Origin of the sequence: Methanobacterium subterraneum (assembly GCF_002813695.1) — an archaeon.
Taxonomy (GTDB): Archaea; Methanobacteriota; Methanobacteria; order Methanobacteriales; family Methanobacteriaceae; genus Methanobacterium; species Methanobacterium subterraneum.
Map to the genome: position 1 here is coordinate 1387501 of NZ_CP017768.1, position 57671 is coordinate 1445171.

The window sequence follows — 57671 nt, forward strand, 5'->3', positions numbered from 1 at the left end:
TTCTTTTTCTAAAAAATTGAATAAACTCTCATCCTGAAAAGTAATATTTTAAAGACCAGAATTTTAGTAATTTAATAGACCTTATTTCGGATTTGATGTTTCTTGCATAGCCTAGTCACCCTCTGATGTAATTTATGCTGATAGGTTCGGGAAGGTGCGAAGGAATCACCGAATAAATCACGGGTCTTAGTAACCAGCTCCGGGAAATATTCTTCTAAAACTTTATAATAACGTGTTTTGCAGTCCTGAGGTCCTTCTCCAAAGAGTGTCAAACCACTGGCTAAGATAAAATCAGCACCATACTCTTTAACCTTCCGGATCATATCATCCAGATGTTCTTCACTATCTGATAGGAATGGTAATAGCGGCATAAATACAGCTCCCACCACCAGACCAGCATTTTTGCATTGTCTCATTGTTTCCAACCTCTCCTGGGGAGATGGAGCTCCAGGTTCAAATATGCGGGCTAGATCTTCATGGGTGGTGGAGAATGAGAAAGAAGTTACAATCCCTTTATCCATTTTTCCCACCAGTTCAGAGGGTATAACTGCCTTTTCACCAATTTTTTTAAGAATATCCAGGTCCCTTAAAATCAGGGGAGAACGAGTTACCATGTGTACCGGGAAATGAAATCTCAGAATAATCATTAAAAGTTCCCGGGTGATCTTGAGATCCCTTTCCACCGGCAGGTAGGGATCGGTAGCTGAACCAAATGCTATGAACTCATACTCCCTTTTCCGGGCCCTGTTTTTCAGTTGTTTAACCAGGACCTGGGGTGCGTTTATCTTAGCAGCTAGACCAGGAACCTGGTTTTCACCGTACTTGCTGCCCCGGGTGTAGCAGTAGACACAGTTAAAAGAACACCCTGAATAGGGGTTTAAAGAATAACCGGATAGGAACCAGTCATCCACATGTTTCTGTTTGTTTAAAACCGATTTGACTTCTATCTCCCTGACCAGTTCCCTCACCCCTTTAAAAAAACATCATTTTTTGATATGGATGTATTCCAAATTTCTTGCATAATCTTGCTAAATAATTTCTGCAATAATCTTGCTAATAAAATAAATATATTAATTGAATTCTATAACTTTAACCATATGAACGATCAGCAACCCCTTAACAACCTGCTCCCCGACATACGAAAAAAAGCCCTGAAACGTGTTAAAAAAAGGCCTCCGCACGAATCGGCTGCCAGCTGGTCAGGAGAGGACCTATTATATTCCGGGCCTGGCAGGAGTATATTCATAGTTTTACCCACACCAGGATGTGCCTGGGCCCTGGCAGGCTCTGGTGGGTGCAGCATGTGCAGTTACATTGCAGATTCACCCCTGGAAGAGGTTTCTTCAGAAGAACTGGTGGAAATTTTTAAAGTTGAGTTCCAGAGGCAAATCCAAAACCAGGAAATCACCGGCCCCACTGCCATTAAGATCTTTGTATCCGGCAGCTTCCTCAATGAAGAAGAAATACCTAGAGAAGCTCGGAGGGAAATATTCCAGATTATCAATGAATATGATGATGTGGAAGAAGTTGTAGTTGAGTCCAGACCAGAATACGTTTCTGAAGAGGTATTAAGGGATTTTTGCCAGCTAATTCCAGATAAAATCTTCGAAGTGGCCATGGGATTGGAAAGTGCCGATGATACTATCCGCCTGCAAAGAATAAACAAAGGATTCACCCTGGAAGATTTCCAGAAATCCATGGATATTATCAACCAGCTCAAATCTGATTTTAAAGTGCAGGGTAAGGTTTACTTACTGGTCAAACCAGTGTTAACCTCGGAAAGGGAGGCAATTGAAGATGCTGTGAAATCAGCCCAGTACGCAGCAGAAATTGGAGTTGGTAGAGTGGCTTTCTGTCCTTCCACCATTCATAAGGGGACTTTAATGGAAATTTTATGGCGTCGTGGCTCCTACCAGCCCCCATGGATATGGAGCGCCCTAGAGATAATAAAACGGGTTCGTGAATCTGTTAACATCCCGGTGATCATGGACACTGCCGGATTCGGAACGCGCAGGGGTCCCTATAATTGTAAAAAATGCAATTCCAAACTAAAAGATTTGATCATAAAAACCAACATCAACCAGACCATTCCAGAAGAAGTTGAATGTGACTGTAAGAATAAATGGGTGGCTGATGTTGAATTTTCGGATGTGACCAGGTCAACCACCAATCTTATGAAAAACCGTTAATTGGAAAAAGAATAGTGAGAGTGAATTAATGCCCAAATGTAGTGAATGCAAATTTTATGAACCTTTAGATGATGGAGAAAAGGGAAAATGCTTCGGGAATGAAGTACCGGGAGATATGGATGCGGATAATTGTCCAGTTAAGGCTTTCCGCCCGAAGTAAGTGCAATACTCCGCGGGATATTTCTTTTTAAATGTGGTTTACACTGGCCCCATAATTAATCATTATCGTCAATTGTAAAAATTAAAAGAAGAAAGTAAAAGGAAATTCATGATTTCCCTTTATTTTTAGGGATGAATTTCCTAAAAACACTTAACTCAGATTTATGTTCAGATGGTTGGAGTTTAATGTGCGTATGGATCCGTTGGAATCTGTGCAGGTAACTGCAAATCCTCCAATGTATAATGGATTGGATACCGTTGCATTATCTCCGAAATCCGCTTGAACCTCTTTATCGGTTGGTATGTACACCTGGTAAGTGAAGGTTTGAGTTTGACCCGGATTTAGGGTACCTAAATTCCTGATAAAATCCTGACCCGATGCCTTAACATCCGCTACCGCCGATGAACCGTGGTTGGTGACACTGCCATTAATTGTTATTGATGTTCCTTTTTTAGCAGTGGAAGGACCAGTCTGTGTTGCTTTTACATCAAAAGCTTTAACTGTGGAAGTATTTGATGTGTTTGTTGTGTTGGAAGCGTTAGTCTGGTTATTATTTTGGTCTGTGCATCCTGAAACAAAAACTACTGCCATTAAAAGTCCTACAATTGCTATTATTCCTATTTTACTTTTCATATGACACCCACTTAATTGTTAATTACAGAGATAACGATTTTTAGAGTTCTCCCCTCCCCATAATTTCACCTGTAATTACAATGAATTATATGGTATCACAATAAAAAGAATCTTTCTATGATATTTTCCTAATTATAACAAATATCATTTTTTCTTTCTTTCACAGCTAAAACATAATTTGGTTTTACGGTTAGTTTTGAAAATCTTTCCGCATTTTACACATGTAACCTGATTGATCAGTGGTTTCTTTCTAATAAATGTTTGACCATTTAAGAGGGGCAGTAGAAATATCAGCTTGGATTCCTGCTTTTGCCTTTCTATCTAAAGCTTCTTCCTCATATTTCCTTTTAAGAGATTCTTCTTTATCATTTGTCATGAGAAAACCCCTAATATTTTTATTTACCCAATCTTTTCCCCACATTAATCTTTATTTATTAATTTTATAGGGAAATAATGATGTATTAAATTTATTTAAATCTCTTAATCAATAGTAATAAACAAAATAATTTACATTGAAATTAATTTAATTGTAATTAATATGTTATATTAAATTAGTTTAATCTAAAATTTAGGACATTATACAGGTTTTTTGTTAATAAAAAACTTTTTGGTACTGAATAAAATATTAAAAGTCCAAATACTGCATTAACTGGAGAAATAACTTATAAAAAGGTGAATATTACTTGATAGGAATAAGCGCTGATTTTGACCCGGTTCACTTGGGACACATGGATTTAATTAGAAAAGCCCGGGAACTGGGTGATGAGATGGGTAAGGAAGTGGTAATCTACCTTAACAAAGGTTACAGTGCCAACCACGCCCCGTTCTTTGTCAGTTTCGAGGGAAGGAGTGAGATGGCTCTGGAGGCAGGGGCTGACCGGATAGTACCAATTGAAGGCTTGCACCACCGGCTGACCATGTCCTACACCGTCCCCATAAGGATAGCCATGATGATCCAGGATGGAGTCACTGACTATGTGGATGCTGCAGAAGTTAACCCATCCCAGATAAAGAAATACGCTGCCAGATTCATTCGAAGAGGAATATTCAGCGGTATCCCCCGTAATCTGCCGAATAGGAATGTTATCAGGTGGTATGCGGTGAATGAATTTCTGTATCAGCGTTTCAATCGTAAAATGAAGTTTCATTTCATACCGGAAGGTAAGGTAAATGGGGAAAAGATTTCAGGAAGGCAAATACGCAGCGAAATCCTTGAAAACAATCTCCACATACCAGGAAGTGTGAAAAAATTACTCCCCAAATCCACGGTGCGTATACTGGAAGAAGAGATTGAGAAGGGTACTGTTCCTGAAACCCGGGATATGGATGTTCTCCTGAAACGTTTGAACACCACGTCCCGACATAACCTTCTGAACATTGCCCACTTGAACGCCGGTGCTGTGGAGCATATTATTCAGGGGAGATGGTACCAGGCAGAGAATCAGGTGTGGGCATCCCTGCGCCAGGCAGGTTACGGGCCAGTGTTAAGCAGACTGGCTTTGAGCTGTGTGGAGGAAGACGTGACACGTAGAGAAATCTACGAGCTTATAAAGGACTATGAGAAACAGGGAATCATCCCCCCGGATCAGACTGTGGAACGGGTTATTGAAAGGGACTGGTTTGTGTCTAACATGGTTGAAACAGGTTTAAACAGTTCCGAGGCCCATGAGAAGTTCCTTAACGGTGCCCGGACAAAAGATAAACCATTATACACCTTTGATGCCGGTCTTCACCTGCGGAGCTTTGAACTTCCCAAGCTGGAGGAAGGATTAAAAGCTCATCTCTATGTGGATAAACGGGGTGTTCTAGCCTGTGAATTGAAAACATCGGAAGGGAAGGTGAAGAGTCCACTGAAACTACCCGGGAAGATGGCCACCTACCTGCGCTTACTGGTGGATTCCCAGATTATCCCACTAGAGGGAGAACTGGTGAAGAAGAAGAGAGGGTGGAGAATTAGGTTGAAGGTTGGATAATAAAGTAAAAATAATTTTCAGTTTCAATCAGAGGATCTGATTTTATAACCGGATTTAACCCCTGCAAAAAAGTCTCGGAAAAAGGGTAAAGATTTAGATTTCAGGGTCTTCTTCATGGTGGGTTTCGTGGTGTTCTACCACTGGACAGGACCAGTCTGGACAGAATGTCATCACCAGTTCACCATCGTCAGTGACTATGTAAAACCTCCAACAATTGTTTTCATAGGCTTTGAAAGAACAATCAATGACCTTTCTGCCTTTAAGCTTAGCCATTTGTTCCTGGCATTCCTTGGCATGTTGTTCATCTAGCATGGGATCAGATCCATTATAATATGCAGAAGCTAATAAATTGTCTAAGTATAATTATTCCCATAATCCTATTTATTTATTACTAAATGGGGGATATTTGTCCCCTATAACCTGTTTTTATCTACTTTCCGAAACACTTCCCCATATTTTTCAGGCTTTTTTGGCATGGGCCCGGTTTTATCCGGAAGGGACTGGAAAAACTCACATGTTGCACGGCTAATCACTGGATCAGTGTATTCGGTTAGGAATTTCACCACTTCCTCCATCTCCTGGGCACGTCTTCTGGAATGATAGGCACTGCTGGTGAGCCTTGAGTTTGCAGATGCAGGAAAATGTGATCCTTCACTCTGGGTTAAATAGCGTAATAGGGTTTCATCAACTTCCATCTTGTATGCAGCATGAAATGCCTCAAAAAGAAGTGCGGAAACACCCTTGGTGTAGGCACTGCGGAGCATCTTCAAACCCGATGCCTGGCCCACTTCAGGACCTATAACTTCAATATTCATACCGTACTGGTTAAGCTCAGCAAAGTTTTCAGCAAACTCACCAGAAGCAATGATAGGAGTCTCTAAACCGTTTTTTATACCACCCATTATAGCCCCATCTACGGTTTTTCCATTAGGGATATGGGTGAAAGCTTCTTTAACTGTACCCGGAGAAACATTATTCAAATCCACGTATACTCCTTCAAAACCCCCACCTACCTTTTTGGCCACACTGACAGCTTCGGCAGGAACCACAACAGACATTAAAATGTCAGACGTCTCAACAAGCTCGATTAAACTATCAAATAGACCAACACCAGTTGATTTTGCAAGTTCCACTGATCTCTGGCTTCTTCCCTCAAGACAGGTTGAAACTTCCACTCCCCGTGCCAGAAGTTCTTCAGATAAGGTTGATGCAACTTCTCCAAATCCTAGGAAACCTATTTTCATTGTATCATCTCCATTCATCATCAGGATTAATATATCCTGAAAATACTAAAATTTAAGGCCACTATTTGCTAATATCTCATTTTCTAAAAACTGATTATCATAAACTCTAATTGAGGCCTACAAAAAACCTATCAACATATACAAACCCGCAAGAGCAATTATAACCCCAGAAATAATCCTTACCCAATCTGAATATTTTATTATAGCTTTGAAATCTATTCTGGACATTAAAAAAGCCATTATCAGTATGGTTAATGAAAAACCTCCTGCGAAAATGGCCATGTTAATTATACTGTAACCTATGTTTCCGGTTGATGCACTGTAGGTTGCCACTGCAACCACGTAAGGACCGAAACAGGGTGACCATGCCAGGCAGGTTAAAAATCCCATTAGAAAAGATCCAACTATTCCCTTTTGAGAATCAGGTGTATTCGAAATAGAGGGAGTTGAAATATTAAACAACTTTTTATTGATAATAAACAGGACCCCAATTATAACCAGGATTAATGCAGCGGCTATTCTGAAATACAAAAGATAATAATTTATGGCAGCGGTGAAGATGGCGGTTAGTATGGTTATTATGGCAAAAAGAAGGAAAAATCCCAGACCAAAGGCAACTATCTCTGTATTCTTCCGTTTAAGTAGGGAAAAGCCCACCACGATGGGTATGAGTGGCAACACGCAGGGTGATATGATTGAGGCCATTCCTGCGAGAAAAGATAGTAGAAACCCTGTTTCCATTTTTATCCCCCTGAAAATATTCCTGTTCCGGAAATAAGAAGTTATAATGAATTATTATTTTGTGTAACTATCCCTTTAAATCTGACTTAAAAGCTGTTCAGGGGTTTGATACCCAATGATCCTCTTTATCTCGTTACCAGATGAATCCACAATTACCATGGTGGGAAGACTGTAGGCTGTGTATTTTGAACTCAGACCAGGGTTTTCATCCACATCCACCTTCAGTAACACGTAATTCTGGGTTAATCTCTCCACAACCTGAGGATCAGTGAAGGCTTCTTCATCCATATCCCCACAGTAGGAACACCAGTCTGCATAAAAATCTATGAATATGGTTTTATTGGATTTTTTAGCTTCTTCCATGGCCTGGTTTAAGTCATTACCCCACTGGATAGAACTGGTGTTTGTTTCAATTTCATTACTGGTTAAAGTGTGAATAGACAGCACTAGCACCAGCAATGAAATTATAATTACCACAATCCCTATGAAGTATTCACGCATGCTTTACCCTTAGTTTTCATCATTAAATATTTTATTTAATAATTCAATTTATTTTTAAAACCACATTATCACCGACTTCAACACCAATATCCCGGGCTATTGGTTGGCATTTAGCGTTTAGGAGGCAGAATATGGGTTTATCATTTAGTTCCATAGAGGTTAAGCCTTCATAGTTACCCAGGCCCTTGGCTATAACCAGATCAGCATCTTCAAATTCCTGTTTGAAATCATCGGAGATATCCCCATAAATTATCCCTATGGAGTCGGTTCCAGTTGTGGTTAATGTGGCCACTTCATCCAATCCCACATCCAGTGCTTCCTTCATACAGGCATCGTTCAGGATTGGGTCTTTTTTCAGGGCTACTGTGACTTCCACATCGTATTCATGGAGTTTTTTTATCAGTAATTTGTCGAATACTATTTCACCAACATTATCGGCTAGATAAAGTACATTTTTGGCCTTTTTTAGTTCCATTTCCAGTTTTCCGGAGTGGTCAATGGAGAGATCTTTTTCTACCGTAGACATGACCAGGCCCTCAATGTCTGATTCAAGCCCCAGTGCCCCGAAATCAAGGACGTTTCCTGCTATAGCTGCTTTAAGATAATTTTTGAGTGATTTATCATTATTTAAGATCTTTTCCACCTGAGGGAGGAATTGCATTGCAATTTCATCTGATTTTTCCCGGAGATCATGGTAGGGATCTGGATTTCCAGTTTCATCTTTAATGGTGCGGTGTATTTTTGTACCGATCCGGTTAGAAACTGCTCCTTTCCTGAATTCATGGCATAATATTTTGTTTATCTTTTCTGTGACCTGCATCTTCAGATCTTCATCATCTGTGGCCAGATCCAGGGCTTCCCTGGACTGACGGAGGAAACAGGACGCACATTCATAGTGTACTTTCATAATATCACCATTTTAAGCTTCAATAAGCATACATCTGATTTAATTTACTCAAATAGTTCATATTTGATAATTCTGTAACTTTAATAGGTTATATTGATAATTTTTAATAATTAATCCCATCATTACAGTCTTCTGTAGAATTTTAGCCTTAAATAAATCTATTTTTTTTATTCAAATCAGGGGGTCATGGGAACCGGGGAAAGACATAGAATGAATATGATTAGGATAACCACCGCTATGATCTTCCGGTTGCGGTCCATGGGGGCCACGTTATCCAGTGCACCGGGATGGCTTCTGTTCATGAACAGGATGAAGATCATCAGCGCGGCCATGACATACCATCCCAGAATTATGGTGACCATTATTCCCAGGATGGAAACGAACCCGTGGATCTTCTGACCGAAAAGGGAACGGGATATGTGTCCCCCGTCCAGGAAGGCTACTGGCATCAGGTTGAGCATGGTAATGATGATTCCCACCCATCCGGCGAAGGCCACCGGGTGGAGCATGATCACTTGCTCAGCTGTGGCAGCAGGAGCCACCAGGTAAGTGAATAACTGCATGATTAGGGGTGGGATGAAAACCATGGCAGCATCAGGGTTAATGGCTACTGTAGAAAATTTCAGCCCAATCAAGAGGACGGGAATGGCCACTATGAAACCAGCCAGCGGTCCACTGTACCCAAGGTCGAACAATGCCCTGCGAGTGGGTATGGGTGACTTGACATTGATCAACGCCCCGAAGGTACCAATCATTGTTGGTGCGGGGATGAAGTAGGGTAAGGTGGCATCCACACCGTGCCTGCGGGCTGCGAAAAAGTGGGCTAACTCGTGGGTTCCAATTATGCCTAAAAGTGCAATGGCAAATGCAACTGCCTTCCACATATCTCCCTCTCCCAGAATATATCCAGCGAATAGGGTGGTGGAAATTGTGGCCAGTAGCAGGAGCAGATTAATATGAATCCTGGATTTACCTTTTTCACCTTTTTTGGCTATGTTTATTTTGTAATGATTCCCCTCGGGATTGATGAAGGGGATGAATCCCTGTTCATCCAGTTCCTTTACCAGTCCCTGGAAACTATGGGGATTGTAATCCCCTACTATAAAATAAGATGAGTCCTTACCACCATCACCATTGTAGAATCCGATTAATGGGAAATAATGGCTGATGGATTGTTCAATAAGATGAAAGTCATCCACATCTACACTTCCTGGATTAAAATTATCCCATAAATTAGTAATAGTTAATTAAATATTAATAGTTAATTTAATCATTTAATTGAATTAACCACCGTAAATTACCTTTATTACTTCAATTACATCCCCTTCTTCCAGTAATTCTTCTTCAATGATTATGGCCTGGTTCTTCTTAACCACCACTGTTTCTACGGGTATTTCCATCATTTGAAGAAGGTCTTTTACGGTTTTACCCCCATCCACATTCAGTTTTTCCTCATCTTCGCCTACAATAACTGTTACTTCCATAATTCATCTCCCTAATAATATGTTACCTTTTGATGGTGTTAACCATTGGGTGTACTAATTAAAAACAATTACCCTCTTCCTTATTTAAATCAATTACCTAACCATTATTCAAAAATTATTCCTTTTTCCACTGTTTGCGGAAGCTGCATGCTTTGCAGAGTTCAGCTGCTGCTGGTTCTCCGCATTCTCGGCAGACTCCCAATTTGTTTTGTCTGGAAAATTCTTTTTTAAGAACGGGTTTGATCTTATCAAAACCCCGTAGTGTGGAATACATTATGGTGGGATGCTCCTGATTTATTTCTTGAAGAAAATCCCTGATCTTGGCCCGGAAGGAATCCCGGGCATAGGGGCATCCAGCCAGGTGCACTGGTAAATCACGGGCCATAACATATAGGGCGGTTTCTCTTTCTGGTATCTCCCGTAGTGGTTTGATTTTAACGGTGAATCCTTCACAGCTGGACTCTGATTTAACCCCAATACGGGTGAGGTTCTGGATGTTTCCCTCCATATAGTTCATCATTATGGACTGGGTTTCATCGTCCAGGTTGTGTCCAGTGGCAATCTTGGTGGCTCCCTCTTCCCGGGCTACCTGGTTTAAGATCCACCTGCGGAACACCCCACAGTAAGTACAGGCATTCCTATCCCCCGAGTCAGCCATAATCTCGTCGAGCGTGCGGCCAAGGTAGTCCTTGAAAGAGATTATCCTGTGTTTAACACCCAGTAATTCTGTGTTTTGTGCGGCTATATCCACACCATCCTCCCGGTAGCCGCAGATACCTTCATCAATGGTTACCGCCACCAGGTCGATGATCCTCCTTTTCCGAAGATTATTAAGTATGTCCAGGACCATTACACTATCCTTACCTCCGGATAGTGCCACTAGTACTTTGTCACCTTTAGTAACCAATTTTTGGCGGCGGATGTCTTTTAAGACTTTTTCCTGAATGGCTTTAATGAAGCATTCCTGGCAAAGCATCTGTCCCGATTGTTTTCTCTTGATGATGATCTGGGGGTTGCCACATTTATCACATAGGTCCATTGATATTTGCTCCCGTAACGTTTAAACTTGAAATTTAATGAGTCATTACTTTAATTATATTTAGGGTAATTTGGTTTGAATAAATTTAGTGAGATATATAATGAATAAACAAAGTGAATATCAGATCGTATCTTTAATCTTATGAATCTTTAATTTCAGATATAATGTTCCCCAATATGATTTTATTATTTAATGAAATTATAAAATTGGGTGTTGACCCTTTTATGTGTTGATGTTTTTGTGGTATGGGAATGTTAGTAATTCTTCCAGGGTCCAGATATGGTCTGTGATTCCTACGGACATCATAGGTGTTCTTTTTTGATATTTTCTCCACAATTTACCATTTAAATGTGTTTTGCAAGGTTTTTTCAGGGAATCGTGTGTTCGTACGAAGTTATGGTCTGTCATTTGTAGTGTGGCGTGGTGTTGGAGCCATTCGTCTTTTTTGGAATATCCTAATGTTTTTCTTGTTAATCTGTTGTTATCTTGTCTTAAAGTCAAATTTTCTCGTTCTATGTAAGAAGTAGAGATGAAACTAAAGTCAATATCTTCTTCCATACCATATATAATGCGTTTTTCAATATTAACCACTTTACTTCCCTCTCGCTCCTTCACTACTTGAGCATATTTTAACTCAGGCAATGGCATTTGTTTCGGTTTTCGTGGACGTCCTCGTTTATCGGTCCTTGAAAACTCCTTTGTATAGCTGTATCTGTCCAATAGTGCTTGTGCGTAGTATTTTCTTCCGTCGGTGACAAATAAAGGTAATTCCTCTTCGTTTATTCGATCACATGTTTGTTTAACAATCTCATCAGCCGCATCTTGAGTCATGGCACCTGCGTAGGCTGCTAGGATTAGTCTGTGTTCAGGTGCGAAGCTTAACCAGATCCATCTTTCATCTTCTGATTCATGCTCCATTCTCGGAACTGTTTTTTTTTAACAAAAGTCCACAACTCATCTAACTCCACTTTATCAACTTTTATGTCTTTCATAAGGACTTTGTTTATTTCTTCGCTGTGTTCAGAAGCTATGCGCAGCCATCTGCGCACAGTATCCAGTTTAACACCTAAAACTTCTGCTGTGCTCCGTAAACTCATGCCTTTTAAAATCATTTTCAAAGCCAAAAAAACTGTCTCTTCATTTGTTCTTAAATCGTGTAATATTGTATTTGAATGTGAAGTGAAACTTTTAGAGCATGTTCGACAAATAAATTTGTGAACAGGACCATTTTTTGTCTGGTAGGTTCCATTACCCACAATATTACCGTTTTCAGTTTTCCCGTAATCTGCACAGCTCTTGTTAGGACAAGCCACATCCACAAAACCAGGTTTAGGACCACGAACACCCATAAAAACACATCCCCTTAAGTATAAATATGGTCCTAACTACTATATAAAACTTCAGTATTTTGAAGGGTCAACACCTAAAATTGTTGAATATTGAAATTGTAAAATTGATGAATATGATTTGAGAATTGTAAATTAGTTGATTTTCGGGTAAATTTAAATGAAAATCTAAAAGACTAACCAATGGTCTTAATATCAGTACTCCATAAACCTTTCAAAAAGTGGAAAGTCCTGCACATAGTTTTTCCCAAGTTTAAGGGCATCCTCAGCCTTTTGAAGTTCCTGTCCCAGGTATGCTGCGTGTTCTATTCTGGAAACCAGTTTTCGGTTTATGATTTCGTGGTAGATTTCCCAGGCAGTTTCCCCGTAAATAGCCACCTTTGGTTGCATTTTCAGGTAGTGAACCGCCCTGATCCTCCCTGCTTCTACGCTGATTTTGAAACTACCTGCAGGGTCCTGTTTAAATTTATATTCAAAACCTGCTTCTATCTCCGGGACATCAACATCTTCCGGGATGGTCTCTCCTCTGCGTTTATCCTTAAAGACCAGTAGATTTATTCCCAGGTCCTTGGCTATGGAACCCCTCATTTTAGCCAGGAACATCATCTGCGACGAAATGGCCAGTTCCTTGACACTTCCCAGGGTTTTCCCACTTTCTTCGGGTGTGAAGAGAATACTGGCCCCTAGTTCCATGGAAATACCGGAAAGAAGGGCGTTAACACCCACTGAGTCAACATCCAGGAGTTCGGTGACATTTCCCACTCCAAAAAAAATGGGGCAATCCCCTTCAGGGTTCTCCTTGAATTTCTGGCAGGCTATAATGGAATCAACAATGCTTTTGCTGTTTACAGGGTCCAGTATTGGGTCGGCAATAACCTGCACCCCTTTACATTTCCCCTTGAGATCAATTAATGATTCTACCCGTTGGTTGATGGTTTCCGGGATCCATCCTCTTCTGTAATCTGTGGGTAGAATAACTACCGGGATTTTTTTATGTTTCAATTCGGGTAGAACTTCCGGGTAATTACCGTGATCCAGGCTTAGGACCATATCCACCCCGGAATCTACTGCCACCAGGATTTCTTCTGCCTGCAGAGTGTCTATACTAAGCGCTACATCCAGATTATCCTTCAGGAAGCTTACCATGGCTGGTATTTTGGAGGACATGTTCTCCCCGGCAATCATTCCTATATCCACCATGTTTGCCCCGGATTTAACGAAATATTCGGCACGTTTCAGGAGTTCTTCTGGACTTAGAGTGGGGGCATTGGCAATTTCAGCCAGCACCCGCATGGGGAAATCTTCACCAACCGGCAGATCACCCACCAAGATATTTCCTGGTTTTTTTAGGAGTTTTTTAATGTTTTCATGGTCATTTTCAAAATCAGCAATGTATTTCAGGGCTCTTCTTCTTTGTTCTTCTTCAATGAGTTTGTCTGCAGATTTCTTTGTGGAAAGATCCAGTTTATCCACCATTTCAAGGACTATATCCAGATCAGCAGCATCGGTGGATCCTTTATAAGCTGGCACTCCCATTTCATCAGTTATGGAGCTTACATCCTTTCGGATAAGGCCCGGTGTGAGGATCATGTCCAATGTTTCTATTTCACTGGCCGGTAAAGTCCTAAGTTCAGCTATGATCCTTTTAGGAGTTAGAAAAGCAGCTATGGGTGTTTTAACCACATGTATCTGTACATCATGGTCTGATTTTAAAGAAGCTTCTTTTACCAGGTTGCTGGCAAGTTCACCGGTGATTATCAGTATTTTCATTGGAAAATCCCATTATTATTTTTAAATCCTATATTTCCATAGGACCTAAAAAGTATATAAATATAAAAAATATACCAATGAAAAAACCTTCAAAATTCGAAGGGTAAAAAAATTGAATCTAAGGGATTTAATATTTTAAAATTACATGATAATTGTTAATTATAATTATTATCATTAAAAAGAATTATTTAGGCCGTATTATCTTATTAAAGCCCCATACGTGCCAGAATTTATTCTCCAATTATGTTCACCAACACGTATATATATTGTAATTTATAATGATTAACTATGAGGAATGGAGGTAAATAGATGATCGAAATTCGCTTTCACGGACGCGGCGGTCAAGGAGCAGTTACTGCCGCAGAGATACTGGCAAAAGCAGCATTTGAAGACGGAAAATACTGTCAAGCATTCCCATTTTTCGGTGCTGAGCGAAAAGGCGCACCAGTCATGGCTTTTTCAAGAATAAATGATAAGCCAATAAGAAGAAGATATCAAGTTTATAATCCAGATCACGTACTTGTATTGGATGAAACCCTCCTGGAGGCTGTAGATGTATTATCTGGCCTTAAAAGCGGAGGAAAAGTGATTATAAATACTAAAGAGGATTTAGAGTTAGGCGATGCTGATGTGTACACCATTGATGCTACCGGAATTGCACTGGACACCCTAGGTGTGCCCATAGTAAACACGGTGATGCTGGGAGCATTTGCCAAAGTTATAGGCGAAGTATCACTGGATTCAATTATCAAAATAACCAAAGAAACTTTCCCTGGTAAAATTGGGGAAAAGAACGCTGAAGCAGCAAAAATTGCTTTCGAAAAAGTGGAGTAATAAAGGTGATCTAATGGTATCTATTGGAGCATGTGTTAAAGAACCTGGAAGCACCCGAAACAACAAAACCGGAAGCTGGAGAACCTTCAAGCCGATTTTAGATAAGGAAAAATGTATTGACTGCGGCAACTGTGTTCTTTTCTGTCCGGAAGGATGTATAAACCAGGATTATGATATAGATTACGATTACTGTAAAGGCTGTGGCATTTGCGCCGAAGAATGCCCAGTTAAAGCAATAGAAATGGAGAGAGGATAAAGATGGTTCAAAAAGTTTTCACATCCAACCGAGCCGTTGCCGAGGCGGTTAAGATGGCCAAACCAGCAGTAGTTCCTGTTTATCCCATCACACCCCAAACAACAATTTCAGAATATCTGGCCCAGTTTGTGGCCGATGGGGATTTAAAAGCTGAATATATCCGAGTAGAATCAGAGCACAGCGCAATTAGTGCCGCTTTAGGTGCTTCAGGAGCAGGTGTTCGAGTTTTTACTGCCACCTCATCCCAGGGCCTGGCCCTGATGCACGAAATACTGTTTGCTACTGCGGGTATGAGAAGCCCCATTGTTCTGGTTAACGCCAACCGGGCATTATCTGCACCTCTGAGCATTTGGAATGATCAGCAGGACACCATATCAGAACGTGATTCAGGATGGCTTCAGATATATGCTGAAAACGCTCAGGAAGCCCTGGACGCTGTTTTAATAGCATACCGGGTTGCAGAAGACCCTGAAGTTCTACTACCCTGCATGGTATGTATTGACGGGTACTTCTTAACCCACACTGTGGAACCACTGGATGTGCCCAGCCAGGAGGAAGTGGACCAGTTCTTACCACCATATAAACCATACGCATTCCTGGACCCGGAAAATCCGATGTCCATTGGTACTTTCACTGACCCAGATTATTATATGGAAGCCCGTTACGCCATAGAGGCATCCATGGAAAAATCTAAAATGGTCATAGCCAAGGCCAATCAGGAATTTGAGAAGATATTTGGCAGGAAATACGACCTGGTTGAAACTTACCAGTGCGATGATGCTGAAATTATCATAGTTGCCATGGGCTCTGTCTGCGGCACTATAAAAGATGTTATAGACACTCTCAGATCAGAAGGAGAAAAAGTAGGCCTCCTGAAAATCAGGGTGTTCCGTCCTTTCCCCCGCGAAGAGTTGAAGGAAATCCTGGAAAAGGCATCCAAGGTGGCTGTTCTGGATAAGAATATTTCCTTTGGAGTGGGAGGAGTGCTTTACAACGAAATTAAAGCAACCACCAACGCTAATGCCTATGGATTTATCGCCGGATTGGGAGGAAGAGACATAACCCCAGACTACGTCAAAGAAATCGTTGATAAAACTAAAAACCCCACCGGAGAGGTGGAGTGGATCGGACTCAAAAAGGAGGAAGTCTAAATGGAAATCAGTGAAAAAGAATTCCTGGCTCCTGGACACCGAGGATGTGCAGGCTGTGGAGCTACAGTTGGGGTTAGACTGGCCCTTAAAGCACTGGGTAAGAACACAGTTGCTGTTTCCGCCACCGGTTGTCTGGAGGTAATCACCACCCCCTACCCTGAAACTGCATGGGAAATACCATGGATACACGTGGCCTTTGAAAACGCAGCTGCAGTAGCATCTGGAGTTGAAAGGGCACTTAAATCCCAGGGGAAAGACACCCAAGTAGTTGCATTCGCGGGTGATGGTGGAACCGCTGATATTGGACTGCAAGCCCTTTCTGGTGCCATGGAACGAGGTCATAACCTGATTTACATCTGTTACGATAACGAAGCATACATGAACACCGGGGTGCAGAGGAGTGGATCCACACCATACGGTGCATCCACCACCACCAGCCCCCATGGTAAAGAAAGTTTTGGGGAGGACAAACCCAAAAAGAACATTCCCATGATCATGGCGGCCCATGGTGTGCCCTACGTGGCCACTGCCAGTATTTCCTACCCGGAAGACTTCATGAAGAAGGTTCAGAAGGCCAAGGAAGTAGATGGACCGGCTTACATTCACTTACACCAGCCATGTACCACTGGTTGGGGTTTCAACCCATCCAAAACCATTGAACTGGGACGTTTGGCTGTTGAAACCGGTTCATGGATACTCTATGAAATCGAAGACGGGGAATTCCGTGTCACCTACCGACCATTACAACGTAAAATGGTGGATGAATACTTAGTGGCTCAGAAACGTTTCAAACATCTTACTGAAGTGGAAAGAGAACGTATCCAGAAAAACGTGGATGCCATCTGCACTGAACTCAAAATATAGGAGGCTTAGCCTTGGAAAAGATAATTATCCAACCGGATCTCTGTGATGGGTGCATGGACTGTCAGGAGGCATGTGCTCAGCTCCACGGAACTTCAGGGATTCTGGTAAGGGAAGTGGAGGGATCATTTTATCCCATAATCTGCCAGCAGTGCGAAGACGCACCCTGTCAGTTGATCTGCCCTACTGAGGCCATGACCGAGGAAGGGATTGATGAAACAAGATGTATTGGTTGTGGACTATGCATGATGGTTTGTCCCTTTGGTGCAGTGGTAGTACAGGAACGAAAGGCTCACAAATGTGACCAGTGCCCTGATCTTGACACTCCAGCTTGTATAAAAGCCTGTTCTAAACGGGCTATAGCCAAAGTGGATACTGCTAAATTACAAGCCGAAAGGCAACGCAGGCACATCGAAAAGATCACCGGTCTCGGTAAGAAGAGTCGGAAAAGTTCTGATCTAATTAACGTGATGACCGCCAGTACTCGGGCCAAGAAGGCAGTGGACAAGGAGGGCTAATAAATGAAAGAACTTGTTTCAAGGCCAGAACTCTGTGATGAGTGCGGGAAATGTGAACGCATATGCCCGAAAAACGCCATCAGGGTCATCAGTGGAGTGCCAGTTTTCTGCCTGCACTGTGCTGAAGACCGGGCCCCTTGCATGACAGTGTGTCCTGAAGATGCCATTGAAAAAATTGATGGTGCGGTGGTCATTCATGAAGATGATTGTATTGGCTGTGGACTGTGCAGGGATGCCTGTCCAGTGGGAGCCATTAATCTGAATGAATATGGGATAGCCACCAAGTGTGACCTTTGTATTGAACTGGATGAACCACTCTGTGTTTCTGTATGTCCAAAGGACGCTCTTAAAGTGAGTTCAGAGGATATGTTGAGTGATAAACGGGACCACATAGCCAAGGAACTGGAAAGAGTTAAGATGATCATGAAATACTAATTTGATCATCATTTTTCTATATTTTTTCTACCAATTTAACCTAAATCTTATTACCGGCTTATTTTATCATTATCAGACCATCATCTTTCTTTCAGATTCCTAATACTTTTTTTTCAGGTCAACATTCTATTCTCTAGGACTAAATTATAAATAACTTAATTGAGTAAATTGATTTTATGATTAGCCAACAGATGGTGGAAGAAGAAATATTCCGATTATTCAAAGAAGCGGTTATAAAACTTCCTGAGGATGTTAAAAAAGCCCTTGAACATGCTTATGCTATTGAAGATGATGAGACTGCTCTTTTAAACCTCAAAGCAATCCAGGATAATATAAAAGCTGCTGAGGATATGGAGATCCCCATCTGTCAGGATACAGGTCTTCCCATTATTTTCATTAAAATGGGGGATGTGGAAATTGAAAACTTCCAGGAGGGTATTGCCAATGGAATTATCAAAGCTACCCATGAGATACCCCTTCGTCCCAATGTGGTTGATCCATTAACCAGGGAGAACACTGATATTAATACCGGCCGTTTCATCCCCCAGGTAGATATTGAACTGGTGGATAGCCAAACACTGGAGATGACGGTTTTCCCCAAGGGTTTTGGTTCGGAAAATAATAATAGTCTGAAAATGGCTCTCCCTGGTGAAGGCACCGAGGGGATTAAACAATTTGTCCTGGAAACTGTGTTAGCCGCCGGTGGAAAACCCTGCCCCCCTATTGTGGTGGGAGTGGGAGTTGGCGGATCATCGGATATGGCCCTTAAACTAGCTAAAAAGGCCCTTCTCCGGGAAATTGGTGAACATCATCCTGAAGAACGAATGGCTTCTCTGGAGAAGGAAATGCTGGAGATGGTCAACGCCACTGGCATCGGCCCTATGGGTTTAGGGGGTAAAACCACTGCCCTGGATGTTAAGATAGAATATGCAGATACCCATACCGCAGGGTTGCCCATTGGAGTGTGTATACAGTGCTGGGCTGCACGGAGGGCAACGGGTGTTTTAAAGGGTGAAAATAATAAAAAAGGATAAAAAAATGATCATTTTTTTTAAATGATCGTGGGGGTTTAAACAAACCCCCCTGCATATTTAAAAACCTATTTTTATTCTTCTGGTTTCTTTTCAATGGTGAATTGCTGTTTTTCACAGGTGATCATGAAGATGGTTCTGTCTCCAATGTTTTCCGCACGATCAGCAATTCTCTCCAGGAAACGGGCCAGGAACAATAGATAGATCAGGTAGGATATTGATTCCTTGTCCTGGAACATGCTTTTTGTAATGTCTTTAAGGGCGTGGTCAAAGAGATCATCCACTTTATCATCGTCCCGGTGAAGTTCCCGGGCTACGTTCATGTTTTTAGCCAAAAAAGCTGCCAGACCTTTGCTAACCATTCCATCCACAATGTCTGCCATTCGCTGCAAGTCGAACATTGGTTTTTCAGGGATTTCTTCATCTTTTAGGTGGCTGGCAATGTCAGCAATGTTGGAAGCCAAACCAGCAATCCTTTTCAGGTGACTGGAAACCTTAATACTGGTTTCTATGAATCTTAAATCCCCTGCAACTGGTTGTTCTGCTGCTATAATGCTCATTGCATCGTGTTCTATCTGGTAGCCCATTTCATGAACCACCCTATTGGTTTCCATGACACTGTTTACCAGTTCGGCATCGTAATCAATGAATGTACTAAAAGCCTCCCGGTAAGCCTTTAAAGTGGCTTGACCCATTTTATCCACTTCTTCCTTTAATTTATCCAGTTTTTTCTGGAACCGTATCCGGGGATATCGTCTTTCCATATTATCTTCCACCTATTTTGGGTTTATAACCATTTAACAAATTATCAATATCATCTTCAGAAGGATCTCTTATTTTATACTTTGACAACACATCATCCCGATTTACATCCTTGGCTTTTTTTTCAAGTAAAAAATCTATTCCTGTGGGTAATGGTAATTTACACTCTTCATTCAAATCAAAAATGGTTGAAAACATATTATCATCCAGTTGGTACACTTCAATCCGGGATTCGGGACTAATATTTATCAGGTTCATTGCTTTATTTTCATGGGTTTCCTCAAGGGATTTTGCATTCAGATTCCAGGCCGCTATGATTTTTTCATCTTTTATCAGGAGTAATGATTCATTAGCCCCTTCTAAAATCTTCATGTAACCCCTTTCAGGTATATGGGACCTTTTCAAATTGCCCCGGATTGTGTGCTCCGGATCTTCTGAAGGAAGCCACATTTTTTACCCCTTACCTCATTAGCATGTTATGGAACAGTTTGTGGTGCATAACCCTTTTACCCACTATGGAATAGGCTACACGATCTGCCATCCCCATGATGTGGTGGCCCATACTCAGTAAGTTCCTCCCAACCAGTATCAGGGCGGTTTGTGAACCCCTGTGTGTGATTTCATCGTATTCTGAAAACATCTGGTTGTAGAAATCCTGCAAATTTACGTAACTTCGGGTGGAACGTTTCAGTAACTGTATATCCTCATTTAAGAGTGCGCCTACAGCGTCTTTCAACATGTCCTGAACAGTTTGGGACATGAACTCAATGTGTGGGGGTTTATAACAGGTACGGTTACTTTCGGCGGCATCAATAGCATAACGTGCTATGTAAGCTGAAAGGTTGTTTATACGTTCCAATTCTATTGATGTTCGCAGTAGTGCTGCGCCTAAACGCAAATCCTTGGCCAATGGTTGGTGTAGTCCTAAAACTTTTAGACATCCATGTTCAATTTTATAGCTTTCTTTATTTATTTCATCAGTTTTTTCTATGATTTCCCTTGCCAAAATCGTGTCTTCATCCAGGAAACTCCTGACTGAATTATCAATTCTTCCTATGGTCTCCCAGCTAAATCCAAGGACTTCATCCTCCAGGGATTTTAAACGTTTTTCCAAGACCACTGTAAGCATTTTAAACCACCATCTTATCTCACTCAATAATTGGCAATTTTAACCAATATCTAATTCCATCCCTACCCAAACCTTCCAGTGATGTAATCTTCAGTTCGCTTATCTTCTGGTTCAATGAAGATCTTCTCGGTGAGGCCGCTTTCCACAATCTCCCCATGTAAGAAGAAAGCGGTGTGTTTAGATACCCGGGTAGCCTGTTGCATGTTGTGGGTTACGATGATTATGGTGAAGTCATTTTTTAGTTTGTGAATCAGATCTTCGATCTTGGTGGTGGATATGGGGTCCAGTGCTGAGCAGGGCTCATCCATCAATATTACTTCTGGTTCCACTGCTATGGTACGGGCTATGCACAGGCGCTGCTGCTGACCACCGGAAAGTCCCATAGCAGATTTATCCAGTATATTTTTGACTTCATCCCATAGTGCTGCTGATTTGAGGCTTTCTTCAACCTTCTGTTCCAGGATATCCTTATCATTTACACCATGAACTCGCAGACCATAGGCCACATTGTCAAATATGGACTTAGGGAAAGGGTTAGGTTTTTGAAATACCATACCCACTTTTTTCCGGAGATCCACAACGTCTATTTTGGGGTCGTAGATATCTTTCCCATCCAGTTGTACGGTTCCTTCCATTTTGAAGGTGCTTATCATATCGTTCATCCGGTTCAAGGTACGGATGAATGTTGATTTACCGCAACCTGAGGGTCCGATTAGTGAAGTTACTGCGTTTTTGGGAATTTTTAGACTCACGTCTTTTAGGATGTGTAATTCGTCAAAGTGAACGTTTAAATTTTCTACTTCTATTCTGTATTCCATTTTTTATCGCCCCATCATTTTTTTGCGATAACGATCAACCAGGGTATTGGTAACCACGGTAATTATTAGGATCATGATCACCAGAACTGCTGCAGTTCCCCATGCATTATCCATGGATAAACCCTCGGTGGCTAAAATGTAAAGGTGGAGTGGTAAAGGTCTTGCTGCATCCATAATGGATGTGGGTATCATTAAAGCAGCCCCTACAGTGTATAGCACTGCTGCTGCCTCGGCAATAGCCCTTCCCATGCCTAGAATTACCCCGGTGGTTATTCCGGGGAGTGCGGCTGGTATAACAACTTTATATATTGTTTGCCATTTGGTGGCCCCTAAGGCCAGGCTACCTTCAGCGTATGATTTGTTAATTGATTCTATGGAAACTTCTGAAGCGGATAATATGGTTGGTAACGCCATTAAAGCCAGTGTCAACCCTCCAGATAGCACGCTCCATCCCAGTCCCAGGTAAATCACGAAGAATGCCAATCCGAACAATCCGAATACAATGGAGGGAATTGAGGATAGGGTTTCTGCTCCGAATCGGATCAGTTTCACCAGTCTGTTTTCCCCTGCATATTCTGAGAGGTAGACTGCTGCTCCCACTCCCAGAGGGGTGGCAACCAATACCGCGATCAGTGTTACGTAGATACTGGACATGATGAAGGGGAATATTCCTCCTGATCTTCCGGAGTTAACTGGATCAGCGAATATGAATTCAAAGTTCACAACTGGTAATCCCTTAAAAAGCACGTATCCAATGATCACCAGTAAAATGAGTATGGTGAGAAGCCCAGAAGCCCAGAACACTCCAGTCATTATTTTCTGGGCTATTTTTGGAGGTATGAATCTATGCAAAGATGACTCCTCCTTTTGGATTTAATCCAGTGAATGACCTGTTCTTCATAGGTAACCGCCTCCAATAGTTACCTTTTTCTTGTAGTGGAAGTAGTTGGCTATTACCAGAAGAACGATGATCATGAAGACCAGCACGATTCCTGTGGCAAACAGGGCGTTGTAGTGAACTCCAGTTGCATAACCCATTTCAATGGCTATGTTGGAGGTTAATGCACGCACTGGATCCATTATTGAAGTTGGTATCTGGACCACGTTTCCCGCTACCATGATTATGGCTAGGGTTTCTCCAATTGCTCGGCCCATTCCTAAAATTACCGAAGTAATGATACCTGGAATGGCTGCTGGGAATATGACATTTTTTATGGTCTGCCAGTGGGTGGCTCCCAGTGCCAGGGATGCTTCCTTGTATTCCAGAGGAATTGATCTAAGGGCGTCTTCAGACACACTAACTATTATGGGTAAAATCATTACCGTGAGGATAACCGCGGCAGTGAACATACTGAAACCGGTTCCTCCGAACTGTACTCTCATAAATGGTACCAGTAACACCAGCCCAAAAAACCCGTAAACCACTGAGGGAATTCCTGCCAGGGTTTGAATGGTTGGGTTGAGTATTTTACGCATTTTGCTTGGTGCTATTTCTGATAAAAATATGGCACAGAATACTCCCAAGGGTACTGCCATTAGAAGTGAAAGGGCGGTTATACCCAGGGAACCTATGATCATTGGAAAAATACCATACTGACCATTGGAAGGTGCCCATTCCATTCCGAACAGGAAGCTGAAAAATCCTACACTCTGTAATGCAGGGAGTCCCTCCCTGAATATGAAGATGATTATGAGGGCAATGACAATAACTGATGATATGGCAGTTAAAAGAAGCCCTTTTTCTATGAAAAACTCTTCATTCCACTTAGACATGGTTTTTCTCCTTTTTCAATCTCTAGGATGATTTTGATGATATTTCTAAATGATACTTTTTCATTTTAAGTGAGATTAATTGATTTTTTTGATTTTTTCTGATTTTTAATATTTGTGACAACTTGGAATTCCTGTGACAACTTGGAATTCCCTAATCATGCCATAGTTTAACCCTCAATGGATTACTCATGTTACAGGGACTATTTTTTCATCTTTGACTATTTCCTGCCCTTCTGGACCTAAACACCAGTCTATAAATTCTTTCACTGGCCCTTCAGGTTCTCCATTGGTAACAAAGAGGAATGGTCTTTGTAACTTGTAAGTACCCTCCTTGATGGTTTCAATGGATGGGGATATTCCATCAATTTTAAGAGCCTTAACATCAGGAGTCATGTGTGCCAGGGATATGTATCCAATGGCATTAGGGTCCTGTTTAACAACAACTTTTATGGATTCTGTGGAGGTCTGGACAATTGCATCTGATTTTACTTTGGTTTTGTTCATAACCAGATCTTCAAAGGCACTCCGGGTACCAGAACCATCTTCTCGAACTACCAGGTTAATTTTAGCATCAGGGCCTCCAACTTCCTTCCAGTTGGTGATGTTGCCTGAAAAGATATCCTTGATCTGACTTTTGCTTAGACTATTCACCGGGTTGTTGAGGTTGACTGCCACCAAAATACCTTCCCTGCCTATGGGGTACTCAATTAATCCATCCTTTTCAATTGTTTTCAGTTCCTTGGAACTGGTTCCAATGGCAATTATGTCCTGAGAAACACTTCTTATTCCCAGGCCTGATCCTCCTCCCATTACATCCACCCGTACATTGGGATGTTCTTCCATGTATTTTTCTGCTAGTTTCTCAGCCACCGGTTGAACCGATGTTGAACCTGCAATTTCGATCCTATCGTAATTGCTTCCAGTGCCGAATGTTAATACGGCGATGATAATTATTAGTATAACCAGTAAACCTACACCATATTTCAGGTCCATTAAATCACCCTATGATCCTTACCATTAGAAGAATAATTCTAACTAACAGTATTTATAATTATAGAGTGATGGGAGGTCTGCTTGTTTTAAGCTAATTTAGGAAGATTACACCCATATGTTCTGATTGGAAACCAGTTTTTGTTAAAAAATGGGGAGTTTGGTGGTTTATAACCCACCATGGTCCTTTTCTTAAGATGTGCTGTTGACCTGTTTTCCAGTTGGTACCACTTTATCAGACTTTATAATTGCCTGACCTTCGGGTCCGTTTGCCCACTCAATGAATGCTTTGACTGCCCCGGTTGCATCTCCCTTAACCAGGAAGATGAATGGTCTCTGGATCTTGTAGGTGCCATCGAGTATGGTTGCTTCGGTTGGTTCAACGTTGTTGATCTGAAGGGCTTTGGCATCTTTTACTGCGGCGAATGAAATGAACCCAACTGCATTGGGATCCTGAGCCACGGCTTGCTGCACTGCTTCAGTAGAACTTTGTACAATTGCTTCTTTGACAAATGCAACTTTGGTACCATTGGAAGTTTTTCCTAAAACGATTTCCTGGACAGCATCGCGAGTACCGGAGCCCTCTTCACGGACAATCACGTTTATCTTGGCATCTGCACCGCCAACTTCTTTCCAGTTGGTGATGTTTCCGGATAAAATCCCTTTAACCTGGTCCATGGTTAATCCATTAACTGCATTGTTTTTGTTAACAATAATGGCAATTCCATCTTTACCAATCTCCCACTGGGTTAATCCCTGGGATTCGTTTGCTTTCAATGACTTAGAACTAGTTCCAATGTTTGCGGTTCCATCCTGGACACTTTTAATACCCACAGAAGAACCTCCACCTTGAACCGTTATCTTGACATCCGGATTCTTTTTCATGTATTCTGTGGCTAATTGCTCAGCAACAGGCTGTACAGAAGTAGAACCGACAATGGTTATTTTTTCCTGGCCACCACTTCCGGCTAGGGCAAAATAAGCACCGACTATTACTATTATGGCTATTATTATTCCTATTATGTACTTCATGTCCATAATATCACCTCAATTGCTACTAACTTCCCGAACTATTTAAAGCTTACTATTTGTGTATTGTAATACACATAAAAGGAACAAAATAAAGTTACGATTCATCAAAACCTTATTAAAAAACACATTTTATGAACTAAACTATGCTAAAGGCGATAAATAATATAGATTATAACTGTTAGAGTCTTACCTGAAAGTAAAGAAGTATTAAATGGAATGATCCAACCAAGACATTTCCCCTTCAGGCTTTCCTTGATAAAATTCCCTCATAATGAGTAATGCAGAGTTGCACTATAAAATAACCTCGAAGAATAGATCTCTAGAATAATCCTGTAGAAAAACTCTGCAGCCCTTTAATTGGATCAACAGTATATTTTTTTCAAATAGAGGGACTATACGATTTCTTCTTTTAAGATAAATTAACCATCACACAGCTTAAAATAAGTGTAGGCATGTTCACATTTGGAGAATAATCTTGCACTTTGTCACTTTAAAAATACCGAATAATTGAACAAAATATATCCCCATTAACCACTTAGAAAAAAATCCATTTAAAAAAAATTATTGATTCTTAAAATAGAAAAAAATTTCGATTTTAACTGAACCCCACTACCACTACCAAAAACCCCTTCTAGAATTGGATAATCATCCTAATAGTTTTTTCCTTCAGGATTTTGTCCTGCGGAAACGTTCAGGAGTTGTGGTTCTAGGAATGTTTCGATAGAACTCACCAGCGGTGTCAATAATTTCGATGGATATGTCACCAATACGCTCAAAAGCTTTGACAACACGGGATAATGATAGGTAATAGTTGGATCGGTCTTTGTCCATAACATCATCTTCAGCCATCTGGGTGGCAATGTTGTTCAGGGCCTTCTTCTGCAATTCATGGATCTTTTCTTCATAATCCATAACCTTATCTTTAAGCTCCAGACGCTCATCTAAAAATGCATCCATGGACTGGTTAACCATTTTACGTGCAGTTTTGTACATGGATTTTAGGGTTTCCATCATTTCTTCATCAATGGGGTCTGACTCTTGCAGGGCAAAGTTAGCAATATGACAAGTATGGTCGGCAATTCGTTCCAGATCATAACCCACTTCCCCCATGACCATGGTTTTACTGAACTCAGAGTAGGGATTTATGGATATAACAGTTTCAACAGAGGAACGTATCTTTTCATGCATATTATTTGAAATATAATCCAGTTTAAGAGCTTCATCAGCCATTTCAGCATCATACTGAGATAATGCTTCAAATGACATGTCGAACTGGCGGCAGATGTGTTTGGCCATGTCCCGGAGCATATCCTTTATGAGGAATGTTCCCGCATGCTCTCTGGAAGTTTTCTCCTCATCAAACATCTCAGAAAACTCCTCGAACTTCTTAAGATCAAGAATATACGCCCTTCTCACCACACCTTCCTTGATCAGGGGCTGTAATAGTTTAGTAACATATCTTCTGGTTAATCCCAGTTTATCTGCTATTTCATCTTGAGTAGCAGGATTATCATAAAGAATCACTTCCAGAACTGCCTTAAGAGTACTGTTTTTAGCCCGGTTAGTCATTTTATCATTGCCTTACATCACCGATTTAATGGAGATGAATTTTCCTTACATCTTAATGAGAATGGATTATCATTACATCTTAATGGGGATAAATTATCATTTAAGGTACCTGGTTCCTTTATTTACCTGGTTCATTTTTCCTTAGTTTTATTTTGATCTTCTTTACGTATAATTGTCACGGAATCCTGTATTATGGACACTATCACATACAAAAGCACTGCAATAAGCACTATGGAAATTAATTCACTGAACTGACGGAATACAGGAGAATACAACACAACAATTGGCGAGTTATAATCCACAAATCCGGCCATCAGTTTCACCAGCCCCACACCTATTACTGCCAAACCATAAATTGGAGGTATGCGGTCCGGTTCAAGAAGGGGATAAATTCCCATAACCAGGAGTCCTACGCCAATAGTTCTAAAGAGGTTCCATCCAGTTGCGGTTTCCATTGATAGGAATAATTCACTTGGCATGCGGTAAAATGATGATAGTAGATATATCACCTCTATAGCCAGGATTATAATCAGGGGGAAAACATAAAATATACTGCTTTCCACCCTCTGGGTTTTTACGGTGTTAGCATTTTTTATGGGTTCCTTGAAAAAATGGCTCATGAACTGATAAAGCATTGAACCCATTACTGCCCCAATTACAGTTCCTGCTATTCCCAACTGTGATGTGGTGTAAGCCACAATACCGGAAATTAAACCGGCCATTATTATATCTAAAGTTTTTGACATTCTATCCCAAACTCATTCATTCTACAGATAAATTTAGTTTTACTCTAAAAAGAATTTATTCATAATATATAATTAATAATCAAATATGTAATTAATTGTTAATTTAATATTATTAATCAAATATCTCCCATTACCAGTCATACTGTATGTATGGGATTATGGGTATAAGAATGGATTACAAAAGATTCATCCTTCACTTCCATTGAATAATGAGCCATCTGTTTTTTACTTCCATTTTCAGTCTTAACCATATTAACCAGAACTTCTCCATCGTTAATTTCCAGTTCATTGTAACTGGCGCACATGTTTCCCCGCAGTTTCCCGGTGGTTGCAGTTCCCGAGTTTAAAACCACCATATTGTTAAGCATCCAAACATTGGGGACATGTTTATGACCATTTAAGACAAAATCAACCCCATTCTCTGTTAAAACGTGCATTAAATCCCCTGAGTCCAGTAAAATATTCCTTTCTCTTCCAGTTTGGGGTATGGGTATGATATGATGATGAAAGGTTACCACTTTTGCCCGGTCATCTGGTATTTTTGCCAATTCCGATTTAAGCCAGTCCATCTGGTCACGTCCAATCTGCCCATGACTAACATCGGCTTCTGAGGAATCCAATCCAATAATGGTGAAGTTGGAACTTTTATCGGTGTGAACAAATTTCCGTTTGCTGACCAGGTTTTCAAAATGAACCAGCCCCACATTACGGACATCGTGATTTCCAGGGATTAAATGGGCCGGGGTTATTGATTGGAGTTCATCAACAAATTCACAGGCCTCCTCATATTCATGGAAAAACCCACTGGCAGTGAGATCCCCGGCAAATATCAAAAGATCAGGATTTGCATCTTCGAGCTGGGCCAGGAGATTGGATTTAAGCACATCAGAAAATGTGATATCCCCGAAATGTACATCAGATATTTGAATTATTTTTTTCCCCATTAAAACACCTAATTTAGAAATGGAAACTGGCGAATGTTTATTCTATAATCTTCACAATTTTTTCATGACATTTAGAATATAAAAAATTTTTAGTCCAAAAAAAATTATTTTATTAAATTTAGAAAGTCCCCATGGAATTGTGGCGGGTGGAACAGACCACGTACTCCTCGTTTTCAACTTTAACTGAGTAGTAAACCAGTTGTTTCTTCTTACCAGTTTCTGTGTCCACCAGGTTCACGTAGAAATCTTCATCTTCAAAGGATAGTTGATTGTAGGATGGCCTGGTTTGACCCCTTAATTTACGGGTGGTGACAGTCCCTGAGTTAAGTGTGACCATTTTTTCCACCATCCAAACATTTGGAACATGTTTATGACCATTTAAAACCAGATCAACACCGTTATCCGTTAATAACCTCATTAAATCACCAGAGTCAAGTAGGATATTTCTTTCCCTTCCAGTTTGAGGTATGGGCATCAAATGATGGTGGAAGGTGACTATTTTACCCATATGTTCCGGTATCTTTTCAAGCTGTGTTTTCAACCATTCCATCTGGTCAATTCCAATCTGACCATCGTTAATATCTGGTTCAGATGAGTCCAGGCCAATAACTGCATATTCTCCATCGTTGTCAATGTGCACGAACTTCCGGTTTCCGATCATGCTCTCGTAGTGAAGAAGTCCCACGTTACGGGCATCATGGTTTCCTGGAATTACATAGGTTTTGGTTATGGACCTTAACTGGTCAATGAATGCTGCGGCTTCCTCATATTCATGGGGATAACCGTTGGTGGTAAGATCACCAGAAACAATTACCAGATCGGGATTTTCATTCTCAAGTTGCCCGAGAAGATTATTTTTAAGTTCGTGGGAGAAGTTCTTCTCTCCAAAATGAACATCTGAAATTTGAATTATTCTTTCTCTCAAAGTTATCACCGAATATTAAACTAATTGAAATTGTATAAATTCAAATCATACAACTTATTACAATGAAATTTGATTTAATTACACCTGATATAAAGTTTACTAAAATATTAAACTGTTAATCCTTACAATAAGCATTTATAGAAACGTTAAACCATATTGAAAAAATTAATAATATTCTAAAACTAAAAGTGAAAGCCTTAGGGGGGATTCGAACCCCCGGCCTATACCTTACCAAGGTATCGCTCTACCGGCTGAGCCACTAAGGCAATTAATGGTAATTGAACTTTTTACTATTTAAACTCTCTTTTTGTATTTAAATCTTTGTTTAAACTCATACTATGAATATTATTAAGTGCAGGGGAAGGGATTCGAACCCTCGAAGGCCTACGCCAGAGGATCTTAAGTCCTCCCCCTTTGGCCGCTCGGGCACCCCTGCAATACACTCAAGTGGGTGAACGTCATATATTAATTTAACGGTCCATCACTGAAAAAATTAATGTTTCATTACTTAAAATTTGGTGTTCATAACTTAAAATTTGTTGATGTTCATTACTTAAAATCCGGGAATAGTAGGATTAATTACTCTGATTTTAATCACCGATATCTCCCTATGAATTTGATTTTAAGATCAAACTAAAACTTTACCACTGCCTAGGGTATTCCAACTTTAGAGAACTATTACCCTAATAAAAGGGTAAGTTTTATTAATATAACCCTAATTATAGTACAGATAATGAAAGAAGGTTTCATCAACCTTTTTAATAGGGGTTCAGTGTTATGAAAATTTCTGCAGAACAATGTGGATGTTGCGGAGTATGTGTAGCAGTTTGTCCCCAAAATATTCTGGAGTTATCCTCAATGATGATTATAACTCATGAAGGGTGTGAAAACTGCAATTTATGCATGGTAGTATGTCCGCTGGGGGCCATTAAAGATGGAAAAAATGAAATATGATGTGGTAGTGGTAGGTGGGCGTGTTGGAGGATCCACTGCCTCATTATTCGCCTCTAAAAAGGGTTTAGATGTGCTGATCATTGAAAAAAATCAGGAGATAGGGGTTCCTGTGCAGTGTGCCGAGGCCACAAGCTCCAGCACCTTCAAAACCCTGGAAATGAAACCTTCCTCTAAGTACGTTTGTAATGAAATTAAAGGAGCTGATGTATATGCTCCTGATGGTTCCCATGGTCACCTGGAAGGAGGATATGCAGAAGGATTTATTTTAGAAAGGAAATTGTTTGATAAACATTTGGCCATAGAATCAGCAAAAGCAGGAACTGATATACTGGTTAAAACCACAGTAAAGGACCTTATACGTAAAAAGGAAGGAGTCCGTGGGGTGGTTGCTAAACATATGGATCACACCCTGGAAATAGAAGCAGAACTGGTGATTGCTGCCGATGGAATTGAGTCACAAGTAGCCCAAATGGCAGGCCTTAACACCAGACAGACCCCTCATAGTCTTTGTTCATGTGCACAGTACGAGATGGTTGGTGTGAGTTGTGATCCCCATTATCTCCAGTTCTATTTCGGACAGAAAATAGCTCCCGGAGGATATGTATGGGTCTTTCCCAAGGGAGATGGTGTAGCCAATGTAGGGGTGGGTGTGAGGAGTGATACTACAAGCGCTTACAGTTTCCTTAGGAAATTCACCTCTCAGATGAATGCCACCCCTGTTGAACTTAATATTGGAGGAGTTCCAGTTCACGGCCCTGTGGATAAAACCTATACTGATGGTTTGATGGTGGTAGGAGATGCTGCTGGACAGGTTGAACCATTCACTGGAGGGGGAATTCATGTTACAGTCCTCTGTGCTCGTATTGCAGGCGAAGTTGCAGCAGAGGCCATTGAAAAGGGAAAAACTTCTGAAAATTTCTTGAAAAGATATGAAACCCGGTGGAAAAAGGAGGTAGGGGGAGATCTTAAACAATCCCTTAAATATCGTAGAATAATGGACCGTTTGACTGATGAAGAAATGAATATCCTGGCTAAATTTCTTAAAAAACAGGATTTGGAATCCATCTCCAAAATGTCAATGCTGGGTTTTGTACGTGACTACCCCCAATTTTTAAAACTTTTAAAGGAGATATTATAAGTAAATAGCATAATTATAACTTCCACCACATCCAATAGAATTATGATGATATTATCCCCAGTTCCAGGAGATTGCTATGGATTCTGATGTAAATATTGAGTACCTGGAAGAAGAAAGAGATGTTGAGGGCTTAATTCGAGCCCTTAAAGATCAGGACTATCTCACCAGGAAAGAAGCAGCCCGAGCTTTGAAGAAAGTAGGAGATGAACGGGCTGTGGACGCTCTTATAGAAGCTTTACGTTATAAAAGTTGGCACTCTGATTACATTATTCTCAGTGCCGTTAGGGAGAATTCTGCAGAGGCATTAGGTAAAATAGGAGATTTTAGAGCTGTTCAACCTCTGATTCAGGCGATGGAAGATGATCCTGATGAAGAAGTTAGATTAAAGGCAACCTGGGCTCTGGGGGAGATAGGTGACCCTGAGGCAGTGGATGCACTGATTGCTGCACTGAAAGATAATAGTTGGAGTGTAAGAAGAACTGCTGCCAATGCTTTAGGGATGATTGGTGACCATCGTGCTGTGCCTTACCTAATAGAAACTCTGGAAGATAGTGACTGGCATGTGCGTAAATATGCTGCCGTATCTTTAGGTAAGATGAGGGATGAAAAAGCCATTCCCGTGCTATTAGAAGCATTGGATGATGAGGATGCAGATGTACGGTGGAAGGCAATGCTGGCCCTGGGAAAACTAGGTGAAAGTGCGGTGCCAGCCCTGATAAAAACCCTTAAAAATAAAAATTGGCGAGTAAGAGCTAAATCAGCCGAAGTATTAGGGAAAATCGGTGGCGAAGAAGCACTAAATGCACTTATATGCCTCCTTTTAGGTAGAAAAGTTGATAAACATAGGCATGTTAGGGGTAAGGCAGCCGAAGCCCTGGGTAGAATTGGGGATGCTGAGGCACTGGAAGCACTAAGGCATGCTCAGAAAGATGAATATAAGTATGTGAGGGATAAAGCAGATATATCCATCCAGAAAATCTTTAAACCCCAGAAAGAAGTTGGGATCTTGAATTATGATAATGGTGAGGTGTCCTTGGATTATTCTGAACATTGGGAGATGGTGAGTACTTCTGATGCTAAGAAGGTTCTCCGGGGTTTGTATGCCAATAATTCAATTACCCTCTCTCTTAACCGGAATACAGATGTGGCTGAAATATCATCCCAGGAGTTTGCAGAGATGCTCAAAGATGTGTTCCGGATTCAGGGAAGCGAAGTCATGGATGAAAGGGATTTTGAAAGGTATGGGATGGAAATCTATGAGATCTATGGTGAGAACCACGAGATGACCCCCACCAGCATCCTGATTGTTTCATTTAAGAAAGAGAGTTTACTTTATTATTTATGGTTCGTGGGAGATCCAGTGGCTTTCCAGGAAGCTAGTGCCGACATTGAACTAATGGTGAATAGTTTCTACATCTACGGATAGATATTGGGATATTTAAAGTATTATAATTCCCGGGAATTAATTTTAAAAATTAAAATAAATTTAAATCTTTATGTACACTTTTTTTTAATTCTCTTTTTTGGATTCGGTTAAGACCCGTAATAATCACTATAATATTTCTGGATTAATTTTAATGGAAAGAAAAAAAAATCTAAAAGAAAAAGTAAGATAAAAAAGGAAATGTGTATTCCTTTTGATATAAGTTAATGGTTGATTTATGGTGAATCCATTTAAAGCTTATTTTGATAAGCTTTCATGGCTTCGTTAAGCACTTCAGTGTAGGAAAGATCCTTTTTAAGTTCATCCAGATCTTCTACAGAGAAAATCTTAAGAACGTTGTCCTTGCAGGCCTCTACACATGCCGGCAGTATCTGGTCCTCTGCATCAAGACACAGGGTACATTTCTGTACTGCTTTTTTATCATCATCTATAACCAGCATCCCTACAGGGCAGGCAATCATACACAAACGACACATGATACAGGATTCATCATCCACAATTAAAGTTCCATCTTCTTCTCTTATGGCACCAGTGGGACATATTCTGGCACATGGAGCTTTATCAGGATGACATTGCAGGCAGAACACTGGTACTGTGCTGGTTTTCTTGGTTCTGGCCACTCCATGGGTTTTTTGGCATGCATTGATGCAGTCCTGGCACTCACTGCAGCGGCGAGGATCAATTACCATCAGGGTTTTCATTTATATCACTTTCCTATAATTTGAATTAAAAGAATTCAGGGTAATCCTTAACATATTAGGATTTGCCCATTTTAACCTCTTAAAGATCATTCCAGTAGTCTATGCTTTCTCTTTTAGTTCATCAATGAATCCCGGTACTGCTGATGAATCTCGTGGACCAACCAGCACTTCCCATCCGCTTTCATCCTCTATTTCCCCACTAACCGGTGCGGCTAATCCTGGGATGATCAGCTTACGGGTGTCTACCTTTTCTTCAATTCCAGTTTCCTTAATAAGATCAGCTACTGCCTCTGCGTTTAACTGACCTCCGGCCAGTGAAACGTCCACTGCACGACCTTCAGTATCCAGGACCAGGAGATAAGCATTGGTTTTACCTTTAATGTCCCCTTCCACAGTATAGAATGTAAGGGCGAAGTTGGTGGTCATCAGTACAGGGGAGTCCTTGTCGACTTCACCAAATTCATAGAGCCCAGCATCCACAGCCTGAGGTTTCCTGGGATCAGTGTATATTCCCTGTCTCAGGGTAAGGACTGGTATTAACTCCCATATATTTGTCCCATGGAATATGAGCATGTCTGCATATTTATTCATGAGAGTGGCGGCAATGGTAGCCTCCCGGATACCTCCCTGGATTTCATCCTTTTCATATAACCAGGTTAGGGCGGGTATGCCCAGTATAGGGAATCGGAAATCTTCATCCTGTTCTTCCACTGCCAGTCTGCGGATCATGACAAAGTTATCAAGACTGTCACCGATTCCATCTTCCACATATGTTCCGGGGTCCAGGACAATGTCTTCTATTCCTCTTTCCCTCAGAGTCCTGCTGATCTGCTTCATTTTCTCCAGGTCGTTAGGGGAGAAAATGGTTACTGGACAGCTGTATTCCAGTGCCAGTGCTGACATTTCTTCTAAGTTGCCTTCAGTAACCCCATATATGAGTGGTCTTTCATCCCCTACTTTTTCCAGGGCGGCTTTCATTGCTTCAGGGTCAAAGGAACACAGTACCAGTGGTAACTTTGCTTTTTTGAGTTTAGAAGCAGCTTCAGCGAATTTATCAGAATTTCCGGATGCGTTTCTAAGGGCTACAGCATCAAGGGTGAGCATTTCACCTATCCTTTCAAATTCTGTTTCTTCTATGGTTTTAACCCTTTCAGTGAATTCATCATCATCCAGATTATCAGCTATGTCTATAACCAGAGATGTGGGGTTGTAATAGGTTAGTTCGTAGCGGTATAGTACCTCATCCCCACCAATGGTGATGGTTTTATCCCCGGTTCCTATGGTTATCTCCCTCACTGCTGGTGCCAGCAGAGATTCCAGTTTGTTTAATCCTTCAGGGGATAATTCAGTGCACAATTCCAGTTGGGCTTCTTTTTCTGAGAGTTTGGTGGCGAAGGCCATGCATGAGGCCTCTCCACATGCGGCTTCTTCACAGTCTTCACAGTTAGTCTGGGGAAGCAATCGGTATATATCCATTGCAGTGACTTGCATACTCATAACCTCCTATTCAAGCTCCGTTATCCAGTTGGATATGTCCGGTACATCAGTTGTAAGGTAATCCTTGGTAAAAGTGGAGCCTATTTCGCTTAAAATCTGTACGGATAACGGGTGCAGCATCATGAAGATGTCCACTCCACAGAGCATCATGGTTAGTCCAGTGAATATCTCCCAGATAGGTCCTCGGTAGTCAGTGGGTCCCCATGCATCGTTTTTCATCCAGGCTTCCCTGGATCCCCATGCATTGGTGGTTCCAGAGCTCATTGGCATCTGCAGATCTTTGTCTCCTTTAAGTGCAGCTAGGCGGGTTCGGGTGATGACATCAATGGAGAATTCAATACCATAACCAAGGGCACAAGTAGTAGGGTCCATGACGATGTCTTTTTGAGTTAATCCTTCCTTCATCAAGTATTTGTTAAGGGTTTTCTGCATGTTTATGTCTGTGATGGCCCAGCTCAAAACTGCATGGTTGTAGTCCACTGCTGCTTTAGCCACCCTCTTGTAATCTAAATCAAGGTTAGCTGAAGCCAGCAAACACCTTTCACCTTCAGCAGCTTGGGCCGCTGCTTCTAATATTATTGGATCTTTCTGTGGATCTCCAGAAGCCCCTATAACCAGGGGGACGTCCACGGCTTGTAAGACTTCTTCTATGTCCTGAGCAGCCTGTCTTGGTGTTTTGTCCATGACCTTGGGTCCGGTTCCAATGAGGTGTATGGTTACCATGTTGGCTCCGAAGTCCTTCACTGCCTTTTTAGCCCAGTCCCCAGGGTGTTCCATGACATCAGAGAAGTGTTCCCTTATGGGACGTGGTAATCCCGGCATGGGAATATCAAAAACATCGAATGTTACCACTGGTGGGTTGGGTTGGGGTTCTTCAAAGCGGTACAGTGCCTGTTGACCACCAAGATATACTGGTTTTCTGCTTCCAGCACCCAGTTGCACCTGGGCAACTTCACCAGGATAATCTTTAATTGGAGGAACAAAATCAATGGCTTCCATTGCCTTAATGGTTTCTTGAACTGCAGCCTGTTTGGTTACTGCCTGCTGCACTACTCTCTGCATTGCTGGCATGAACTGCAATTCCAGTTCCTCAAAATCCATTCTAAACTCGTTAATCTCTATATAGTCCGTTTTTTCCAGTAGTTTAAGAAGTTGCGACATTTTATCCATATACCCACACCCTTACTCAACTTTAATACGGGATAATATCCCAGATACTGTTTTTACAGTATTGGATTCATCAGGAAGTTCCACCAGGGGTCTTCCCTCAATATCATACTGGGTTACCTCATCATCCTCATAGATTACTCCCACCATCTCCAGACCAGTTTCCTTGGCTTTTTTTAGGACTTCTTCTTTATTTTCAGTGTTCACCCTATTTAATACCAAATATAACTCCTGGAATTTGATTTCCAGTTCTTCAGCAAGTTGGCCGATTCTTTGTGCGGTGAGTATTCCTCTTTTTGATTTATCAGTGACCACCAGCATCACATCCACGTTTTGAGTGGTTCTACGACTTAAATGTTCAAGTCCGGCCTCGGTGTCAATGATGATCATATCATAATTGGATGATAAGTTTTCAATTATTCTGCGGAGCATGTTATTGACTGCACAGTAACAACCACTGCCTTCAGGTCTTCCCATAACCAGGAGGTCGAAGTTTGGTGTTTCAATTATGGACTCCATTATCTTGTAGTCTAAGATATCCCACTTGTTCATCCCAGTTGGTATTCTGCCTTTGGCAGTGTCTTCTTTTAATTCTTCTCTGACATCCCCCACTGTTTTATGAACATCTACCCCTAATGCTTCGGGTAAGTTGCTGTCAGGGTCGGCATCAATTGCCAAAATATCCATTTCCCTGCCAGACAGGGCTTTTATCAGGAGAGATGATACCAGGGTTTTCCCGGTTCCACCTTTACCACTTACTGCGATAATCACTTTATTGCTCCCTTGAATTTTAATTATTCACCTTTAATTTATTAATGGGCAATTAATATTAAGATTATATTATTTTTTCTTAATAATCACCTTTTCTGCGTATATTTTAGCATTCTTGAAGATTATTTTCACTCCTCCCGAGGAGGGCATGGTTAGTTCTGGTGCATAGGCCACAGGAGCCATTTGCATGCCTTCAGTTTCCAATTCACCCCATTCTTCAGAAGTTTCTTCAATGGTGATCTCTTCTTCAGGAGTTTCCGTAGTGGTAGTTTCCATTCGTTCCATTATAGGATGTCCTTTTTCTTCCAGGAAGCTGCGTATCTCTTTAAGGGTTGAACCATCCTCTTCAGTGGGGATCTTATCCCTCATATTTTCAGGGATGTATTCTTCTACAGAGTCCTTTATCTCCTTAGGTAGCCATACAATCCTTTCGAAACCACCATCTGCTTGCAGGAATTTAGGAGAACGCATGTATTCCAGGCTTAGACCGGTGAATCCTTCCACCTGTTTACCACCAGAACACTGGCCCGCCATTGCTGAGAATGGTATTCCCAGTGGTGTTTCTCCACGGAAATCACGGTCAACGATTCCTATACCATCCAGTTCAGGGATGTAAAAGGCAACAGCCTCGAAACAACCACAGGAAGTGTGAGGATATTCAAATACACTGTGCAGGTACACTTTATCAACAGTACCCTGGGAACGTTCCATTAAAACTGAATTAACATTGCTATATTCACCCTTAACATCATCAAGAACTTCACCCTTTTCAACCTCAAAAATAGGTCCTTCTGGATCCATCTTTGCCGCTGCACGGCAGTCGAACCAGTTTATAGCACCACAAAGGGCAGTTCTATCAGGAGTTACCACACAGACGTGGGTGGGTGCAAATGATTGGCACATAACACATCCATAGAAGACATCAACATCCTCGTCAGAGAGTTCACGGGCTCGTGCATCCCGGGTCTGGTATTGATCCTTTGCTCTGGATACGAATTCTTCCACCATGGCTGGATCCGTCAGGATAGTAACTGCAATGGATTCAATCAAAGGGAATTCTTCCTTGAAGAGTATTGAAAGGGTTTTTGCCAGGTGTTTCAGTTTGAAACCTGCTGCTAGGGCTTCTTTACTTACCCGGCACCATATGGCATCTCTCTGGTTAAGGTGCATGAAACCTTTAACATAATTACAGAGCTCGTGAGTTCGGCGTTCTATTACACCCTCCAGTTCTTTTTCCAAGTGTTCACCCTGGATTTCAATCAGGATACCCAGAGGATGAATATCTCCTTCCTGCATGGCATCCAGTTCAGGCCCTATAACTTCAATTTTGCCATCTTCAACGTTTTCCTCAACTTGCACCAGCTCTGCGCCCATGGACTTGGGTCCTGCCAGTTCCACGAACATGTTGGCTGCTCTGATACGTTCCCCCTCATACATGGGGCTTACATCAACAGGTATATCTTCAAACATCCAATTCCTCCGTTTTACAATCCGCCTTTTTATTCTCTCCAATTAAATCAATTTAATAAATGAAATAGCATATAATTTGCTAATCTTTCTTTGTTGATAGTTCAAGTTAACCCTACAGTGTTTTCCATTTTGATTCGGTTAATAAGATTATTCTACCTTACCCATTTTTTCAAGATAATTAAACCATTCTTCATCTTTCATGTTAGGGAATGATGCATCTGCATTGGAATGGAAAAATTTACAGATAGTAAGAGTTTTCAGGTGGGGTGCATAGTGTTTGAGGGAAGATAATCCCTGTGAACCTATGTAATAAATACATCCCAGGAAAATTACCAAGTCATGTTGTCCCTGTCCATTTACACCACCCCATTCAGGGTCATTAAGTAGATTAACTATTTCCACCACCCCATATGAAGTTGGGTTGAGGCCCTTATCATGGAATGCTTTATAGGCATCAGCAGTGGTAACCACTGGGAGATCCCATTTTTCCGCTATTTTAGTAGCCAGCGTAAGTACAGGGTCCTCTTTAACCAAAGGCCCCAGAATTAAAAGAGGTCTTTTAGCCTTTTTTATCATTAATTCAGCTGTTTCTGGTGTTACCAGTAATGACTGTTTAGGCCCTGCAATTACCGTGGGTTGCCATGGTATTACTCTATCGTTGGCCATTTAATCACCATCCATTCCCATTAAAGAGGGTTCCTGAGGTATTTCACGAGGTTCCCATCCCACTTCTTCCAGTATTTCCTTCACATCTTTTTTATAGGTGATGGGAATATCTTTCTCATTACGGACAAATAAATGAATATCTGGAGGCAATATACCATAATACCTCTTATAAAGATCGATATAATGGTTTAATTTGATTTGACGCCCCTTGCCAGTGTCGGTTGGCCTGATGCATAGTTTAGCTGTCATTACTATGGCTTCTTCCATGTTTTCTGCCGCGTAAATCAAGTGTTCTGGTGCGGGTTCACCATCCATTATTTTACCAGTCCTCAGATCCTTTATTTTCCAGGTTTCCTTCTTATCAGTTCTTCCCAATAATAATCGGCGATATTTTGAACCGTGCGGACCAACCACTACTGGTATACCCCATCGGTTAACTCCCGTTGCGATTGCAGCTGCTTTTTGAGAGTAAGCACCCCAAGCAACACCACAAGCTCCAACTCGGTTTAGAATGTAATCGGCTATCTCCTCAAAGTTGCCTTCCAATGGTTTTTTAGCAAAAATATTGGCGATCTTTATGCAGGCTCCGGAAATATGGGCGTTGGACACACATGAACCTATGTTTAGCAATCCTCGGGAATCAAATTCACCACTGTACTGTTCGTATAGTGTTTTTCCTTCTTCATCACGGTATTCACCAATGGACATTGCCCCGCATCCAGTGGCCACCACTATGTAGTTTCTTTCCAGGAATTCTTTTGCCATCTCCGCAACTTCTTTCCCACCATTAGGGTAGTTTGAACATCCCACAATGGCTATTACACCCGGTATATCTCCCAATACAAGTGGTGCACCTACTCTTCTTATTTCCACATCTTGTACTGGGCCTCGGCCAGCGCGGATGTTGAATTTTTCGTCCTTGGCTAATTTTTCACCCGCCTTGGCTAACATGGACATGAGGGGAAGGTCCCGTTCACATTCCTGTTCACATCTACCGCAGGAATAACATACATCGTTAAGGTATAGTTCTTCAAAATTAGAGAAGTTACCGGTTCCTGCTGCCACCACTGCCTCCATCATTGGTTTGTTGTTGGGACAAACCCGGTTACACCAGCCACACTCCGTACATTCCAGTGCTAACTTTTGTACTTCTTCCAGTTCTGGTAATAATTTGAGTTTTTCCCGTTCTGGTGCTAGAATCTTGGCAACTTTAACTGAAACCTCACCCACCTTTTCAGGGTCTAGTATGAGGGCACCTTCGATCTCTTTGTTTAATAATTTGGATACAATTAAATCGGGATCCTTATCAGTCATATCTGGCAGACCCAGACACATCTTGTCGGTGGTGGCAATTACTGCTGTATTTTTCCTTTGGGCTTCTTCCAGTACATCAGTCCGAATACACTGTTCATCCACTATGATCACATCAGCAACCCCACTGCGGATAAATTTTAGCTGCCTAGACAAAGGACCTACTACCTTAGCCCGGTCATTGTATCTGGAAATATCAATTGCTGCACAACAGATACCGCAAACCTCTAAATCCTCTTCTTGACCGGTTTCATCAAGGTAATCCATTATACTGGCACCTGGGACAACGTTATGACCTATGCACAGTACAACTGGTTTTGAAGAGTCAATGGTACCCACACCCATCTCAACCAGGGGGGCATCTCCATCTCCTTTAGGCATGTTCAGGGCCACGATCTGAGCTATATCCCCAACTTCCCTTGCCAGATCATCCATAACACCTGAATGGAGTGATTTAGATTCAAAGTCAAGGCTATTTCCTTCTTGACCAGTGTGACAGGCAGATAACAGATGAGATAATTGTTCCTCCACATAACCCATAACATCCTTCAAATCACCGAGATTTTCAGGTTTTTGACCTATTATAGTTCGGGTAATGGGGGCTTCAATATCTATGTTAAAGCCCAAATCAAGGGGATAATCTTCACCCAGTTCTTCAATAAGATGGTTGATCATGTGCCTGGCATGACCAGCATGGGCCGCAGTACCAATGTTACATGCTAAAAGAACAATACGCGCTTGCTGAGTTGCAGAATCAATCCCACAAGCCCCTTTCTTGTTCAAAAGGTCACATTTTCCGAATGTACAAAGACAACACATGTCACAGAATGGTGCATAGAATGGCTCATATCTACTAAGCAGTTTCATGTCCCATGATCTTAGATCTGTGACGTGGGGTTTTGGAGTTGGCCCCATAGGAGTCTTTTCTTCGGATACTTCAGCAGATACTGCTCCCTCTTTTTCAACTATTTCGCCTATGGAGATTTTTAGATCCTTCTTTTTCCAAAAATCATCCTTGAAATCTTTTGGTTTAGACTTTGGTTTAGGTGCCACAACAATCACCGAATTATTAATGAGTTATAATGATATTTTTTCATTACTGATTAGAACATATATAGTTTGTGCATAGTCAATTCCATTTTAAAAACAGTTCGTAATATCATCAATAATGACTCTTAAAAAATCAGTTTTTCACATTATATTTATCAGTGCTTTCAGTCATGAAATTATCAATTATCAGAAGTTATATATAAATCTAAGGCCATCCCGGGAAGATGATATAAAACCATTTGAAAAAAAAAACGTTTCCCATGGAACTTCTCTAGTTAAAAAAAAGTATGGTAATAAAATAAACAACCGAGGAGTTATTCCCCCAGTTATATTTGAAAATTAGACCTTGGGTTCCAATCTTTTTATCATAAACGCCATGAACCCCACAATTGCGGGGAACAGGAATAAATACATGATTAAAAGCAGTATAGGTGGGACAACTCCCCCCATTACTGTAGAAGCAGCAATGATCATAATCATGAATATAACTGGACCCAATATGGCTACGAACATGTAGATCATGGTGAAGGAGTTGAGCTTCTGGGCGTAATCCTTCAATTTCATTCTCATTTCGTAGGCAGTGTCATCGGCAATTACACTTAGTGTTTTGGCCAGATCTCCTCCACTGGATAGAGTTCGTGTGATCTGATATATGGCCCGGGTTAAGCCCTCAGAGTTAATTCTCTCACTCATATCCACCAATGCCTTTTCAGTGGTTTCCCCATATTTTATTTCCTCCAAAGCTCTGGCAAATTCCTCAGACAACGGACCGTAACCAGACATTGCCACCGAGCGCATACTATCATGTAAACCTATGCCTGCCCTTAATTCTGTGGCCATTTGTCTTAGGGCAAATGGTAGTTCTCGTGATGCGGCTGTTGAACGACCACCTGTTTTGATTTTAGGCATGTACACAATGAACATGGTCATGAGTAAAATGATAATACCGAACACCAATCCGATCTCGATACCAAAGCCCAGTACCACGATGACTGTGAAAACCACTGCAAATGAAAGAAACCCAATGATTAAGATGAGTTTTGGATCCAGACCTTTTTTCTCCTCTTCTTTAAGGAGTTCTTCCAGAGAAGCTTTGCGTACTGCTGCTTTTTGAGCTTTGTCTTCATCTTCCGGTTTTTCTTTCCGCTCGTACTTCTGGTCAATTAGGTCTCGGAAAATCTCAATTTCATCCTTTTCCATCCCCATCTTTTTAATAACCTTACGAGGTGACTTGGATGCGGATTCAGGCGGTTCAAATATGTTTGAATCAGTTTTTGATCCCCTTCCTATTTTAGGCCTGGAGATTTTAGGCCTTTCAGCCCCCCTAATCTTTTCAACAGGCTTTTGAACTCCTTCACCGACCTTTTGAACCCCACCACCTACTTTTTGACTGGAGTTAACCGTTAAATCCCCTATACGGTTGAAGACCTTTTTAATACCGCCAAAGACCATTTATCTCACCAAAACCATTTTTTTATATCCATAATTTACAGCTAAATCTTTCATTGGTTAAAATTAATTTTATTAAAGTATTCTATCTAACATTTCATCAGGATCTTTATAGTAACTATTAATGCATCGCCCCACTTCTTCAATGGAACGCATGTTATTATCCGCCAAATACTCTAAAACCAGCCTTCTTTTTTCTATTTCCTCTTCCAGTTCAGTTATGCCCACACCCCTCATTTCTGCCATATCCCTCAGGGTCTGACTGGCGATTCCCACATATTCCACTTTATCAGTGATGTTATTCCATTCAAATACGCGGTTTAACTGGACGTTGCCTTCTTCCATCCCCACCACTTCCGCAACTTCAGTTATACGCCTTAAGGATCCTCCTTCAGCACGGTACATCCGGTTCTGCATGATAATGAAATCAAGGGCTGGGATCATGATGTTAGGTACGTTCATGGGAGGGTTAACCAAACGGGTGATTGTTTCCCGGGCAGTGTTAGAGTGGAGGGTCCCCATACCTGAGTGTCCAGTGTTTAATGCTGTGAAAAGTGTTATGGCTTCTGAACCACGAACCTCTCCCACAATTACTCGGTCTGGCCTCTGACGGAGTGAATTTTTAACTAGAGTATCCATGTCGAGTTCACCCTTCCCTTCAATGTTAGGAGGCCTGGTTTCCATACGCAGAACGTGAGAGTGAGGTAACTGCAATTCTAAGGTATCTTCAATGGTTATAATACGTTCCCGGGGAGGTACAAACGCGGCGATGGTGTTCATTGTGGTGGTTTTACCAGAACCAGTACCCCCTGCGATTATAGCATTACAGGGTTTTACACCCATACCATCGGTACACAACCATAGGAACCCCGCCAGATGGGAGGACATGGTTTTGAAGTTAATTAAATCTACCACAGTGAGTGGGTCTTTTCTGAATTTCCTGATGGTGAGGGTGGGTCCATCTGCAGAAACCGGTGGGAGGGTGGCGTTAACCCTTGAACCATCCTTCAGACGGGCGTCCAGTATTGGTGTTTGCTGGTCAATACGACGGTTCACCTGTCGAGCGATAACATCGATTATACCCCGGATATCATCATCAGAATCAAAAACAACATTGGTAACCATCATCCCTATCTTACGATGGTAAACAAATACATTACTATTAGTGCCTATAACCATGATCTCCTCAAGATCATCATCCTTGATCATGGGATCCAGTTTCCCGTATCCTAACATCACTTGAGAAATCTGGGTGGCCAGCCTTTCCACATCCCGAACTCCACGAGTCCTTAGGAATTGCTTAACCTCCCCTATAAATGATTCTTCATCAATATTAAATTCTTCGCCCTGGGAAACAGCTACTTCCACCAGTTTCTCCCTAACTTCGTTGAAAATCGTTTCTTCTTTTCCAGAAAAGTGAGGTACGCTCACATTATACTTTGGAATCAGCCCTTCCTCTACAATCTCCGCCTTCAACCCATCAGAAGCTTTTTTAACCTTTTTAACCTTTTTAGGCGGTTTTTTCATTATTTTATCTAAGGTGAATTCTTCTTCTTCATCTTCTTTCTGAACCCCTTCTAGCACTGAAGATACTGTATTCTCTTTATTTTCAAGAGGTATTTCATTCTCTTCTTGTTCTTCAACGAAATCTTCATCCTCATCTTCTTCAGAACCAAATTCTCCCAGAAGATCCTTCAGTATTTCCTTGCGTTTGTCCTTCATTTTCTCACGATTTACAAGTGGGTTATTGGTTATAGACAATATGACTCAACATGATTAAATTATTCCATTATTATTAGATTAGCTTAATATTATTTATATAAAGTATCGAATATTTAAGTATATGGACATAAAGTGCAGATGCAACCAAGAATGTGTAAAAAAACCGCCTGTGGTCTTAGAGAAAATTGAATATTTTTATTATCCCTGTGATAACTGCCCAGAACGGAATTTTAAAAAATTCAAACCATTTCTTGAGCAGATAGAACCCCATGAAAAAATAGGTGGAAATTGGGGAAGATGCACCTGTGGTCGTCGACATCTGGACATGGTGGTGGCCCATATCCTGACTATCATGCAAAAAGAAGGATTGAAAGATGAAAAAACCAGCCTGCGGGATGTTTGTGTTCCACTAATAACACCCGCCTACCCCCTTCAAACTGTACCTTACCTTTCCAGAGATACCCTAGTAATATTATCTCCGGATGTTAACCATCAATGCGCAACCAGGATAATAAATGAAGTTCCCGAAGTTAAAGGGGTGCTTAAAGGAAATATCCGAGACACAGTTGGATTGAAAGACAGCGAATTACCTTCAAATGAATATGAACTATTAGCTGGCTGTGATATGCGCTGCGACTTGGTACAGACCCCTGATGGTCCGCTCTGCATCTACAAACATCAGGGCGAAATTCACATAGAATTCCCCAAACCAGTGTCGCCTAAAATTTCCGCATTAATTAGGGTAATGGCTAAATATAAAAATCCGAAAATATTAGATTGTACCTGTGGTCCCGGTACACTGGGGATAGCTGCCCTTAAAAACGGAGCTTCAAAAGTGGTTTTCAATGATCTATGGCACCCTGCTGCATGTACCACCGCCCTTAACCTGGAAGTTAATGGTTTCCCAGTAAAACTATCCAACCTTGAAAAAGGTTTGGTTGCCCATGGAGAATCTTGGGATGTGTACTGTCTGGATGTGAAGGAACTTGGAACTATTTTAAGAGAAAAATTTGATATCTGTATTGTGGATACCTTTCCGGGAGTAGATACCACCATCTTTACTGATGCTGTGCAAAACCTTTGCAGTGAAATTGTGATTATATGAATTAATTATTTGACATATTTACCTTAATAATTTACACCTTTTAGGAATTTACACATTTTAGACATATATCATTTAATTTCAGACCATCCCTGCATATATCACAATTGCTGAAACAATTAAAACCCCCATAAGGTTGGATTTGTTAATATCAAGGTAATGGGGGAGCAATCCCAGGGCAATGGAAGTTATGTAGGTCAAAATCACGAAAAATAGATTTGACTGCTCCATCACTGCAAAAAGTACCACCAAAAAACTCATAAAAACAATTACCACCCATGAAAGTTTTTCATAGTTAATTTTTTCCATGGAATGACTAAACCAGTCCCCTAATTTTATACATAACACCAGAGAGATTGATACTGCAGTTAAAGATGCAAATATCATGATTAAAAGGTGGTTGAAGTCAAGTCCCTGCAGTAACTGGTTCACGTAGACTGCGATTCCACTACGGGGGTTGCCAATTAAGTAAATGGCTATCAGGGAAAAAAGTGCATCAGATACATTAACCCCACTCATGGCCACCAAAAATCCCTCCCTTTCACTTCCACTGTCTGAAGAACCACTTAACTCCTGGGCCAGTAAACTCCCCTGTGCCGGACCCATTCCGGGTAAAAATCCCAGAATGCTCCCTGCAATTCCTCCCGCAAATATCCCACGGATAATATCCTCGTTGATTTCAAGATGATGGTCCTTGTTCTGAGGAGGCAAATACGAATTCTGAGATAGACTATGTAAGAGGGTGCTTACCCCGAAAAGACCTGAAAATAAACATAAAAGAGAAACACTGGAAGATAAGGGAGAATTAAGGGCAACCCAACCCATTATTCCTGAAAAAATAAATAGAACCGAAGACCATATTACGGAGTTTAAATCCCTGCTGAGACGTATTAACATGTAAACCACAGTTAAAGATAGAATAATCCAGATATATGGCTTTAACAATCCATATATGAAGGGTAACCCCACTATAAAGATGGGTAATAGGAGGATGGTGGTGATCATAGCCCCAAAACCTCCCAATGAAACCAGTCGTATGGCTTCTTTCCCCCTTCCCTGGAGCAAAAGGTGGTGCCCAGGCATTATGGAAAGGACTGTTCCTTCTTCAGGCACACCCAGAAACATGGATGGGACAAATTCCAGTAAAGCATGGGATATTGACATGGAAAGGAGGAAAACTGCCAGTACTTCGGGAGAATATGAATACAGCAGAAAGGGTGATGCTGAGAAGACAAATGCCCCTACGGTGTTTACGTGAATTCCAGGGATTAAACCAGTAACCACACCACAGAAAACTCCTATTATACATGCCAATACAATGTCAAACAATGCTTTGCCTCCCTTAAACAGTTATTAATATTAATTTTGTAGAGACATTTTTTAATATTAATTATAAAAATAGTATTAATATATTTATCTAAAAATATCAAAATCCATAACCGGACCTATTAAATCTAAAAAATAAACTTCGAAAAAAGAAATAATTAACAAAAAATGAGTATGAAAAAAGATAATTAACAAAAAATGAGTATGAAAAAAGCCTTAAATATAAAATAGGGAAATATTAGGAAATATTCCCAATTACATTAAACGACGTATGTCCACTACTTCTACACTGGCAACATCATCGATCTGACCAAAGATTTCCTCGGCTTTTTCAGTTCCACCTTCACCATCATCAACAACAACTATCACGTTGAGGGCTACCAGACCAAAAGCAATTGGTTCTTCCTCAATTTTATGTAGTTCTGTTCCTTCTGGTATTGATTGAGAAACTTTTTCTTTAATCTGAGCTAGATCGACTTCCGGGCTTTCTGGCATTAATTTTATGGTTGCAACAACTTCTCCCATCTTAATTCCTCCATTATTAATTTAAGTCCCATGGTTTGAAATTACATGGTATGTGAAATGTAATTAACTTACATAATTTTTACTTTGATATTAATCTGACTTACCTAGCAATTTTATATATGAAACATCCTATTTCCAATAAAATGGATTTTAATAGGTAATCCTAAACCAATTACACCACTAATCTATCAGTTTACAGTAAAATCAGATTTTTTTAAGATTAATGAAGATTTATTTAAAGGATATATGCATATTTTAACAGCACATACATATTTTAAGGATATTTAAGGATTTTAAAGTCCTTTAAAGTCCTAGGTAATTATGGGCCTTTAAATCCACATTTACACTGGTAAAGATGGCCGAATGTTCGGCATTTCTGGCAGCGGTATAATATTTCTTCGCATTCAGGACATTCAAATTTAACATAGGTTTCTACAGGGGATATTTCTTGTTTACAGGATGTACATTCTATTTTATTCATTTAATCTCCTCCGATGAACGTTTTTATAGAGCTTCGCCCTTTTAATACAGCCATAACCCTCTCCGGGTGTTTGCCATTAACAACATAAGCGCTGGTTTTGTATTTAAGTAAAAGCTCAGCAAAGCTCTCATCTAGTGATGTTTCACCAAAATTTAGAAGTTTTTTTGCACTAATTTCCTTGATGAATTGGGCGCCATCTAGGGATGGTCTATGTGTGTATATACCATCTACATCCGTGCTTATTAATAGTTTCGCATCAAGTAAATGTGATAAATATAATGAAATGGAATCAGAGGTAACCCTCCAGGAGTGCTCCAGTGGATCCAGATACTCCAATAGGAATGATGGGATCAGAACTGGTAATTTCCCCCTATTAAAAACTTTTTTAGCCTCTTCTAAGGACCTAACAGGTTCTGTTCCTTTAACCTTGTCTGCCAGGAGCATGCCCAATATATCCATGCACAGGATGGCGGTTTTGTGACTGGTATTAGGGGAAAAATCCAGTTTTTCATGGTACTGACGGATACAGTTGGCCATATCTCCCCCTCCACATATGATTAGGACATCTTCACCCACCAGTTCCTGGGCCAAATTGATTGCATAATCCGGGAATAGACTCCCCCCTATCTTAACCACCCATTCCATATCTTGATTCTCCTTCACATAGTAAATGTTATAATCTATATCTCAATAATCTAATTTCCCAGCATATTGCAGTCTCATTTAAGCATGTCTACTTATTTAAGCAATTTAAGATCCTGAGTAATTTTATCAATCTTTTCATCCTTTTCCGGACCAATACCAAGACCAGTTACGGTGGATGGTGGGATTTCAGTGTGGCCCGCATCCCTTACCAGGAAACTGGGAATTCCGGCAGCTTTCACCAGCTCGTAAACTTCGAATAATTCTTCCTGGCTTTTAACCTGAACAACTACCTTTTTACCACCTTCTAATTCCCATTCCCTTATAACTCGTTCATCTGCCTTTTTATAGGCTCCTAAACAGGCATGACATGCCTGGGCAGCTAATTTACCCTTGCTCATTTTCAGATCTGCTCTCATTACAATAACTTGTTTCATTTTCTTCCACCAAATCAAAAGAATTAATCAGTGCCCCCATGGCAATATTAACTGACTAGATAAATATGTAAGTCAATTTTTCAATTATAAATTATTTACCCCTAATCAATTTTAATGTAATTAATTTGTTAATGAAATCATACATCTTTATATTTTGTGTCTACTGATTGGTCTAACTATTTTTTATCCTGACAGGGCAAACACATACTATTAAACTTAAAAACGCTTCATGAACAATTTAAAGAGAAAATAAATCACTTATAATCTTTTAAAAATAGTAAAAAATGGGAAAATGTTTTGAATCATGGATTTAGTGCCCAGTTATTGAATCTTAAAACTATCTATTATTAAATTGAAGTTAGATTGTTGTCTGTCAAAGTCAGCGGTTGGTGCACTGCATACAATATAGTAACGGTTGCTGGAATCTTGCATGGCGATAATACGTTCCTTTTTAGCAACTCCAGAGGTAGTGCTTATGGAGTAGACCATGTCTTTAGCAGAGACCCCATTTATGGTTCTATCGGTTTCGGATATGACTTGCCCCCACCCAACTGCCTGGATTTGTGTTTTAAGAGATGCAGTTGCCACTGCCAGCGAGCCCGTTGTTGGAATTTGCTGGAAGAATACCAGGGTCTGGTAGTTATTATTCTGTATGTTCTCAGGGTCCACTACCACTGCCAGGACTTCAGAATACCCTCCACAGTTAAACTCAGCTTGTCTGGTGAAACTTCATTCCAACCAGTAGGATAGTGGAAACTTATCCCATTGCTATCATATGTTTTATAACTATTGGTGGTGCATCCAGATGCGAAAGCAACCACTACAATAATACTTAAAATTAAAAGAGCATATTTTTTCAACTTAATTCCCCCCTTAATATTATTATATCAATTATTATTGGTAATTTTTTGCTTTTGATATAAATAATTTACTATCTCTTTATCCTTCCGAATCCCATATGAGGTTGTTTCATCAAGCAGTTATCCCCTCTAGGAATCTATTTCTAACAAAAATCAATAATAACCATTAAGATTGAATAAATTCACTATCGAAGTAGTCTTTTCCCTACCCTTTCAGAATCAACGGAATAAACTTCCATTCCAGGAATGATAACTCGCACCACTGGAATCTGGATCTCCGGACGGGTAAGATCAGTGTAGAGAACATTATCAAACCCACATTTCTCCAGAAGTTCCAGGGAAGTTTCAATATCGTCTTTGAATGATTTTTGAGACTTGTTCTCTATATCTGAGAGGGTTATTGTGCCCTGTGATTCTCCGAACCAGTGCCGGTTGATTCTCTTCATGCGTTCATATCCGGCCTTGCGCATGAAAACTGCCCGAGTGGTGTCTTCGCGTGTACCGTGGATCTGGGTAGCTCTACTTTGAGCAACCTCAGTTAGGGCCCTGAGGGCAGCAACTTCCGGGTCGAGGTGGGTTCCCACCCCTAATGTTAGGAGTGCTGGGTCTTTTAGAACAGTATCATCTGAAACTGCAGCCATGGTGGTTATTTCCACATCAGCAGTTAAATCAACCAGTTTAACTTCCACCCCTGCCTTGCGGAATTTGGATAGAACATCCCTTATCAGGGGGTTTTCGGTGTCGGTGCAGTCCACTTCCATCTTGGGCTGGCGTGTGGCCTCAAAAATGCTCCAGGCATCCCTTTCCACCACCTCAGTTATACCATGGAAAACTGCCTCTTCCAGCACATTACCTGATGCCAGACCATTGGTACTGGATTTGAAAAGAGAAATTCCATTGGTTGACTGGTAGGGATGGTAGACTGCGTTGGCCGGTACCAGACATTCAGTATCATTACCCGCATCAATTGCCTTCACCCAGTCGATATCAATTTTAGCTGTGTCTCTGGATTTAGCAGGTAATATTAGTGATAACGGATCAATACATTCATCCATTTCCTGTAAAGATCCACAGATTATTTTTTCATCATCTGATTCCTGTTTTTCAGCAGAGTATCTTTCAAATGCTTCCATCATGGCCGAAGCCTTGGCCTGTGGTTTAGTAGCACCTTTACCTGCGTAAATACTTACCGCACCTTCTGCAGCCCCTGGCCGGATAGCAGAATACACCGGTATTCCAATACGGTCCAGGTGAGTTATTTCCGCTATTCTGGTAACTCCTGCCACAGAAAGTTTTCCCTCCACTTTTTCTATGGTCTCCTGAGGGTCACGGCAACGGTGGGTGCCTCCAAAGTATTTTACGGGAACTTCTTTAAACATGTGAATCATTTGTGATTTTGAAACTGTGAATTTATTATTCTAAAGATATATGATAAATTCGTAAGGAATCAGTAGAAATACTGCAAGATGTATGGATAGGCCATCATTATAAATGCTATTCCAATGGTAACGATCCATATAACCGGGTTCCATTTTAAAACTTTCGCCCCGTCTAACATAGCAACCGGGAGCAAGTTGAAAAAGGCTAAAAAACTGTTGATCATAAAGCCAAGGCTACAGATTAGTGTTAGTAGGGTTGAGGCCGATACAAATTGGATTAAAACAAAGAATATAGCTGCCAGAGCTATGTTAGTTAATGGTCCGGCAATGGATATCTTTCCATTTTCTTCCTTAGAGATATACTCCCCGTGAATGTACACTGCACCGGGTGCGGCAAATACAAATCCAAGGGCAGCTGTTACCATGGCCAGAACTAAACCTTCAACCCATAGGCGGTATTCGGCATAAAAACCGTACTTAATCGCCATAAATTTGTGAGCCAGTTCGTGGAATACGAATCCAAATCCCACTGCCACCAGTGTGACGGGGATAAGTGAAATGAAGTCTCCCTGGTTAATACCCCGGAATACATAAGCAAAAACCCCGGCAATAACCAACATGGAGATTAATATATCCCTAATCTCATGGGTTGTGAAGTTAACCATAATATATTAAAGAACTTCTCTTCATTTATAAATGATTTCATCCATTCATAAATGATTTCTAAAACCCAATCCAAAGATTCTTTTTATCATTAAATAATTATGAATGCTTAAATAGAATTTAACCCATTTGAAAAAATATTATTTTGTAATTCAATTAATGTTTTTTTATGCCCTGAAACAGGTTAGGATTTTAGTAATTATTTTTCAGTGAATCTTCACTTTGATATTCATATCATACATAATAACAAATAATTTCAAACAATCAATACTATTAAATGAATATATGAATAATCCAACTTACAAAGTCCATGCTAAAATTGGGAGATAAGTTTTTTATGGAAGCCCAGTGTGAATATTGTCAGGTTTTCGGTGGTTATGGTCAGCTAATCTGGCAGACCATCCACTGGAATATATATCTTGCACCAAGCCAACGTTATCTGGGAACCTGTGTGGTGGCCCTTAAAAGGCATTGCCAGGATCTTTCCCAGGTTAACCATGATGAATGGATTGATTTTTCAAGGGTGGTACGGAAACTGGAACTGGCACTGGAACGTGCATTCAAACCCACCCTCTACAACTGGAGTTGTTTTAAAAACTCCGCATTCCGGAGTGAAAATCCCGAACCCGAAGTTCACTGGCATTTTATACCCCGCTATAAGGATCCAGTAACTTTTAATGAGTTAATATTCCATGATCCTGATTTTGGATATATTCCCCTTCCAGAAAAGAGAGAAATTCCACCAGAGATCATGGAAAAATTATCCAATATAATTAAAGACCACATGGAATAATTGGGATAAAAATGGATCAAATCAACTTTAATATAAAATTATATCAAATTTATTTCTTATATTAACATGATTATATGACAAGGTTAAGCTATGAAAATAGATGAAATATTACAAAAGATGAACCAGGACGAATTAGGCTCGTTAATTATCCTTAAACCTGAAAACATAGCATATGTAACCGGTTTTAAACCTTCAAGCATTTCTGTTTTAATATTAAAAGAAGACCCATTGCTCTTATCCTCAAAGTTAGACTTGGAGGAAGCTCGTCAAAAATCACAAATACCGGTGGGTGAATTCAAATCACTAGATGAACTTAAAAAAACATTAAAAAAAACCATCCCTGGAAATGGAACTAACCCTGGAAAAATCGGTGTGGAACATTCCATGACTGTTGGCACGTATCATAAACTATGTGAAGACTTCCAAATAAAAATTACCGATATTATAGAGAGTTTAAGGGTAGTTAAATCTCCCAAAGAAATTAGAAAGATTAAAGGAGCCATCCGTATTGCTGAAGATTCATTTAAAGATCTGGATTTTTCAGTTAGTGAGGATAACCTGGCAGCACAGTTGGAGTATAATATGCGATCTGCTGGATCCCCCCGACCTTCTTTTGAAACCATCGTGGCCTCAGGACCAAGATCAAGCCTCCCCCATGCTACCACCACATCTAGAAGGTTGGAAAGCCCCATAATGATAGATTGGGGTGCTTTGTACCAGGATTATGCATCTGACATGACTCGGACCATAATTGAAAAGGAGGAAGAGGAAAAAATTTTTTCCATCATCCTTGAAGCACAGCAGAAAGCTATAGATGCTATAAAACCTGGTGTTAACGCATCTCATATTGATAAGGTGGCCAGAAATGTCATTGAAGAATATGGATATGGGGATAATTTCATCCATTCCACTGGACATGGCGTGGGATTGGAAGTTCACGAAAAACCATCATTATCCTACAGGAGTGATGAAAAACTGGAAAAAGGGATGGTAGTGACTGTTGAACCTGGAATATATATTGAGGGAAAATTTGGGATGAGAATTGAAGACATGGTACTGGTAACAAACCATAGAAAAGTTTTAACCAGTAAAGCCCGGAAAATTTTCGCCTGAAAAAAGTGAAGAATTTCCTAATATTGCCAATTTCAATAGAACTTGAAGAATAGGGTAAAGATTAATAATCATAATGTATAAGATAGATTAGAATATAATATATTATATACAAGATAATAATAATTACTATAAAGCCATAAAAATATACCAATTATATTATTTAATAATAAAGGTGAGACAATGGCCATCATACCTTCTGCACTTTCCCCAATATCCAACAGTATTGATAATATTTTCCCTGATAAATACCTGGTCCGTATGCAGGAAATGCTTATTCGTTCCGGCATGTACATTAAGGCCTCTGACATTTTAACACTGATTTTTGGTGCAGGCATATTTTTGGGGATAATTGCCCTGATAGCATTTCTTTTACTAGGTGCGGACCCATTAATAGGATTTATCATAGGATTAATTGCTCCCGCAACACTCATATTCACCTGGATTTTTTTTATGATGGAACGCCGAGTTGATTCCATTGAACAAGGCACTCCTGACTTTTTAAGACAGATCGCATCCCTCCTAAGATCAGGAGTGGGTGTTGAAACCGCCCTGGAAGACATCTCCAAACACGGAGAAGGTCCCCTAACCGATGAATTGAAAAGGGCTGTAATTGAAATAAAAATAGGGAGCACCTTCGAAGACGCCCTTCTTGGGATGGGGGAACGTTTGAAATCCAAAACACTGGATAGAACATTCAGAATGATTATTGAAGGTAGAAGAGTTGGTGGTAGCCTTGCCGATGTTATCGAAACAGTTGCTGAAGATTTAAGAGCTGTTCTGGCATTGCAAAGGGAAAGAAAGGCCAATGTGATGATGTCGGTGATGTTCCTATTAATAGCAGGTGTAGTTGCCGCCCCATTTGCACTGGGAATGGCCATGACTTACAATTCTTTCATCGGATCCCTGGGAAAACCCAACCCACTGGCAGATGCCGCTCTTACCAGCGCCACTGGATACATAATCATCCACTCCATAATTGTTGGTTTACTGATGGGAATCGTGCTTTATGGAAGCGCCAAGAAAGGAGTTAAATTCTCATTGGCCCTGGTTCCAGTGTCTTACGGGATATTTTATGCAATTATACTGATTGGGCCTTCTGTGATGGGAATGACCTGATTAATCAGGGAGTGTTTACAATGAAAATGATAGATAATGGGATAATGAAGGATGAAGCAGCCCAGACCGCTGCCGAATATGTGCTGTTATTCGGAGGTATTATAGTCATAGTCCTGGTGGCCATCATTTCTTACCAAAATTACGTCAAGGGTCTGGGAGGCAACCTAACCAATGGTAGTGAAATCCAGAGTGTTGAAAACAACCTCCAGGATATAAATCAAAAACTGAACCAGACCTAAATAAACCTTTTTCTCCACATAATCATTTACTTTAGTTCAGGATATTTAAGTAATCTTTATTGGAAAGTTCAATAAGGTGGAAAGAATTTATTAAATTGGGAAATATTTTTTTTCTTTTTTTATAGGGGAAATCAGTATGAAAATGTTGATAAACGGGAAGGGAATAAATAAGGAAGATAAAATTGACGTTATAAATCCTTTCAACAACCAGATTGTAGGAAAAGTCCCGTTGGGAGATGCTAAAGATGCTAAAGATGCTATTAATGCGGCTCATAAAGCAAAAAAGTCAATGGAAGAAATGTCTTCCCGTAAACTATCCCGAATTCTTTACGATATCCATCAGGAGTTGAAGGAAGAACACCAGGAAATATCCAAACTCATCACTCTGGAAACTGGTAAACCCATACGAGATTCTAAAGTTGAAATGGACCGATCCCTCCAGACTCTACTTATGGCTGCTGAGGAATCAAAAAGGATTCATGGAGAAACAGTGCCCATGGATGCTGCCATTGCCGGTAAGAGTGTGTTCGGATTCACTATCAAGATACCCTTGGGAGTGGTGGCTGCTATCACCCCCTTTAATTACCCCGTTAATCTGGCCATTCACAAAATAGCTCCAGCATTAGCCGCTAAAAACACAGTGGTTTTTAAACCTTCCAGCAAAGCACCCCTAGCGGCACTAAAAATGGCAGAGATCATGGATGGACATCTGCCCAATGGAGTTGTAAACGTTATCACTGGGGGTGGGAGTGTATTAGGGGATGAAATAGTGACCAGTGATCTGGTAAATAAGATATCATTCACCGGGAGTGTCCCCACCGGCCTTTCCATAGCCCGGAAAGCAGGGATGAAAAAGCTAACCCTGGAATTAGGGGGAAATGATCCTCTCCTGGTTATGGATGATGCGGATCTTGATGTTGCAGTTGCAGGAGCAGTGGGTGGCTCTTACCTCAATGCGGGGCAGGTGTGTATTGCAGTTAAACGGATCATAGTCCATGAAAAGGTAGCAGATGAGTTTATAAACCAGTTAGTATCCCACACCCGGAAGGTAAAAGTAGGAGACCCAATGGATCATGAAACAGTTATGGGTCCCCTGATTGATGAAAATGCTGCCATCAACGTGGAACAGGCCGTGAATAAAGCCATTGAAGATGGTGCTCAGTTACTCTGTGGCGGTAATCGAGATGGTGCTTTCTTTGACCCCACTGTACTCGATCACGTGGAACAAGATATGGAACTGGTTCAAAAAGAAACCTTTGGACCTGTTTCACCAGTTATAAGGGTTAAAGATCTGGATGAGGCTATTGAAGTGGCTAACAGCACACCCTACGGTTTGCAAGCCGGTGTTTTCACCAGTAGTATAGAAAATGCCAAAAGGGCTGTGCGAGAAATAGAATCAGGTTCCGTACTTATTAATAAACAATCAACCTTTCGAACGGATAATATGCCCTTCGGAGGGTTTAAGATGAGTGGAATGGGTAAAGAGGGAGTTAAATATGCAGTGGAAGATATGACCCGCAGCAAAATGGTGGTTATTGGCTGATCACCCCATCCCTAATTTTCAATTATATTTACTAGATTATTGTTTAAAGGCCTTTCTTTGTAACAGGATTAATTACGTTAAAGAATAAAAGAAAATAATTATAAAAATCTGTGGATGGGCAAAAAAAATCACTGCAAAAAATTTTCAACAAGATTCCTGGCTTCATTCAAGGCTTCCAATGGAATTCCCTGGGGGAGTTTTCCCAGATCTCCTTTTACATCCTTTAAGATGCCTTCACCAGCCCCTAAGAACATTCCCTCACTGGTGATGCCCATGAAAACTTCTGGAGGGAGCAAGGCAACTGCCACCTGATTTTTTTCTTTGACATCCAAGTCATTGGTCACCACCGTG

Annotated in this window: 64 protein-coding genes and 2 tRNA genes (1 of these 66 running past the window's edge); 19 read left to right on the forward strand and 47 right to left on the reverse strand. The window is 40.8% G+C overall.

Going from position 1 to position 57671, the window contains the following annotated elements; all coding sequences use genetic code 11:
- Window positions 1–71: 71 nt before the first annotated feature.
- The gene (locus BK009_RS06635; protein ID WP_100905737.1) at window positions 72–968 is read right to left on the reverse strand and encodes an SPL family radical SAM protein; all 897 of its coding nucleotides are present in this window, start codon (window positions 966–968) and stop codon (window positions 72–74) included.
- A 129-nt stretch (window positions 969–1097) separates the two neighbouring features.
- On the opposite strand from BK009_RS06635, the gene BK009_RS06640 reads away from it, so the two are divergent.
- Both BK009_RS06640 and BK009_RS12790 read left to right on the forward strand, forming a co-directional pair.
- Window positions 1098–2189, forward strand: a complete 1092-nt coding sequence (locus BK009_RS06640) for an archaeosine biosynthesis radical SAM protein RaSEA (protein ID WP_100909734.1) — start codon at window positions 1098–1100, stop codon at window positions 2187–2189.
- A gap of 28 nt (window positions 2190–2217) precedes the next feature.
- On the forward strand, window positions 2218–2349 hold the full coding sequence (locus BK009_RS12790; protein WP_255553849.1) for a hypothetical protein: 132 nt from the start codon (window positions 2218–2220) through the stop codon (window positions 2347–2349).
- Window positions 2350–2499: 150 nt separating this feature from the next.
- Here BK009_RS12790 and BK009_RS06645 read toward each other — a convergent pair whose 3' ends face one another.
- Both BK009_RS06645 and BK009_RS12795 read right to left on the reverse strand, forming a co-directional pair.
- Window positions 2500–2982 (reverse strand): hypothetical protein, encoded by a 483-nt coding sequence (locus BK009_RS06645; RefSeq protein WP_100905736.1) that lies wholly within the window; start codon window positions 2980–2982, stop codon window positions 2500–2502.
- A gap of 250 nt (window positions 2983–3232) precedes the next feature.
- Window positions 3233–3358 (reverse strand): hypothetical protein, encoded by a 126-nt coding sequence (locus BK009_RS12795; RefSeq protein ID WP_255553850.1) that lies wholly within the window; start codon window positions 3356–3358, stop codon window positions 3233–3235.
- Window positions 3359–3665: 307 nt separating this feature from the next.
- On the opposite strand from BK009_RS12795, the gene BK009_RS06650 reads away from it, so the two are divergent.
- Window positions 3666–4955 (forward strand): adenylyltransferase/cytidyltransferase family protein, encoded by a 1290-nt coding sequence (locus BK009_RS06650; RefSeq protein WP_100905735.1) that lies wholly within the window; start codon window positions 3666–3668, stop codon window positions 4953–4955.
- A 93-nt stretch (window positions 4956–5048) separates the two neighbouring features.
- Here BK009_RS06650 and BK009_RS06655 read toward each other — a convergent pair whose 3' ends face one another.
- The 11 genes from BK009_RS06655 to BK009_RS06705 all read right to left on the reverse strand — a co-directional run bounded on the left by BK009_RS06655 (window position 5049) and on the right by BK009_RS06705 (window position 13987).
- Window positions 5049–5267, reverse strand: coding sequence for a hypothetical protein (locus BK009_RS06655; protein ID WP_100905734.1), 219 nt, complete (start codon window positions 5265–5267; stop codon window positions 5049–5051).
- 101 nt (window positions 5268–5368) lie between these two features.
- Window positions 5369–6199 carry an NAD(P)-dependent oxidoreductase gene (locus BK009_RS06660; protein WP_100905733.1) on the reverse strand — a complete coding sequence of 277 codons (831 nt, stop codon included), beginning with the start codon at window positions 6197–6199 and terminating at the stop codon, window positions 5369–5371.
- 117 nt (window positions 6200–6316) lie between these two features.
- Complete coding sequence (locus tag BK009_RS06665) at window positions 6317–6940, reverse strand: cytochrome c biogenesis CcdA family protein (protein ID WP_100909283.1); 624 nt, start codon at window positions 6938–6940, stop codon at window positions 6317–6319.
- A 75-nt stretch (window positions 6941–7015) separates the two neighbouring features.
- The gene (locus tag BK009_RS06670; protein WP_100909284.1) at window positions 7016–7441 is read right to left on the reverse strand and encodes a thioredoxin family protein; all 426 of its coding nucleotides are present in this window, start codon (window positions 7439–7441) and stop codon (window positions 7016–7018) included.
- 43 nt (window positions 7442–7484) lie between these two features.
- Complete coding sequence (locus BK009_RS06675; protein ID WP_100909285.1) at window positions 7485–8348, reverse strand: damage-control phosphatase ARMT1 family protein; 864 nt, start codon at window positions 8346–8348, stop codon at window positions 7485–7487.
- A gap of 176 nt (window positions 8349–8524) precedes the next feature.
- Window positions 8525–9547, reverse strand: coding sequence for a site-2 protease family protein (locus tag BK009_RS06680; RefSeq protein WP_100909286.1), 1023 nt, complete (start codon window positions 9545–9547; stop codon window positions 8525–8527).
- An 84-nt stretch (window positions 9548–9631) separates the two neighbouring features.
- Window positions 9632–9832 carry a MoaD/ThiS family protein gene (locus BK009_RS06685; RefSeq protein WP_100905728.1) on the reverse strand — a complete coding sequence of 67 codons (201 nt, stop codon included), beginning with the start codon at window positions 9830–9832 and terminating at the stop codon, window positions 9632–9634.
- Between the two features lie 115 nt (window positions 9833–9947).
- Window positions 9948–10871, reverse strand: a complete 924-nt coding sequence (locus BK009_RS06690) for a TIGR00269 family protein (protein ID WP_100909287.1) — start codon at window positions 10869–10871, stop codon at window positions 9948–9950.
- 222 nt (window positions 10872–11093) lie between these two features.
- Window positions 11094–11789: a hypothetical protein gene (locus tag BK009_RS06695; protein WP_100907199.1), complete on the reverse strand. Its 696-nt coding sequence runs from the start codon at window positions 11787–11789 to the stop codon at window positions 11094–11096.
- A complete protein-coding gene (locus tag BK009_RS06700) occupies window positions 11750–12220 on the reverse strand; it encodes a helix-turn-helix domain-containing protein (protein ID WP_100907200.1) in 471 nt (156 codons plus the stop codon). Before BK009_RS06700 ends, BK009_RS06695 begins: the two co-directional genes overlap by 40 nt.
- 192 nt (window positions 12221–12412) lie before the next feature.
- The gene (locus BK009_RS06705; RefSeq protein WP_100909288.1) at window positions 12413–13987 is read right to left on the reverse strand and encodes a dihydropteroate synthase-like protein; all 1575 of its coding nucleotides are present in this window, start codon (window positions 13985–13987) and stop codon (window positions 12413–12415) included.
- Between the two features lie 309 nt (window positions 13988–14296).
- Between BK009_RS06705 and porC the strand changes: the two genes are divergently transcribed.
- From porC to BK009_RS06740, 7 genes are all read left to right on the forward strand, one after another.
- A complete protein-coding gene (gene porC, locus BK009_RS06710) occupies window positions 14297–14821 on the forward strand; it encodes a pyruvate synthase subunit PorC (RefSeq protein ID WP_100905725.1) in 525 nt (174 codons plus the stop codon).
- A gap of 13 nt (window positions 14822–14834) precedes the next feature.
- Window positions 14835–15077 (forward strand): pyruvate synthase subunit PorD, encoded by a 243-nt coding sequence (gene porD / locus BK009_RS06715; RefSeq protein WP_100909289.1) that lies wholly within the window; start codon window positions 14835–14837, stop codon window positions 15075–15077.
- Window positions 15078–15079: 2 nt separating this feature from the next.
- On the forward strand, window positions 15080–16228 hold the full coding sequence (gene porA / locus BK009_RS06720; protein ID WP_100906996.1) for a pyruvate synthase subunit PorA: 1149 nt from the start codon (window positions 15080–15082) through the stop codon (window positions 16226–16228).
- Window positions 16229–17092, forward strand: a complete 864-nt coding sequence (gene porB / locus BK009_RS06725; RefSeq protein ID WP_100905722.1) for a pyruvate synthase subunit PorB — start codon at window positions 16229–16231, stop codon at window positions 17090–17092.
- Between the two features lie 11 nt (window positions 17093–17103).
- Window positions 17104–17607: a 4Fe-4S dicluster domain-containing protein gene (locus BK009_RS06730; RefSeq protein ID WP_100909290.1), complete on the forward strand. Its 504-nt coding sequence runs from the start codon at window positions 17104–17106 to the stop codon at window positions 17605–17607.
- A 3-nt stretch (window positions 17608–17610) separates the two neighbouring features.
- Window positions 17611–18042 (forward strand): 4Fe-4S dicluster domain-containing protein, encoded by a 432-nt coding sequence (locus BK009_RS06735; protein WP_100905720.1) that lies wholly within the window; start codon window positions 17611–17613, stop codon window positions 18040–18042.
- 176 nt (window positions 18043–18218) lie between these two features.
- Window positions 18219–19076, forward strand: a complete 858-nt coding sequence (locus BK009_RS06740; protein ID WP_100905719.1) for a fumarate hydratase — start codon at window positions 18219–18221, stop codon at window positions 19074–19076.
- A 71-nt stretch (window positions 19077–19147) separates the two neighbouring features.
- On the opposite strand, the gene phoU is transcribed toward BK009_RS06740, so the two are convergent.
- The 14 genes from phoU to BK009_RS06810 all read right to left on the reverse strand — a co-directional run bounded on the left by phoU (window position 19148) and on the right by BK009_RS06810 (window position 30197).
- On the reverse strand, window positions 19148–19837 hold the full coding sequence (gene phoU / locus BK009_RS06745) for a phosphate signaling complex protein PhoU (protein WP_100905718.1): 690 nt from the start codon (window positions 19835–19837) through the stop codon (window positions 19148–19150).
- Between the two features lies 1 nt (window position 19838).
- The gene (locus BK009_RS06750) at window positions 19839–20285 is read right to left on the reverse strand and encodes a hypothetical protein (RefSeq protein WP_100909291.1); all 447 of its coding nucleotides are present in this window, start codon (window positions 20283–20285) and stop codon (window positions 19839–19841) included.
- Window positions 20286–20295: 10 nt separating this feature from the next.
- On the reverse strand, window positions 20296–20964 hold the full coding sequence (locus tag BK009_RS06755) for a phosphate signaling complex PhoU family protein (protein ID WP_100905716.1): 669 nt from the start codon (window positions 20962–20964) through the stop codon (window positions 20296–20298).
- 62 nt (window positions 20965–21026) lie between these two features.
- The gene (gene pstB, locus BK009_RS06760) at window positions 21027–21782 is read right to left on the reverse strand and encodes a phosphate ABC transporter ATP-binding protein PstB (protein WP_100905715.1); all 756 of its coding nucleotides are present in this window, start codon (window positions 21780–21782) and stop codon (window positions 21027–21029) included.
- A 3-nt stretch (window positions 21783–21785) separates the two neighbouring features.
- A complete protein-coding gene (gene pstA / locus BK009_RS06765; protein ID WP_100905714.1) occupies window positions 21786–22634 on the reverse strand; it encodes a phosphate ABC transporter permease PstA in 849 nt (282 codons plus the stop codon).
- 45 nt (window positions 22635–22679) lie between these two features.
- The gene (gene pstC / locus BK009_RS06770; protein ID WP_100905713.1) at window positions 22680–23555 is read right to left on the reverse strand and encodes a phosphate ABC transporter permease subunit PstC; all 876 of its coding nucleotides are present in this window, start codon (window positions 23553–23555) and stop codon (window positions 22680–22682) included.
- A 186-nt stretch (window positions 23556–23741) separates the two neighbouring features.
- On the reverse strand, window positions 23742–24548 hold the full coding sequence (locus tag BK009_RS06775) for a phosphate ABC transporter substrate-binding protein (RefSeq protein WP_100905712.1): 807 nt from the start codon (window positions 24546–24548) through the stop codon (window positions 23742–23744).
- A 189-nt stretch (window positions 24549–24737) separates the two neighbouring features.
- The gene (locus BK009_RS06780; RefSeq protein ID WP_100909292.1) at window positions 24738–25583 is read right to left on the reverse strand and encodes a phosphate ABC transporter substrate-binding protein; all 846 of its coding nucleotides are present in this window, start codon (window positions 25581–25583) and stop codon (window positions 24738–24740) included.
- 660 nt (window positions 25584–26243) lie between these two features.
- Window positions 26244–27146: a phosphate signaling complex PhoU family protein gene (locus BK009_RS06785; RefSeq protein ID WP_100905710.1), complete on the reverse strand. Its 903-nt coding sequence runs from the start codon at window positions 27144–27146 to the stop codon at window positions 26244–26246.
- A 131-nt stretch (window positions 27147–27277) separates the two neighbouring features.
- Window positions 27278–27892, reverse strand: coding sequence for a hypothetical protein (locus tag BK009_RS06790; RefSeq protein WP_100905709.1), 615 nt, complete (start codon window positions 27890–27892; stop codon window positions 27278–27280).
- A gap of 137 nt (window positions 27893–28029) precedes the next feature.
- Window positions 28030–28836, reverse strand: a complete 807-nt coding sequence (locus tag BK009_RS06795; protein ID WP_100905708.1) for a metallophosphoesterase family protein — start codon at window positions 28834–28836, stop codon at window positions 28030–28032.
- Window positions 28837–28954: 118 nt separating this feature from the next.
- Complete coding sequence (locus BK009_RS06800) at window positions 28955–29761, reverse strand: metallophosphoesterase family protein (RefSeq protein ID WP_100905707.1); 807 nt, start codon at window positions 29759–29761, stop codon at window positions 28955–28957.
- A 193-nt stretch (window positions 29762–29954) separates the two neighbouring features.
- Window positions 29955–30027 (reverse strand) — tRNA-Thr (locus tag BK009_RS06805).
- An 87-nt stretch (window positions 30028–30114) separates the two neighbouring features.
- Window positions 30115–30197, reverse strand: a tRNA-Leu gene (locus tag BK009_RS06810).
- A gap of 341 nt (window positions 30198–30538) precedes the next feature.
- Here BK009_RS06810 and BK009_RS06815 point away from each other — a divergent pair.
- The 3 genes from BK009_RS06815 (at window position 30539) to BK009_RS06825 (ending at window position 33279) form a co-directional block, all read left to right on the forward strand.
- Entirely contained in the window at window positions 30539–30715 is a 177-nt protein-coding gene (locus BK009_RS06815; protein ID WP_100905706.1) for a 4Fe-4S binding protein, read from the forward strand.
- Window positions 30696–31853, forward strand: a complete 1158-nt coding sequence (locus BK009_RS06820; RefSeq protein ID WP_100905705.1) for an NAD(P)/FAD-dependent oxidoreductase — start codon at window positions 30696–30698, stop codon at window positions 31851–31853. Before BK009_RS06815 ends, BK009_RS06820 begins: the two co-directional genes overlap by 20 nt.
- Before the next feature lie 76 nt (window positions 31854–31929).
- Window positions 31930–33279: a HEAT repeat domain-containing protein gene (locus BK009_RS06825; protein WP_100905704.1), complete on the forward strand. Its 1350-nt coding sequence runs from the start codon at window positions 31930–31932 to the stop codon at window positions 33277–33279.
- A gap of 248 nt (window positions 33280–33527) precedes the next feature.
- Here BK009_RS06825 and BK009_RS06830 read toward each other — a convergent pair whose 3' ends face one another.
- The 9 genes from BK009_RS06830 to BK009_RS06875 form a co-directional block, all read right to left on the reverse strand.
- Window positions 33528–33998: a 4Fe-4S dicluster domain-containing protein gene (locus BK009_RS06830; protein WP_100905703.1), complete on the reverse strand. Its 471-nt coding sequence runs from the start codon at window positions 33996–33998 to the stop codon at window positions 33528–33530.
- A 99-nt stretch (window positions 33999–34097) separates the two neighbouring features.
- Window positions 34098–35489 (reverse strand): acetyl-CoA decarbonylase/synthase complex subunit gamma, encoded by a 1392-nt coding sequence (gene acsC, locus BK009_RS06835; RefSeq protein ID WP_100905702.1) that lies wholly within the window; start codon window positions 35487–35489, stop codon window positions 34098–34100.
- Between the two features lie 12 nt (window positions 35490–35501).
- Window positions 35502–36665, reverse strand: a complete 1164-nt coding sequence (gene cdhD, locus BK009_RS06840; RefSeq protein ID WP_100905701.1) for a CO dehydrogenase/acetyl-CoA synthase subunit delta — start codon at window positions 36663–36665, stop codon at window positions 35502–35504.
- Between the two features lie 12 nt (window positions 36666–36677).
- On the reverse strand, window positions 36678–37433 hold the full coding sequence (locus BK009_RS06845; protein WP_100905700.1) for an ATP-binding protein: 756 nt from the start codon (window positions 37431–37433) through the stop codon (window positions 36678–36680).
- A gap of 69 nt (window positions 37434–37502) precedes the next feature.
- Window positions 37503–38903 (reverse strand): CO dehydrogenase/CO-methylating acetyl-CoA synthase complex subunit beta, encoded by a 1401-nt coding sequence (cdhC, locus tag BK009_RS06850; RefSeq protein ID WP_100905699.1) that lies wholly within the window; start codon window positions 38901–38903, stop codon window positions 37503–37505.
- 147 nt (window positions 38904–39050) lie between these two features.
- Window positions 39051–39569 carry a CO dehydrogenase/acetyl-CoA synthase complex subunit epsilon gene (cdhB, locus tag BK009_RS06855; protein ID WP_100905698.1) on the reverse strand — a complete coding sequence of 173 codons (519 nt, stop codon included), beginning with the start codon at window positions 39567–39569 and terminating at the stop codon, window positions 39051–39053.
- Complete coding sequence (gene cdhA / locus BK009_RS06860) at window positions 39570–41942, reverse strand: CO dehydrogenase/acetyl-CoA synthase complex subunit alpha (RefSeq protein WP_100905697.1); 2373 nt, start codon at window positions 41940–41942, stop codon at window positions 39570–39572.
- Window positions 41943–42269: 327 nt separating this feature from the next.
- Complete coding sequence (locus BK009_RS06870) at window positions 42270–43382, reverse strand: type II secretion system F family protein (protein WP_100905695.1); 1113 nt, start codon at window positions 43380–43382, stop codon at window positions 42270–42272.
- A 72-nt stretch (window positions 43383–43454) separates the two neighbouring features.
- Complete coding sequence (locus BK009_RS06875; protein WP_100905694.1) at window positions 43455–45101, reverse strand: CpaF family protein; 1647 nt, start codon at window positions 45099–45101, stop codon at window positions 43455–43457.
- A gap of 121 nt (window positions 45102–45222) precedes the next feature.
- Between BK009_RS06875 and BK009_RS06880 the strand changes: the two genes are divergently transcribed.
- Window positions 45223–46206, forward strand: coding sequence for a 50S ribosomal protein L11 methyltransferase (locus BK009_RS06880; RefSeq protein WP_100905693.1), 984 nt, complete (start codon window positions 45223–45225; stop codon window positions 46204–46206).
- 78 nt (window positions 46207–46284) lie between these two features.
- Here BK009_RS06880 and BK009_RS06885 read toward each other — a convergent pair whose 3' ends face one another.
- The 9 genes from BK009_RS06885 to BK009_RS06925 form a co-directional block, all read right to left on the reverse strand.
- Window positions 46285–47532 carry a tripartite tricarboxylate transporter permease gene (locus tag BK009_RS06885; RefSeq protein WP_100909293.1) on the reverse strand — a complete coding sequence of 416 codons (1248 nt, stop codon included), beginning with the start codon at window positions 47530–47532 and terminating at the stop codon, window positions 46285–46287.
- 252 nt (window positions 47533–47784) lie between these two features.
- The gene (locus BK009_RS06890; RefSeq protein WP_100905691.1) at window positions 47785–48054 is read right to left on the reverse strand and encodes an elongation factor 1-beta; all 270 of its coding nucleotides are present in this window, start codon (window positions 48052–48054) and stop codon (window positions 47785–47787) included.
- Between the two features lie 319 nt (window positions 48055–48373).
- Window positions 48374–48535 (reverse strand): zinc finger domain-containing protein, encoded by a 162-nt coding sequence (locus tag BK009_RS06895; RefSeq protein WP_100905690.1) that lies wholly within the window; start codon window positions 48533–48535, stop codon window positions 48374–48376.
- A complete protein-coding gene (locus BK009_RS06900) occupies window positions 48536–49180 on the reverse strand; it encodes an amino acid kinase family protein (RefSeq protein WP_100909294.1) in 645 nt (214 codons plus the stop codon).
- 92 nt (window positions 49181–49272) lie between these two features.
- Window positions 49273–49614, reverse strand: coding sequence for an aminoacyl-tRNA hydrolase (pth2, locus tag BK009_RS06905; protein WP_100909295.1), 342 nt, complete (start codon window positions 49612–49614; stop codon window positions 49273–49275).
- Between the two features lie 321 nt (window positions 49615–49935).
- Window positions 49936–50283, reverse strand: a complete 348-nt coding sequence (locus BK009_RS06910) for a PsbP-related protein (RefSeq protein ID WP_157809713.1) — start codon at window positions 50281–50283, stop codon at window positions 49936–49938.
- Entirely contained in the window at window positions 50283–50474 is a 192-nt protein-coding gene (locus BK009_RS06915; RefSeq protein WP_100909297.1) for a hypothetical protein, read from the reverse strand. The genes BK009_RS06910 and BK009_RS06915 overlap by 1 nt, the downstream gene beginning before the upstream one ends.
- 185 nt (window positions 50475–50659) lie before the next feature.
- Window positions 50660–51853: a YcaO-related McrA-glycine thioamidation protein gene (locus BK009_RS06920; protein WP_100909298.1), complete on the reverse strand. Its 1194-nt coding sequence runs from the start codon at window positions 51851–51853 to the stop codon at window positions 50660–50662.
- Between the two features lie 68 nt (window positions 51854–51921).
- The gene (locus BK009_RS06925; protein WP_100905685.1) at window positions 51922–52518 is read right to left on the reverse strand and encodes a site-2 protease family protein; all 597 of its coding nucleotides are present in this window, start codon (window positions 52516–52518) and stop codon (window positions 51922–51924) included.
- Window positions 52519–52853: 335 nt separating this feature from the next.
- On the opposite strand from BK009_RS06925, the gene BK009_RS06930 reads away from it, so the two are divergent.
- The 5 genes from BK009_RS06930 (at window position 52854) to BK009_RS06950 (ending at window position 57320) form a co-directional block, all read left to right on the forward strand.
- Complete coding sequence (locus tag BK009_RS06930) at window positions 52854–53309, forward strand: HIT family protein (RefSeq protein WP_100905684.1); 456 nt, start codon at window positions 52854–52856, stop codon at window positions 53307–53309.
- Window positions 53310–53399: 90 nt separating this feature from the next.
- Window positions 53400–54422, forward strand: a complete 1023-nt coding sequence (locus BK009_RS06935; protein ID WP_100907010.1) for an aminopeptidase P family protein — start codon at window positions 53400–53402, stop codon at window positions 54420–54422.
- 180 nt (window positions 54423–54602) lie between these two features.
- The gene (locus BK009_RS06940; RefSeq protein ID WP_100905683.1) at window positions 54603–55538 is read left to right on the forward strand and encodes a type II secretion system F family protein; all 936 of its coding nucleotides are present in this window, start codon (window positions 54603–54605) and stop codon (window positions 55536–55538) included.
- Window positions 55539–55558: 20 nt separating this feature from the next.
- On the forward strand, window positions 55559–55777 hold the full coding sequence (locus BK009_RS06945) for a class III signal peptide-containing protein (RefSeq protein WP_232728056.1): 219 nt from the start codon (window positions 55559–55561) through the stop codon (window positions 55775–55777).
- Window positions 55778–55913: 136 nt separating this feature from the next.
- Complete coding sequence (locus tag BK009_RS06950; RefSeq protein WP_100907011.1) at window positions 55914–57320, forward strand: lactaldehyde dehydrogenase; 1407 nt, start codon at window positions 55914–55916, stop codon at window positions 57318–57320.
- Between the two features lie 128 nt (window positions 57321–57448).
- Here BK009_RS06950 and BK009_RS06955 read toward each other — a convergent pair whose 3' ends face one another.
- Window positions 57449–57671, reverse strand: the end of a protein-coding gene (locus tag BK009_RS06955; RefSeq protein ID WP_100907012.1) for a tRNA-binding protein. 500 nt of this gene lie beyond the right edge of the window; only the last 223 of its 723 coding nucleotides appear in the window; the start codon falls outside the window, past its right edge; it ends in the stop codon at window positions 57449–57451.

Coding starts and splice junctions, on each gene's coding strand:
- BK009_RS06880 (WP_100905693.1), top strand. CDS start 45,223: ATGGACATAAAGTGCAGATGCAACCAAGAATGTGTAAAAAAACCGCCT.
- cdhD (WP_100905701.1), bottom strand. CDS start 36,665: ATGGATAAAATGTCGCAACTTCTTAAACTACTGGAAAAAACGGACTAT.
- BK009_RS06820 (WP_100905705.1), top strand. CDS start 30,696: ATGGAAAAAATGAAATATGATGTGGTAGTGGTAGGTGGGCGTGTTGGA.
- BK009_RS12790 (WP_255553849.1), top strand. CDS start 2,218: ATGCCCAAATGTAGTGAATGCAAATTTTATGAACCTTTAGATGATGGA.
- BK009_RS06740 (WP_100905719.1), top strand. CDS start 18,219: ATGATTAGCCAACAGATGGTGGAAGAAGAAATATTCCGATTATTCAAA.
- BK009_RS06700 (WP_100907200.1), bottom strand. CDS start 12,220: ATGGGTGTTCGTGGTCCTAAACCTGGTTTTGTGGATGTGGCTTGTCCT.
- BK009_RS06920 (WP_100909298.1), bottom strand. CDS start 51,853: ATGTTTAAAGAAGTTCCCGTAAAATACTTTGGAGGCACCCACCGTTGC.
- BK009_RS06785 (WP_100905710.1), bottom strand. CDS start 27,146: ATGACTAACCGGGCTAAAAACAGTACTCTTAAGGCAGTTCTGGAAGTG.
- BK009_RS06890 (WP_100905691.1), bottom strand. CDS start 48,054: ATGGGAGAAGTTGTTGCAACCATAAAATTAATGCCAGAAAGCCCGGAA.
- BK009_RS06695 (WP_100907199.1), bottom strand. CDS start 11,789: ATGGAGCATGAATCAGAAGATGAAAGATGGATCTGGTTAAGCTTCGCA.
- BK009_RS06940 (WP_100905683.1), top strand. CDS start 54,603: ATGGCCATCATACCTTCTGCACTTTCCCCAATATCCAACAGTATTGAT.
- BK009_RS06935 (WP_100907010.1), top strand. CDS start 53,400: ATGAAAATAGATGAAATATTACAAAAGATGAACCAGGACGAATTAGGC.
- acsC (WP_100905702.1), bottom strand. CDS start 35,489: ATGCAAGTCACTGCAATGGATATATACCGATTGCTTCCCCAGACTAAC.
- BK009_RS06780 (WP_100909292.1), bottom strand. CDS start 25,583: ATGGACATGAAGTACATAATAGGAATAATAATAGCCATAATAGTAATA.
- BK009_RS06950 (WP_100907011.1), top strand. CDS start 55,914: ATGAAAATGTTGATAAACGGGAAGGGAATAAATAAGGAAGATAAAATT.
- BK009_RS06660 (WP_100905733.1), bottom strand. CDS start 6,199: ATGAAAATAGGTTTCCTAGGATTTGGAGAAGTTGCATCAACCTTATCT.
- BK009_RS06875 (WP_100905694.1), bottom strand. CDS start 45,101: ATGAAGGACAAACGCAAGGAAATACTGAAGGATCTTCTGGGAGAATTT.
- BK009_RS06775 (WP_100905712.1), bottom strand. CDS start 24,548: ATGGACCTGAAATATGGTGTAGGTTTACTGGTTATACTAATAATTATC.
- BK009_RS06750 (WP_100909291.1), bottom strand. CDS start 20,285: ATGTGGCTTCCTTCAGAAGATCCGGAGCACACAATCCGGGGCAATTTG.
- BK009_RS06735 (WP_100905720.1), top strand. CDS start 17,611: ATGAAAGAACTTGTTTCAAGGCCAGAACTCTGTGATGAGTGCGGGAAA.
- BK009_RS06655 (WP_100905734.1), bottom strand. CDS start 5,267: ATGCTAGATGAACAACATGCCAAGGAATGCCAGGAACAAATGGCTAAG.
- porB (WP_100905722.1), top strand. CDS start 16,229: ATGGAAATCAGTGAAAAAGAATTCCTGGCTCCTGGACACCGAGGATGT.
- BK009_RS06685 (WP_100905728.1), bottom strand. CDS start 9,832: ATGGAAGTAACAGTTATTGTAGGCGAAGATGAGGAAAAACTGAATGTG.
- cdhB (WP_100905698.1), bottom strand. CDS start 39,569: ATGGCCAACGATAGAGTAATACCATGGCAACCCACGGTAATTGCAGGG.
- BK009_RS06795 (WP_100905708.1), bottom strand. CDS start 28,836: ATGGGGAAAAAAATAATTCAAATATCTGATGTACATTTCGGGGATATC.
- BK009_RS06790 (WP_100905709.1), bottom strand. CDS start 27,892: ATGTCAAAAACTTTAGATATAATAATGGCCGGTTTAATTTCCGGTATT.
- BK009_RS06640 (WP_100909734.1), top strand. CDS start 1,098: ATGAACGATCAGCAACCCCTTAACAACCTGCTCCCCGACATACGAAAA.
- BK009_RS06665 (WP_100909283.1), bottom strand. CDS start 6,940: ATGGAAACAGGGTTTCTACTATCTTTTCTCGCAGGAATGGCCTCAATC.
- BK009_RS06900 (WP_100909294.1), bottom strand. CDS start 49,180: ATGGAATGGGTGGTTAAGATAGGGGGGAGTCTATTCCCGGATTATGCA.
- pstB (WP_100905715.1), bottom strand. CDS start 21,782: ATGGAATACAGAATAGAAGTAGAAAATTTAAACGTTCACTTTGACGAA.
- BK009_RS06825 (WP_100905704.1), top strand. CDS start 31,930: ATGGATTCTGATGTAAATATTGAGTACCTGGAAGAAGAAAGAGATGTT.
- BK009_RS06830 (WP_100905703.1), bottom strand. CDS start 33,998: ATGAAAACCCTGATGGTAATTGATCCTCGCCGCTGCAGTGAGTGCCAG.
- pth2 (WP_100909295.1), bottom strand. CDS start 49,614: ATGAAACAAGTTATTGTAATGAGAGCAGATCTGAAAATGAGCAAGGGT.
- BK009_RS06930 (WP_100905684.1), top strand. CDS start 52,854: ATGGAAGCCCAGTGTGAATATTGTCAGGTTTTCGGTGGTTATGGTCAG.
- BK009_RS06895 (WP_100905690.1), bottom strand. CDS start 48,535: ATGAATAAAATAGAATGTACATCCTGTAAACAAGAAATATCCCCTGTA.
- BK009_RS06670 (WP_100909284.1), bottom strand. CDS start 7,441: ATGCGTGAATACTTCATAGGGATTGTGGTAATTATAATTTCATTGCTG.
- porD (WP_100909289.1), top strand. CDS start 14,835: ATGGTATCTATTGGAGCATGTGTTAAAGAACCTGGAAGCACCCGAAAC.
- BK009_RS06645 (WP_100905736.1), bottom strand. CDS start 2,982: ATGAAAAGTAAAATAGGAATAATAGCAATTGTAGGACTTTTAATGGCA.
- phoU (WP_100905718.1), bottom strand. CDS start 19,837: ATGGAAAGACGATATCCCCGGATACGGTTCCAGAAAAAACTGGATAAA.
- BK009_RS06870 (WP_100905695.1), bottom strand. CDS start 43,382: ATGGTCTTTGGCGGTATTAAAAAGGTCTTCAACCGTATAGGGGATTTA.
- BK009_RS06675 (WP_100909285.1), bottom strand. CDS start 8,348: ATGAAAGTACACTATGAATGTGCGTCCTGTTTCCTCCGTCAGTCCAGG.
- porC (WP_100905725.1), top strand. CDS start 14,297: ATGATCGAAATTCGCTTTCACGGACGCGGCGGTCAAGGAGCAGTTACT.
- porA (WP_100906996.1), top strand. CDS start 15,080: ATGGTTCAAAAAGTTTTCACATCCAACCGAGCCGTTGCCGAGGCGGTT.
- cdhC (WP_100905699.1), bottom strand. CDS start 38,903: ATGTTTGAAGATATACCTGTTGATGTAAGCCCCATGTATGAGGGGGAA.
- BK009_RS06925 (WP_100905685.1), bottom strand. CDS start 52,518: ATGGTTAACTTCACAACCCATGAGATTAGGGATATATTAATCTCCATG.
- BK009_RS06945 (WP_232728056.1), top strand. CDS start 55,559: ATGAAAATGATAGATAATGGGATAATGAAGGATGAAGCAGCCCAGACC.
- BK009_RS12795 (WP_255553850.1), bottom strand. CDS start 3,358: ATGACAAATGATAAAGAAGAATCTCTTAAAAGGAAATATGAGGAAGAA.
- pstC (WP_100905713.1), bottom strand. CDS start 23,555: ATGTCTAAGTGGAATGAAGAGTTTTTCATAGAAAAAGGGCTTCTTTTA.
- BK009_RS06705 (WP_100909288.1), bottom strand. CDS start 13,987: ATGAAAATACTGATAATCACCGGTGAACTTGCCAGCAACCTGGTAAAA.
- BK009_RS06755 (WP_100905716.1), bottom strand. CDS start 20,964: ATGCTTACAGTGGTCTTGGAAAAACGTTTAAAATCCCTGGAGGATGAA.
- BK009_RS06690 (WP_100909287.1), bottom strand. CDS start 10,871: ATGGACCTATGTGATAAATGTGGCAACCCCCAGATCATCATCAAGAGA.
- BK009_RS06815 (WP_100905706.1), top strand. CDS start 30,539: ATGAAAATTTCTGCAGAACAATGTGGATGTTGCGGAGTATGTGTAGCA.